The sequence below is a fragment of the Gillisella vitis genome, from assembly GCF_001541345.2.
GTDB lineage: Bacteria > Pseudomonadota > Alphaproteobacteria > Rhizobiales > Rhizobiaceae > Allorhizobium > Allorhizobium vitis.
The window spans coordinates 57,672-108,128 of the sequence record NZ_LMVL02000010.1; the positions used below are offsets into that span (position 1 = coordinate 57,672).

The window sequence follows — 50,457 nt, forward strand, 5'->3', positions numbered from 1 at the left end:
TTGGCTGACGGAAGCTAATTCTTTCTCTTACATCTTGAAGTAGAATGGCACCGTAATCGTCTTGATGACGCCTGGTGGCGGCGCGGGAACGGGAGAGGCGCGTTTTATGGCTTCGACCGCAGCCTGATCTAGATTCGGAAATCCTGATGAACGGGAAATCGACACCGACAAAACATTGCCGCTGTCGTCGATCTGGAAGCGGGCATAGGCCGTGCCTTCCTCTTTGTTGGCGCGGGCTTCGCTTGGATAGCGCTTGCGTCGCTCAAGATAGGCCACCAGCCGTGCCTGCCATTTTTGCGGGCTGACGCTCGATGAAAACAGGCCAGAACTGGTGGTGGAGGCCGCCGTCCTGTCGGATTGCGTCACCTCTGCCTTGGCCTCGCGCTGGGGTTTCTGGGCCTGCGGTTGCGGGGCGGCTTTCGGTTGCTTCTTTTTAACCGGCGTCGTGTCTGCGGTCTCCACCGGCTTTTGCACTGGGCGAGTTACTGGCAGTGGGACTTCCACATTTTCCAGTTCCTTCGTTACCTGTTCCTCGACCGTCGGTTCTTCCACCGGTTTTGGCTCGGGTTCCGGTGGTGGCTCGGGCTGTACTTCCGCGACGTCGGGTGGCGGGGGTGGCGTCTCCTCGACTTTTTCAGGCGGTGTCGGTTCCGGTGGCTGCACCTCGGGCGGCTGTGGCACGGGTGGCGGTTCGACCGGCTGGGGCGGCTTCTCCACCGCCTCGGATTTTACCTCTTCGGCATCCTGCTGATCGGGCGTGATCTGGTTTTCCTCGACCTTGGTAGCGATCGGTTCGGGGGCAAGTTCGATCATGATGGCGGCAGGCGGGGCACCGGCCAACGGCTCTTCCGGCTCTTGCAGCATCAGCACAACGGCACCGGCATGGGCGGCAAACACCAGGGTTCCGGCTGTACACCAGAGCAGCCAATCGAGGGCGGAACTGCGCCGCCCTGTCGGGTCCGCTTGCCTGCTCATTGGCCGTTGGTATCCTCTGCGGGCGGCGTAATGCTGGTCGCCTGCGGCAATGTTTCCACCCCAACCAGGGCGATCTTCAGATAGCCTGCGTCGCGCAGCAGGTTCATCACCGTCATGAATTCGCCGTAGCCGACATTCTTATCGGCGCGCAGGAAAATCCGCGTGTCTTTATTGCCCTTGGAGACTTGTTCCAGCACGGTCGGCAGCCTGTCGCGGCTGACCGTGTCATTGCCAAGCGCCAGGCTGAGATCCTGTTTCAGGGTGAGATAGACCGGTTCGTCCGGCCGTTTGGCCGGTGTGGCGCTCGAGGCGGGGAGGTCGACATTGACATCGACAGTCGCCAGCGGCGCGGCCACCATGAAGATGATCAGCAGGACCAGCATGACATCGATGAAGGGCGTAACGTTGATCTCGTGGTTTTCAACCAGATCGTCGCTCGAATTTTCGCGGATACCTCCAGCCATCGGATTACTCCGTTACTACCTTGAGGCGGGCGGCGCGCACATCGGCCGGCACCTTGCGGAAATCGAGATCCCGGCTGACCAGCCGCTCCACCGCCGTTGCCGCATCCAGCAACTGCTGGCGATAGCCGGTCACCGCGCGGGCAAACACGTTATAGATCACCACGGCGGGAATGGCGGCAACCAGGCCGATGGCCGTGGCCAGCAGCGCCTCGGCAATACCAGGCGCGACCACGGCAAGATTGGTGGTCTGCGATTGCGAAATGCCAATGAAGGAATTCATGATGCCCCAGACGGTGCCGAACAGACCGACAAAGGGGCCGATCGAGCCGATGGTGGCAAGAATACCGGTTCCGGCGGTCATGCGGCGTCCGGCGCGCGATTCGATCCGCGACAGAGCCGAGCTTACCCGTTCCTTGACGCCGTCATTGCCAGCATAATCGAGCGCAGGCTCTGATAGTTTCAACTCGCGTGCCGCGATCAGCAGCATGTCCGGCACGGTGCCGCGCCGCTTCTGCAATGCACCTGCCGCTTGCGAGAGCGATCGCGCCTCTTGCAACACAGCCAGACCGCGCCGCAGCCTGGCTTTTGAGCCGGAGAGCTGAAGGGTTTTGACAAGGAGGATGGTCCAGGTTGCAACGGAGGCAAGGCCAAGGGCAATCATCACTGACTTCACCACCCAGTCGGCGGCCATGAACATGCCAACAGGGGAAAGGTCGTGGGGAATGTCGGAGCGCTGCACTGCGGCGGGAGCCTCCACTGCGACGCCTTCCGTGGGAGAGGCTGACGGAGCTGGCGTGGCGGTATCGGCTGGTGGAGCTGTCAAATTTGCAGGTGCCGCAGGCGTCTCTTGTACTGGTGTTTGAGCAGGCGTGGCTGGGGCCGGTTCGCTTGTGGTTTGCGCGGGTGCCGTGCCTTGCTGGGCGAAGACGGTGGCTGAGCTCAACAGCGTGCCGGTTATCAGCAGACCCGAGCCAACAACCACGGTCATGCTCACGCGAGCGAGCGAAGAGGAGCGACGATACGCCATCAAACAACCTTCCGATCAAAATCCATTGCCAGCATGTCCCGCGCATGGCGGGGCAGTACCTTTAATTGTTTGTCGATATTAAAGTTGAGTTATGTTTTCAAGTATAATCTTGCCAAAGATGCATTTTCCGGAGCTTGCCAGGGAAAAGTGGCTCCCGGTTTTCCCGAGCAGCGGGCATGGAGCATGGCGGATTGTTGCCTGCAAAGACCATGAAGAAATTGCCCATGTCCGGTGTCACCCTTGCCAATGAAGGAACATTTTCAGTCGCTTGCCGTTCTCCTGCCGATAATTCTTTCAAGGAGCCTGCCATGCTGCAATGGATTTTGATTTTTCTGCTGATTGCTGCCGTCGCCAGCCTTCTCGGTTTCCGGGGCGTGGCGGGCGCTTCTGCCGGTATTGCGAAAATCCTGATCTTTATCGTGTTGGTAATCTTCATCATCGCCTTGGTCAGCGGCATTGTCATCGTCGCATAAAATACAGGTATTACAATAGACTCGCCTTATCCTGCGCCATTTGGCGCGGGAGAAGATGCCCGTTCCTTGCCCCCCAAGGCGGGCGAAGCCGAAGTCCGCCGGATCTCCAGCTGACGGACTTCGGCTTCTTTATGAGAAACGGCAGATAGTGTATCTGTTGATCGCAACAAAAATACCGCTCAGATAAATGGACGGCGCATGACGCCATCGGGCGTCCAGTTTGCGGCGGCCTGAAGACCGGCGCTGTCGAGGATCTCGCATCCACGGTCCAGCCAGCGGATCAGGCCACGGGCGGTCAGCTTTTTCAATGTCTTGTTGGTGTGAACGATCGAAAGGCCGAGCGTGTCGGCAACATGGACCTGGGTGATTGGTAAATAGGGTTTCTCCGCGTCGATGAGCCCTGCTACCCGGCCGCGATCATCCAGGAAAGCCAGCAGATAGGCAGCGCGCTCCAGTGCGGTGCGCCGGCCAATGCTGATCAGATGATCGTCCAGCATGCTTTCTTCGCGTGAAGCGATCCAGGTCAGGTCGTAGCCAAGGCCTGGATGTTTTTCGAAAAGGGAGAAAAGCCGCTCTCGCTCAAACACGCAGAGCCGCATAGGTGTCAGCGCTTCGACGGAATGGGCCATTTCATCGAAAACCGCGCCCTGCAAACCGATCATATCGCCGGGAACCACGTAATTCAGAATCTGCCGTCGGCCATCCTCGAGGATTTTATAGCGAAATCCCCAGCCGGTCAGGGTTGTGTAAAGATGGGCGCTATGGCTGCCTTCGACCAGAATTGTGGTCCCTGCATCAGCATGAAATTCACCCTTGCGGAAGGCGCGGACGAACTCAAGTTCGCCGGGTGTAAATTCGCGGAAATGGTCGTTGAGGCGGATGGGGCAGACCAGACAGGCCGTGTGAATTCCGTTCTTGAGCCGTTCTCCATGTCTTGCCGGTTCCTCTGGCATTCCGTCTCCTTATTCGCTTTTATTTTCAGTAAAGTATCAGGATGAGCAAATGTTCCTGATTGAGGAGGGTGACATGTCTTTTTTAAATGACCTGGAGCGGTGCAGTGCCGATAAGGGCTTTTAAGCAAAAAGGTTAATCAATGACTGAAAAACCGCTGCATGTACTCGTTGCTGAAAAGCAAGCCCTGATCGCCATTGAGATCGAGGTCTTGCTCACGGAAGTGGCAGGCGGCAAAATCACCGTCTGTCTGCCTCGCGATATGCCATTGAGGTTGACGGAAGCCCGCTATGACGTGGTGCTGATCGATGCGACCATCATGCCGGAGCAGAACCGTACGCGGTTCGATCTCATTCGAAGTCATAATGCCGGGGTGGTTTTTCTGACCTCCTTCGACGAGGTGCCGGGATTTAGTCAGCCGGAACCTGGTTTTGCGCTGCTGACGAAGCCGTTTGACGAACAACGGCTCCTGGCTGCGGTGTTCCAAGCGGCGGCCAATCGAGATCCGATGGGCATGGGTTTAGACACAAAGATCAATGGGAATGGCGCCGATCAGGGGCCGAACAGATGACGACTAAATCTCTCCCGGTCGACGCGACCTGCGCGCCGGCCGGGAGATGACATCACACCGCGAATGCGCGTTTCGTCACCGCAGCGTCGTGAGCGTCTGGGCCAAAGTCGCCTTCACCGCTGACGCCAAGAATTTCCTGCAGACGATTTCGCGCCCGGTTGATCCGGCTCTTGATGGTACCAACGGCGCAACCGCAAATTTCCGCCGCTTCCTCATAGGCGAAACCGGAGGCACCCACCAGAATAATGGCTTCACGCTGGTCGCTCGGCAGTTGATCGAGCGCCTTTTTGAAGTCCTGAAGGTCGAGCGAACCGTATTGTTGAGGATGAACGGCCAGTTGTGAGGTGAAAATGCCGTCGGGGTCCGAGACCTCACGACCGCGCTTGCGCATTTGCGAATAGAATTCGTTGCGCAGAATGGTGAACAACCAGGCTTTCATATTGGTGCCTGGTTCGAAATGATCCTGCTTTGCCCAGGCTTTCATGATCGTATCCTGGACAAGATCATCCGCGACGTGATGCCGTCCGGCCAGCGACACGGCAAACGCGCGTAGATTGGGCAGGGCAGCAAGCATATCTCTCTTGAAGCCGCGATCATCCGATTGCTTTTCAAGGGTCATCGAGCAGTGTCCTTCCTGTCGCACTGTTTCCCCGCGTTTTGTTCGGCGGCATCCAGACGCTCAAGCAAGTCCATGAAACGGTCCGGAATCCCTTCCTCCTGGACGGAATCGTAGAATTTCCGGAGCTTGCTGCTGATCGTGCCGTGTGCCTCAGCCTGGAGTCCCTCGGTTCCATCCTCTCCTGCGTCACGATGATTATGCTGGTTGTTCATGATGTCTCTGACGGTTGATTTTAATGTCAGGCTTAACGGACCATATCTGAGAAGGTTCCGCTCTCCACCGGATATTTTTTCGTCGTGTCAGTCTCTGGTGTCAGGCATGATGCAAGGAGGAAATTACGCTGGAAATATAACGTGTTAAATTGAAATGTCGCATATCGGCAACGTGATGTCGAGTGACAGCATTTCATCAAATTAAGGTGAAATGATAACGGTTCTCAATTGACGGCTGTGGAAGACGGCGATCTCTGGAGCCAGACGTTGTGCTGCGCTTGAGGCGGGCAAGACTTTTCCAGAGCTTCCAGATTGCCGCTAACGGGTTTGCGGCAAAAAGTGACGCCTTGACGAGACCAGTGGAACTTTAGCCCCAGCTTTTCGTTTCTAAATCAGTTGTTAACGGAGTTCAAATCCATGCTGTATTATTCTCTCGTCTTTCTCGTCGTCGCTCTTATCGCCGCCGCATTGGGTTTTGGTGGTATTGCTGGCGCTTCAGCCGGTATTGCAAAGATCCTATTCTTTGTCTTCATCGTGCTCTTCCTGATTTCGCTGGTGAGCCGTCTGTTCAGGCGCGCCTAATCTCTGCGAACGGATAGTAACAATAAGGCCCGGCAATTGCCGGGCCTTATTGCGTTTGCTGAACGGAACGGAAAGCACAGCGAGTGTAACAAGGTTCACAGTGCTATTGGGTTTCCATGGTCTTATGGGTGCTAGAAACGATTATTGTCCAAGGCCACAGCCTGCACCTGTTTTTGAGAACCGCCCTGGCTTTTCAGCGCTTGCAGTTCGCTCGCTCCCATGATGGAGCGGATGCCAGTTTTTCCTGCAAGCAGGCTTGGCGCGACGGGAACACAATCCCCATACATCTTAAGGGCATAGCCTTCCAGACGACGCAATTTCTCCGGCAGATCTGCCCGGCACAGGTTCGCATCGGCATAGTCGATGACTGCGACGGGCCGCTCAATGCAGTCGGTTCGTTCGGGATGACAAGCAACAATCACCATTATTGCCGCAAAGCTCATCATGGCCAATCTCCTTACCCTTCAAAAGGGTAACGGCCCTGCTATTCGCTTGTTCCTGATGGGGCTGGCGGGAGAAGGGCAACATGGGCATGCTGTCGCCAAAATATCACAGTGATCAGCTGCGAGTACCCGGGGAACCCGATGGTTCCCCGGTGCAGGTCGATTTCAGAAGCCGGCTTTATGCGTGGCCCCATGAATGAGGTCGTGGATATATTGAAGTTTCACCAAGACGGGTTCCGACAGCACGAAGGGATAGAGATCCGGCTGGCCCATGCTGCGGTTGATACTATTGACGGCGACAGTCAGCGGGACCCATGCATCGATCAGGGCTCTGACGCCCTCCACTCTATAGGGGTCGAAATCGACTTTCACGGTCAGGTTTTGTTCATCAATGATCGGACGGGTGCGCAGGCCGAACGCGTAGGCCGTTTCCAAAGCATCGACAATATGGATGTAGTGAGCCCAGGTTTCGGCGAAATCTTCCCAGGGGTGGCTGGCGGCATAGGCGCTGATGAAGCTGCCCTCCCAACCCGGAACCGGTCCGTTGGCATAGTGCCGTTGCAGGGCTTCGCCGTAATCTTCCTCGTCATTGCCGAAAATTGCCCGGCATTGCTCCAGTTGGTTGCCGTCGCGCACCAGGATATTCCAGTAGTAATGACCTACTTCGTGGCGGAAATGTCCAATCAAGGTTCGGAACGGTTCGCCCAGCGCCACGCGCCTTGCTTCGCGCTCCGCATCGGACCCCTCCGCGATATTCAGGGTGATCAGGCCGGAATCATGGCCGGTCATGACGGGCTGCCCGCCGGTGCGAGCTGAATCGTCTTCCAGGAACTCGAAGGCCAGCCCGTCCGGGGTCGCATCGGTGCGCGTGACCAACGGCAGGCCGAAGCGCTGAAGCGAATAAAAAAGGACATGCTTGGCATTTTCGATCTTGCGCCAGTTTTCGAGATTGTCGTTGCTGGAGAGATCCGGAATAACCAGATTATGGCGGCAGGCGAGGCAAAATTCCTCACCGTCCTCGATCAGCCAATTGCAGGCGTCATGGCGTGCATTGGCGCAAAGCCGGATAAAGCCCTGCTGCGGCACGCCATCAATTAGGGCGGCATTGCTGGAATCAATGGCAATAAACCCGTTATCGGATGGGCGAAATCCCAGCAGCGAATGGCAGGACAGGCATTGGGTGTTATCGAAGAACACCATGTTTCTGCAATTGGAACAATTAAAGAGGCGCATCAGGGCTCCATGGCTCGCTCCTGCACAATCGCTCGCGAACTGGAATAGTGTCGCGACAGGATTATGCAGCAGGTTTGAATTGTCTCGCAAGTGGACTTGCATCGTCTTCGATGCACCATATTGCGGCGGGGGTGCAGTGTTGCAGCGTGTAAACGCATCCACCAAAGCCCGCACTCACGAAAGATTGGCAAGGGGAATAGGTTCCCTGGTCAGGGACCGCAGCGTGAAATAGAGTTATTCATGCAGTTCGACTGGAAAGGTCAGCTCATAATAGACGCTGTCCTTGTCGAAACGGTGGACGACATGGCCGTTGACAGAGGCGGGTACGACACGTTCGAGCACCGTGCTGCCGAACCTTCCCCTGGCGCGTTCCAGATCCTCGCCGGTCAGCGTTTCAATTGGTTCGTTCCAGGTCACCCTGATTTCCTCGCCATGCCGTGTCCATTGCTGATGACAGGCGACCTCGATTTTCTTGCGTTGGCTGATGAAGTCGCCGTGGCTGACCGCGTTGACGATTAGCTCGTGCAGGGCGAGCCCGATATGCAGGGAAGCATTGGGTGACAGCAAAACATTGTCACCGGACACCTGAACGAGATTTGCCGTTTCCGGCACGTATTTTTCCAATTGCTGTCTGACCAGATCCTGGAAATAAGCGCCGCGCCAACTGGAATCGGTAATCAGGTCCTGCGACATCGACAGTGCATGCAGCCTGCCGCGAAACTTGCCCAGAAACTGGTCAAGCGTCCCGGAATAACGGGCTGTCTGGAAAGCGATGCTTTGAATGATCGCCAGCAGGTTTTTCGAACGGTGGCTGACCTCACGCAACAGAGCGCGCAACAAACGTTCGCGGCGCTTTTCCTCTGTCCTGTCCACCAGGATCGTCATCATGCAGACGTCTTCCGGGCTGATGCGGATCATTCGGCAGCGAAATTCAAACACCGTATCGTCGCCGGGTTCGACACTCAGTTCCGCTCCCTGGTCCGCCTCCACCAGCCCGGCTTTCAGTTCACGCAGCTGGGCGCCGATTTCGGGTCCGAAAATCGAATCGTCACTGGGTTCTTCCCCATGGGCAAGCGGCCAACGCTGGGGCAGGGATGTAATGCAGATATAGCGCCCGTCCATGTCCTGAAGGGTCAGGCTTGCGCCGATATCCAGCAGGGCAGTGATGAAGAACTCACGCAAGGGCCTGTCAGCACGCTGCGGTTCGAACCATGTCAACCGATTTACCAAGTGCTTCTCTCCAGCGGCGGTAGCCCTCTTTCAAGGGCGCGCGGCATCCATGCGCCTGCATAGTTTCACCAACATCGCAATGACGACCCGTTTTATCCGGCGCCTCGTGCTTCGACGCTATCCCTTCATTGACTGCGATACCAAACCGAACCGGTCCAAAATCGCATGGTCCAGCCGTCAGGCATCCTGTTTGGCATGTTCGTTGAAGAACAGTGCCTGGCTGATCAGTGCCTTGACCATATCGGGATTGAACGGCTTGGTGACGAGAAACGCGGGTTCCGGCCGCTCGCCGGTCAACAAACGTTCCGGGAAGGCGGTAATGAAGATTACCGGAACGGTATCGACCTTCAGGATATCGTTGATGGCGTCGATGCCGGAGCTTCCGTCGGCAAGCTGGATGTCGGCAAGAACCATTTTCGGGTTGGTTCGGCCATAAAGCTCGACGGCTTCCTTGTGGGTCCGGGCGATGCCGGTGACGCGATGACCGAGATCTTCCACCATCTGCTCAATATCGAGCGCGATCAGCGGTTCATCTTCGATGATCATGATGTCAGTCGCCACCTGGCGGGAGATTTCCACTGCGGCCTGATTGAATAGCCCCCGGAATTCACTGTCACTGACGCCGAGCACTTCCGCAGCTTCCTCATAGGTAAAGCCTTCGACGGAAATTAGCAGAAATGCGTGGCGCTCACGCGGAGGAACGGCCAAAAGATTGGAGGCGGCCCGTTTTTCCCAAGCAAAAGGCGAGGTCATTGGCCGGATTTCGACATGGGTCGAGCCGAAAATCGTAACAAACAGTTTATAAAGTGAAACCCGATCACTGCTGGCTTCGGGATAGACCGAAAGATCGGCGATCAGAGCCTCCAGAACAGCGGCGACATAGGCGTCGCCCGATGTCTGCGAGCCCGTGACAGCTCGGGCATATCGCCTCAAATAAGGAATATGAGCAGCGACGCGGGTGGTAAGGGACATTCAGCTTCTCCAGTTTGCACGAATGCAGCATAAACTCGCTAGCAAACGTGGGGATCCAAAAAAAGTTCCAAATTTCGTTCGGCTATTTGCCTGATTGATGCGGTACGCCGGTCTATATCGATCCATTCCATCCACTTCATGTTCATGACCTGCGCCTATATTTCGGCGCAAAGAGACTGAAGTGTCCTCGTTTCAAAAACATTGCACTATATCAACCTGTCAAAGGCTTGAGATATTTGCAAAGGCATATGAAGAGCGATCTTCAATGATTTTCGTCTTAAACGGGCAAGGCATATCACTGTCGACTAGACCGGGGAAAGAAAGGGGCAGGCGTTGAAATCAGATGATGCCCACGACCTTATGCTAGCGGGCAGGCGAAATTCAAGACGCAAATGTTGCGGCAGCCCTCTCCTGCCTAACACCCCTGGATTTCTAGAATTGCTATAGATATTCACAGTGGTTTAAACATGCGGCGATATTGATCCTGTCGTTCCAGGGTCGATGCATCCGATGTAGTTGATTTATATGTTCGAATGTTCGGATCTCTATTTGATAAAGATCAAGAAAACCATGCCCGGAATGGTGCTATTATCTTGTTTGTAACTGTCTTGGATACAAAAAATCAGGATTGCTCTTGTTGCGATCTGTTTCTTGATAGAATGCGTATCATATACCGAATTCCCTCTTCAGGCCGCAGGCATTGATATCATGTCCGAAAAAAAGTCGTCGAAATCCGTCAAAGCGCCAGCAAAGCAGAGCCAGGCCAATGCCATGATCGCGGCGCGCTTGAAAACCTATTACGATGAGCTTGTCGAGGAGGGAACCCCGGATCATTTTCTGGACCTGCTGGAGAGGCTCGATGCTGCGGAACAGGCGGCGAAATCCAAGTCGGATAAAGCCTGAAACCCGGTTTTTTGTACGATGCTCTATGGGGCAGAAACATAGAAAAAGCGTCATGTGTTTTGCAAGACACATGACGCTTTTGTCGTTAAAGCGTATCTTTTCGGGAAACCGGCTCCCGCATTTTTCTGAAATGCTCTTAGGAAGCGATAATCGCCCGCAACATCCACAATGCCTTTTCGTGGAAGGTCAGGCGGTCTGTCAGCATGTCTGCGGTGACCATATCGCCAGCCTCATCAGCAGCTTCACCGGCATCGCGCATCTGACGCACGGCCGCTTCGTGGTCTGCGATCAAATCCTTGACCATGTCGATGGCAGCGTGGTGCTGGGTCTCACCGCCCTTTGGGGCGAAATTGCTGCTGTTTTGCAGGTTGACCGGTGCGAGATGTCCGAGGGCGCGAATACGCTCGGCAATAATGTCGACGGCGGCAAACAGCGTGTTGTAATGCTCTTCCGTCAGTTCGTGGATCGGCTTGAACAACGGACCAACCACATTCCAGTGATAGACCTGCGTCTTGATGGTCAGGGCGTAAGTGGCGGCAAGGATTTTGGAAAGATCCTTGGAGGCCTGCTCGCGGTAGCTGTCTTCAAGCCCGATGCTAATTTTCTCGTCACGGGCTTTGGGCTTCAATACTTCTGCAACTTTGGCCATGGATTTGGTCCTTTCTGTAAAAATCAAGACGACAGAAGGCCTCGCCGAAACAGGGTTCCGTCGTCGGTTGAGGTATGACTGCACTTAACAAATGCTATAGGCTTTGCCGTTACTTCCGGCCGATCCCCTGGCTTCGCGCAAACAGATAGGCCAGCATGCCGACCGCCGCGACCCCGACAATGGGGTTGACCTTGAGCATTCCGGGCAACCGTCCCATCAGGCCCATGGTCAGCGGATCGGTTGCTGCCAGCGTGGCGGTTTGAAGATATGCCCGCCTGCGTGCCTCACGGCGATTGATGATGGAGACGACCGCTAAAGTGATCAGGCCAATCAACAACGCAACACCTGCGATCACCAGTCCGGCCGGACCGGCACCGATCTCAGCCGCCAGGAAAATCCAGCCGGAAACAATCCCCGCAACGATGGCAATCAGAAAACAAAACCCGGCAATCGCGCCAGCGATGGCGTTGCGCCGAGCTTTGTCGATCCTAGGCTTCACGCCTTCTGCGGCCACCAGTGTGAGACGTGTGAGCAAACCGAACATTGATTAGCGCCGCGACAGCAGGGCGAAAATGAAGCCGAGACCGGCGGCAATCGCGACCGACTGCAACGGTTTTGCCCGAATTTTATCTTCCAGATCCTGTTCCAGCGCAGAAACGCTGCTGCGTGCGGAGCTGATCGCATCCGATGCCTTATCACTGACCTGATGCAGGGTTGCACTGCCAACGGAGGCCAGCGTGCTGGTCAGCGCCGCAACGTCCTGTTTGAGCTGCTCGATCTGCGCTTCGAGTTCCTTGGACCGTGCTTCTGCTTCCACATCATTGATGGCTTCATTGATATCGACCATGGACGAACTCCTTCTGGATTTTTAAGGCTACGCAAACTGTTATCCCGTCTGCGGCGCGAACTCTATCAACAAACGTTGCTCAGGCCCAAGGGTTCCATTTTTCACCTATTTTCGGGGCAAGCATTTCGTATGGGATGATGTGATCGACCGTCCGCGGTCGCGCCCGATCACCATAATCGGAACCTTCCAGGTTGCATGACGTTAATCTCATGCTACCATGCTCGGACCGCTACTGTTTGACGGCGGCACGGGCTTCTTGAAATCGCCAATCGAAAAGGAGACCGCGATGAACTGGAACCGTGTTGAAGGCAATTGGGAACAATTCAAAGGCAAGGCCCAGGCTCAATGGGGCAAGCTGACCGGCGACGACCTGGATGTTATTGCCGGTAATCGCAAACAATTGAGCGGCAAATTGCAGGAACTCTATGGAAAAGGCCAGGATGAGGCTGACCGAGAGATCGACGATTGGGTCAAACGCCACTAATATAACAGAACCGCAGTCTGGCGACATGATGTCGTCTTGCGGGCGCGGCGCTGGAAACCATGATGGTTCTGGCGCCGCTTTTTTATGACCTGATGGTCATGGTGGCAGCATATGCAGCAGCGTTTCCAGGCGGTCAGCATCACGCGGACGTTTGTCGGTTCGCAACCGCGAAATCCGGGGAAAGCGCATGGCGACACCGGATTTGTGCCGGGTGGACCGGTTCAGCCCTTCAAAGGCCACCTCCACCACAAACCCATGATCGGGCTCGGCGCGGATCGAGCGCACAGGTCCGAAACGGTCTATGGTATTGTTGCGCACATATTTATCGAGAATTTCCAGCTCCTGGTCGGTAAAGCCGAAATAGGCCTTGCCCACCGGCACCAGTTGGTCGCCACCTTCTGGCATCTGCATCCAGACGCCGAAGGTAAAATCGGAATAATAGCTGGAGCGCTTGCCATGGCCGCGCTGCGCATACATCAGCACCGCATCGACGTTCAGCGGTTGCTTTTTCCACTTGAACCATGGCCCCTTGGCGCGCCCGGCTTGGTAGATACTGTCGCGGCGCTTGATCATCACCCCTTCGATGACCGGATCGGGCGGGGCGTGCCGAAGGGCGTCCAGTTCGTTCCAGCTGGAAAAAGCAATCAGCGGCGAGAGATCGAAGCGCGTGGCGGGGGCATTTTCGACAATCTCTGCAAGCAACCCCCGGCGCGCCTCATAGCCGAGGTTTCGCACGTCCTGGTCGCCGGTAAACAACAGATCATAGGCACGGATAAAGGCCGGATAATCACTGAGCATTTTCGTCGTGACGCTCTTGCGGTTCAATCGTTGCTGAAGATCGGAAAAGCTGCGAGTTGGCTGGTTGGAGCGCGCCGTGCCACCAACCAGCAATTCGCCATCAATCACCCCATCGAAATTCGCTGACGCAATAACATCGGGAAAAGCTCCCGAAATATCGTCGCCAGAGCGGGAATAGAGCCGGCAGGTGTCGCCATGGCGCGACAGCTGCACCCGGATACCGTCCCATTTCCACTCGGCGGCATAATCGGCGGGATCGAGACCCTCCAGATCACCATTGCCGACCGGATTGGACAGCATGACCGAATGAAAAATCGCCGGTGTCGCCAGCACGGGCTTGTCGGCACCCCCCTCAAGCCAGGCAAACAGGCTCACATAGGGCGGCTCCAGCCCGTGCCACAGCGTCTCGATCTCCCCGACATCCTTGCCCGACATGTCGGAAAGCGCCTGTTTGGCAAGCCTTGCCGAGACCCCGATCCGCAAGCCGCCGGTCGCGAGTTTGAGAAAGGCGAAACGGCCTGACGTATCGAGCTGGTCGAGCAGGTCGCGCACGGCGCCTCGCACCTGGGTGCGGCCAAGCGATTGCATGAGGGCCACGACTTCGCCGAGGCTCGGTTCGGCAATCTCGGCTTTTTCGCCACGGTCCTGATCCCAGACCAGCGAAATGGTTTCGGCGAGGTCGCCGACATAATCATAGGAATAACCGAAGAGAACTGGGTCCATTCGCTCCAGAACCAGTTCTTTCAGCAGGGCTGGCTTGACGGTCTTCAGATCGAGCGTTCCGGCCAGAACGCCCAGCGCATAGCCCCGGTCCGGGTCCGGCACGCTGGCAAAGTAATCGGCCAACAGCTTAAGCTTGCCATTGCGGCTCGGGGTCAGGACAAGGCGGTCAAGAAGGGTGGCAAAGGCGCGCATCAATCGCCCTCGTCTTCATAGCCGACCAGATGCAGCGGCTTGGCGGCGATACCGTTCAACTCACACCAGCGTACCAGCGCCTCTTCACGCCCATGCGTGACCCAGACGGCACCGGGTTGCAATTCGCTAATCGTCTCGATCAGTTCCGGCCAGTCGCAATGGTCGGATATCACCAGCGGCAATTCGACTCCGCGCTGCTTGGCTCTCTGGCGCACCATCATCCAGCCGGAGGCGAAAATCGCCAGCGGATCATGAAAACGCCGCGCCCAGCGATCAGCAAAAGCCGAAGGTGGGCCAATGACGATGGCACCTTCGAAATGGCTGGCGCCGCCGTTTTCCACCGTTGCAGGGCGCAATTCTCCCAGTTCGATGCCCTGGCTCTGGTAATAGTCGCAGAGCTTGGCAAGCGCACCGTGAATATAGATCGGCTTGTCATAGCCCGCCTGACGGATCAGCGAGATCACCCGCTGCGCCTTGCCCAGCGCATAGGCCCCGACCAGATGGCTGCGTTGCGGAAACTGTTCCAGCGACCGCAAGAGCTTGCCGATTTCCAGTGCCGGATCTGGATGGTGGAAGACTGGCAGCGCAAAAGTCGCCTCGGTAATGAACACATCGCACGGCACGGGCACGAAGGGGGCACAGGTGGCATCGGGCCGACGCTTGTAGTCGCCGGAAACGACAATGCGGGTTCCCGCCCGCTCAATCGAAATCTGCGCTGACCCCAGAACGTGACCTGCCGGGTGAAAACCGATGGCAACGCCGTCCATCGTGACGGTTTCGCCAAAATCAATCGCCTGGGATGATCCCGCAAAGTCGGCACCGTAGCGCAACGCCATGATGTCAAGCGTCTGCCGGGTGGCCAGCACTTTATCATGACCAGCACGGGCATGATCGGAATGACCATGGGTAATCAGCGCCCGCGCTACAGGCCTTACCGGATCGACATAGAAATCGCCGATCGGACAATAGAGACCGGCAGGGGTCGGATGCAGCAGGGCCTCGGGCTTGATCATAATGCTAAAATAGGGCGGGAGGCTTGAGAAGTGTAGAGCGAATTTGCTCTTGACCTGTCCCTTGGGGCCGCTTCCATACGTGTTGCGGTCAACAGCGAACGAGGTGATTCGTGACGTATTCCGCTCAATATCTGAATGCTTCCGAGGCCGCGCGCCGGCTCGGCGTATCCATGAAGGCCCTGAGGCTCTACGAGCAGAAAGGGTTGATAACGCCGGTCCGCACCGCCGCCGGATGGAGAACTTACAGTCCCGCCGAAATGGCTCGCGCCGCAGAGATCATTGCCCTGCGAGATCTGGGCCTCAGTCTTGCAGAGGTCAAGCGCGTGCTGAAAGGGGACCCGCAATGCCTCGAACCTGCTTTCGCGCGGCATCAGTTCGCGCTTGAACGGACCATCCGGCAGACGGCGGAAGCCCTGGAGAAAATTCGGGCGCTGCGCCAGGATATAGCTGCCGGGGCTGTTCCTGCGTTTGCCGATCTGGTGGGCCTGTCGCGTTGCAGAGGCGACGTTCGGCTTGCCCTGGACCTTCCTTGGCCATGGGGCGGAGAACGCTTCGAACTGCTGGATATTCGTCCAATCAATTACATTGTCGGTCCACTCGGCTGCGGCAAGACCAGGCTTGCCCATGCTATCGCTGCCGCCTTGCCTGATGCAGTATTCCTTGGTCTGGACCGGCTTGAGGACAAGGGCAGTGCGGCGAAGGCGCGTCTTGATGCCGATCAATCTTTAAAGGAAAGGATTGAGCGGGCCTTGGCTTGGCTGATGGAGGAAGGGGCTGTTCCTTCTGATGCCTTGACGGTCCTGCTGGTCGGACTGGAAGCGCACGGTTCGGCCTGCCTGGTTATCGACATGGTGGAGGATGACCTGGATCGCGCCACGCAGGAGGCGTTGACCGGTTACCTGCGCCATCACTGCTCCCAATCACGTCCGCTGTTTCTCATGACCCGATCGGCGTCGATCCTGGACCTGGATGCCGTGACGGGGGACGAAGCCATCATTTTTTGCCCGGCAAACCACAGCCCGCCAAGTGTGGTCGCGCCTTATTCCGGTGCGCCCGGCTATGAAGCCCTTTCCACATGTCTTGCCTCACCGGAGGTCCGGGCACGCAGCCGGGGCGTTGTTGCCTTCAGGCCGCATCCATAAGCGCTGCTGACTTGGAGGATTGCCATTCGCCTGTGCATCCGTGTGCAGGCGAGACTTGCGATTGCAGGGTGACATCCCGCTTGTATTTGCGGTATCGGATAAAGACAGTGTGGCATTGTTTTCTCAGGCATTGCCCGCACGGTCTTTCAGACTTTTCGACGCGCAATCTCAGGATCTATTTCCATGAAACCCATTTTCGTTCAGCTGCAATGTGTTCCCGGCAAGACCTATGAGGTGGCCGATGCGATCTATAAGGCGGAGATCGTCTCAGAACTTTATTCCACCTCGGGCGAATATGATCTGCTGATGAAGGTCTATATCGAGGATGGGCAGGACGTCGGCAAATTCGTCAACGAGCAGATTTCGGCCGTACCCGGCGTGGTCCGTTCGTTGACGACAATGACGTTTACCGCTTTCTAACCTTCATTAGGCGAGGCCCGCTACCAGCCTTCGGTCAGGACCTTGTCCAGCATGGCCACGAAGAAGCTGGCGCTTTCATAGGTCAGGCAGAGCGGTGGCTTGATCTTCAGGACGTTGAGATGGTCGCCGGTCGGCTGCATGATGATGCCGAGGTCGAGCAGCCGTTCGCAGATCGCGGCGGTTTCTTGGGCTGCTGGTTCCAGCGTCTGGCGGTCGCGGACCAGTTCGAGACCGTGATAAAGCCCCATGCCGTGCACGGCACCAGCCATGGGATGGACGGCAACCAGATCCTCGAGTTTTTCACGCAGGAAATCGCCGACATCGCGGGCATTGTCCTGCAAGTTTTCGTCGCGCATGATGTCCAGCACCGTCATGCCAATCACCGAACTGACCGGGCTGCCGCCGGAGGATGAGAAGAAATAGCCATCCTGCTCGAAGGCATCGGCAATCGCCTTGGTGGTGATGACGGCACCAAGCGGCTGACCATTGCCCATGCCTTTGGCGATGGTGATGATATCAGGGATGACGCCCTGCTGCTCGAAAGCCCAGAAATGATGGCCGAGACGGCCATAGCCGACCTGAACTTCATCGGCGATGCACAGCCCGCCGCGCGCCCGGATTAAGGGATAGACGCCCTGGAGATAGCCGGGCGGCAAGGCGATGCCTCCCGCATTGCCAAACAGGCTTTCGGCGATGAAACCGGCGAGGCCCTCACCTCCAGCATCGATGTCCTCCAGCGTCTTTTCCACCTCAGCGACATAGGCGGCAGCGCTGTCTGGCCCTTTATAAGGGCCGCGATAGCTGTTGGGGGCGGTGACGGGCCACACCCAGTCCGGCCTGGTTTCCAGGGCGCGGGGATTATCGGCAATCGAGGTGGAGACCGCGTCGCTCGCCATTGTCCAGCCGTGATAGGCTTCCTTCAGGCTGACCAGGTTGCGTTTGCCACTGGCTGCCCAGGCCAGCCGGATGGCGAGGTCCACGGCTTCCGAGCCGCTATTGACCAGGAAGACCGTGTCCAGTCCTTCCGGCGCAAGGCTCGCCAGACGTTCGGAAAATTCGGCGACGGCGCGGTAATGAAAGCGGGAATTGGTGTTGAGACGCGACCACTGCGCCCAGGCGGCGTGGGCAAGACGGGGATGGCCATGGCCGACGGTGGCGACATTGTTGACCATATCAAGATAGGCGCGGCCCGCCATGTCGAACAGATGCTCACCAAAACCACGCTCGATCTGCGGCGGATGTGAGTAATAGTGCTTTTGCGGGCTGGCAAAATGCTGGTTGCGGGTCGCAAGCAGGGCTTCGCCGCTTGCCAACGGGGCATCCAGATCGACGCCGAACAGGGCAGCCGGCGACAGGCAGACGCGCCGCCAGGCATAGGCATGATCGGGTCTGGCAAACAGCGGCGGCACGAGGTCTGGATCGCGGCAAAGCTGCAATCGCAACCCGCCTACCGATCCTTCGGCACCAGCAATCCGACCGAGTGGCGTTCCCGCCTGCAATTCCGTACCGTCTTCAAACTGGCATTCCAGCCCATGGATATGCAGGGCCAGATCCGTCGCCATCAAAATGAAGTGTTGGCTGGTGCGCTTCAGCACGCAATCGAACGGGACCACGGCCTCGGTTCCCGCTGGCAGGCAGGCATCGACATGCAGCGCAAAGGTCGCCGGCATGCGCGGCGACAAAAGCCTTGTATAGGACAGGCGGCATTCGCCGTAGCGGGTTGCGGCAACGCCGGTATCGGCGGCGGCCTTGGCCAGCAGCTTCCAGTCGATCTGGGCATCGGCCCAATCGTCCTCGATCAATGCGGGGCTGAGCGTGGACAGGTCGGTGAGATGCACGCTGAGCGGATCGATGCCGGGCAGAAGCCGGCCAAGCACCGGGCGCTCCTCCGGTGGTTCCTGGCCAAGCGTGGCAAAGATCGCGGCCTCCATGACCGAGAAGGGCAGGGAGGTGGCGAGGGTGAAAATTTCTCGTTCATGTTCCAGATTGCCGGAGACATAATCATTGTCGGGATCGATCGACAATTGTTGCTCGCTGCTGGCCACCAGCACGGCGGCGCGCGCGACGATCAGGGGCCAAAGGACTTTGATCTCGGCTTCATTCAACGGATAAAGCGCGTGAAAAGCCTGGATGACCGGCAGCACGCCGAAGGGATCGCCATCGGCCTGGTGTAAGAGTGCCGCGCAGGTGACGGCAAGGTCACCCACCAGCCAGCCGGTGACCAGATCGCCGAAATCGATCACGGCTTGCGGCAGAAGCCGACCGGCGGCATCGGGCGCGCCCATGATGTTGTCGCCAGTCAGGTCGTGATGCACGGCCTGAAGGCGCAGCTCGCCCAGCAGCGGATTGATATGACGCATGGTGACGATCATCGCCTTGGCGACATCGTCACGACGTTTTGGCTCGCTGACGGAGGCCAGCAGATGCAAGGTGACCGGTCCGGCACGCCGCAGATCCCATTGCAGGTCCCGGTCCAGGCCGGGATGGTCGAAATCGGCCAGCGCCAACGCCATGCGGGCGCAAAAACTGCCGATGGCGCGCATGGTCGCAGGTGCAAGATAGCTTCGCTGGCTAAGGGATTCGCCCTCGATATAGGTTAGCAGGCGGGCGTAATAGCTTTCCTCACCAAGCGTGACGGCCACGATCTCCTCTCCGCTTAGGGAGGGGACCGGTTCCGGGGCCTTGGGGGCATCGGGGATTTGCGCCAGATGCCGCAAGACCGCATTCTGGGCTTCCAGTTCGACGCTTGCATACTCCTGGCGGCAGATTTTCAGGACGAAGCGGTGGTCACCGGTATCCACGCGGAAATTGCGGTCCTGCTGAGAACCCAGCTCCTTGACGGTACCTTCAAGGCCATACTGCTCTTTCAGCAGGGCAATCGCGGCCTCAAGCGTCACATGAGGCCGCGCAAGCCCGGTGCGCTGAAAGAGAAGGGTGTTTGGCATGGACTGCCTCCTGCAGAATCAATCGGCTGAGAGCTGTGCCTGTCCGGTCTGAACTCCGGTCCGACCTGCATCACGCAAGCTCACGTCTGTCTTCTTTTGGTTTCTCGCGTTGGAAAGCCGATAACCATGTTTCCTGACAAACTCTAGCAGAGAGAATCCGCGCGTCCATCGCCCATCCATAAAATAACATGGGCAACAAACGTTTGAGGTGTGGAAAGAGCCGATTTCGCCTGTGACGCGGTCCGGCTCAATCCGTAAATGCCTGGTTATCCCATCCGTTCCGACGCATAGGAGCCGGGGCTGGCCGGAAAAACCACGCTCTTGTTGCCGTTGATGAAGGTGCGATGATGGATATGGGCGTGGATGGCGCGGGCGAGAACCTGGCTTTCCACATCACGCCCGATCGACACGTAATCCTCGGCGTTCTGGGCATGGGTGACGCGCGCGACATCCTGCTCGATGATCGGGCCTTCGTCGAGATCGGCGGTGACATAATGGGCGGTGGCCCCGATCAGCTTCACGCCGCGCTCGAAGGCCTGCTTGTAGGGATTGGCACCCTTGAAGCTCGGCAAGAAGGAATGGTGGATGTTGATGATTTTGCCTGACATTTTCTGGCACATCGCGTCGGAGAGGACCTGCATATAACGGGCCAGCACGATCAGTTCGGTGCCGGTCTGCTGCACAAGGTCCATCAGCTGGGCTTCGGCCTGCGGCTTGTTGTCCTTCGTCACCTTGATGTGATGGAAGGGAATATCGTGATTGACCACGACTTTCTGGTAGTCGAAATGATTGGAGACCACGCCGACGATATCGATCGGCAGGGCGCCGATTTTCCAGCGATACAGTAGATCGTTCAGGCAATGGCCGAAGCGCGAGACCATCAGCAGAACCTTGACCCGCTCTGTCGCATCATAAAGCCCGATCTCCATCTGGAAACTATCGATAATGGTTGCCAAGCCCGCCTCGATTTTTTCGCGGCTTGCGCCCTGCTCGGAAATAAAGCTGACGCGCATGAAAAAACGGTCGGTATCGAGATCGTCGAATTGCGAGCTGTCGACGATATTGCATCCCATTTCCGCCAGATACCCGGAAAGGGCCGCGACAATGCCGCGCTTGGATGGACACGATACCGTCAGAACATAACTCGTCATCTCGTCTTCCTCTGATGTGGCCGGTTTGTACGGCCTCTTTCCGTTAAAGCGTCTTCCGCCTGAAGAAGCGGGTTGTTAGCCTTCTGATTTATGATGCATAATCCATTGTCAATCCCGATCAATCCGGGGGTTCTTGTCCTGATCTAGTAAACTATTTTTCTTTTAAGGAAAAGTGTTGAAGGCCATGAGAATGAAACTGCCGGGTTTGCGGGGCAAAGGGTGGTCCGATTGCGTCTTCACGCGCCGCATCGTGGCGCAACGTCGGGTTAGGACGCCGAATGACCGCGCAAATAAGTCCAGTCGCTGTTTGCCAGCACAACAGCTGCCTGCGTGACAGAACGAAAAACGAGGATAAGCAAATGGCAGCGATGACGACGGACAGATGCGAGGGCGTGTTGAAAAGGACCATAATCATGTCTGTGGCTCTCACGCTTTCGGTGGCACCGGTCATCAGCGGACAAGCGTGGGGCGGCCATGCCTGCATGCGGGGGGTCAACCTTTCCGGAGCGGAATTCGGCGAGATTGGCGGCGCGCCGGACAGGGCCTATACCTATCCCAGTGCCAAGACCATCAATTACTTCGCCGACAAAGGCTTCAACTCCGTGCGCCTTCCCTTTAAATGGGAACGTCTGCAACCCAAGCTCAACAGTGCTTTCGACGCTGACGAGCTGAAACGACTGGATACAGCCGTTGCACAGCTGAAGGAGGCGCATCTGCGGGTGGTGCTCGACCCGCATAATTTCGCGGTCTACCATCAAAAGCAGATCAATGGTCCGGACGTGCCGGTGGAGGCCTTTGCGGATTTGTGGATGCGGCTGGCCGCTCACTATGCCAATGACCAGACCATCGTTTTCGGCTTGATGAATGAGCCCTATGACATGCCCGCCAGCCAATGGCTTCCGGCAGCCAATGCCGCCATTGCCGCCATTCGTCAGGTCGGGGCGAAAAACCTTATTCTCGTGCCGGGCGTGTCCTGGACGGGTGCGCATAGCTGGCAAAGTGATGGCTATGGCGGCGCCAATGGCGAGGTCATGCTGGGCGTGAAGGACCCCGGCAATAATTACGCCTATGAGGTTCACCAGTATTTCGATGCGGATTTTTCCGGCACCAAGGATGAATGCAGCCGGGCAGGCGACGCCGTTGCTGCGATAGAAACTTTCACGGACTGGCTGCGCAAGAATGACAAGCGTGGCTATCTCGGCGAATTTGGCGCGCCTGGCGGAGAGGCCTGCGTCAAAGGCATCAAGGAGATGGTGGCTGTGGTTGAGAAGAACCCGGATCGCTGGGTCGGCTGGGCCTATTGGGTGGCGGGTGACTGGTGGCCAGAAACCGAAATGCTCAACATCCAGCCGGGCAAGTCCGGCGACCGGCCGCAACTGGCTGGCCTGACCCCTTATCTACGCGATTTCTCTGCGGCCTCGGCGGATTGCCCATCCTTGCGGTCCCGGTAGGCCAGAATTTTACTCCAGTCCACCGCATCGGCGGTGCCGATCAGGAACCACATCAGGGCGGCGGTCTTGATCGAATAGAAGGAGTTGCTGATCAGCATCAGCAGCAGGAGATAGACCACCATCATGCCCCGGAAAGCCCAGGCCTTGGAATCTTTCATCGGCGAGAGCACGAAGGCCGCCCAGAGCCCGGCAAAGCCGAACAGGCCGAAATTGGTCAGCGTGTAGGAAATGCCGGAATCGGCGGTAAAGGCATCGGTGGTCTTGGCGCCGAGCACCACCTGGAAATCCAGGCTGTTGAGAATGCCTGCCGTCACTTTCAACCGGCCTGACAGATCGTTGGCACCGCCTTCGGCGCCGACGATCAACCCATAAGCGGCAATCACGGCCAGCAGCAGGAACGGGGCAACCAGCCAGACGGTTTTTGGAATGAACCGGTAGAGCGGCAGAAGCAGGGTGATGGCGACGCAGGTGAAGAAGCCGAAGCGTGCATCGGCCAGAACAATGCTGGTCATGGCCAATGCCATGACAATGAACCGCCACGGCATGGCGGGTCGAAACAGCGCCCAGGCATAGAGGATGACCCCGAAATTGCCGGCCGAGACCGGTTCCAGAAACACCGAGGACACCCGGTGCTGGCCGAGAAAGGGCAGGAGGGTGCGCGGCTCTGGCCGCAGCCCGGAAATGAACAGACCCCGTGTCTGGCCAAAGCTTTCTTGAAGTGTCACGGTGCCGCGGGCGATGTAATAGCCGAGCACATTGAAATAATCGAGATAGCTTTCAAGCGCCAGATATTCGTACAGCGCCACGGTCAGCACGATCAGGCCACAGGCGATCACCAGCCGGTCCGCCAGCCCGAGATGGGCAACCCTGCGGCCCATGAAATAGAACCCGACCGGGATGAAGATGTCGCGCAGTGCTTTAAGATCCAGCGCGCCGCGCAAGGCAAAGATCATCAGCATATAGCTGACGAACAGCAGCAGGGTCAGGTAGAGGCCGGGGCGCCGGTCGACCGCCAACAGGAAGGCAGAACCCAGCATGGTCATTTCCCCCAGCATGACATGGGTGTCGCTGACGGGCATGATCCGGGTGTTGACGAAGCAGAGAAACAGATTGAGCACCAGCCCGCCGATGACAGCGAAAGAGGCAATCGCCGAGATGAGCCATTCGGGAAGAAACGCTGGCTGCTGCGTCTCATCCTCCGTCAGGGACCGGTCGCCGGTGCCGGTCGGCCCGGTTTGCGCCGTCACCGTCATCCGGCGGTCTCGAGCACAATGCGGCCCACGACCCGTTCCGCGTCTTCGCCCAGCCGCATCAGCAGTTCATCCAGGTCGGCGGCCTCGTCTTGCGCCGTGGTCAATACGAGAATGACATCGGCCTCGGCGGCAAGGGCAGTAAGATGCTGCTCGCCACCAACGCCGTTGGCATTGAACCCGGCGCCGCAGGCATTGATCAAGGTGAAATCGGTTTCCGCCTGGAGGCTTTGCTCGACAAATCGCGAATAGGTGGGGCGACCGGACGAGGCCGATGTTCCCGCTGCTGGCCGGGCTGGCTGGTTATGGGGTAGAGCGAGGCGCTCGTAGCGCAGGATGTGCGAGAGAGGCGCGTCTTCAAGTTCGGGCTGCTGCAATGCCTGGGCAAGGCTTGGCCGGGCATTGGTCTTTCTGTGTGAGCGGATCGCCAGGCGGTGGTCCAGCATGGTACCATTGGCCAGCAGCACGCCGCGATCCCGATCAACCAGCTTCTGCGCCACATCGCCAATAAAGGCGCTGGCCACCGGCCTGCCAGCTGCCACAAACAGAACAGTCAGATCAGCATAGCCTTCACCGCATTCAATCAGAAAACCGGCTGTGCTGGCAACTGCATGGGACCAAGCAGAGCCCGCAGCCGCCTGTGATGTGTTTGCCGGGTTGGATGCCGGAACAAGAGGCGAGACCAGGCGGCGGCCAAAGGCTGTGATAAAGCTGAGCGGATTGCGGGATCTGCGTTTTTTCGGTTCCGTTGCATCAGTAATCAGAGCGATATGTCGCGCTGGTGCAACTGGCGGCGCTAATTGTGGTTCACTGTTGGTAGGGGTCGCGGCGGCAGGCGCGATGCGGTCTTGCCGTGGGGCGTCGATGTCCTTGCGCGACAGCAGTTCCAGCACCACCGCCAGCGTGCTGCCGAAGGCGACGCCAAACAGCATGGCGGCGGCAAGGATCATCACCTTGAGAGTGGTGACCGATTTCGCTGTCGCCACCGCTTCGGTGATGACGCGGGAATTGTTGATCGAGATCGTCTGTTCCTGGCTCAATTCCTCGGCGCGGTTGAGGAAGGCCTTGTAAATGGTGCGGATGGCTTCGGCTTCGCTTTCCAACTGGCGCAGGGTGATCTGGCGGGCGCCGCTGTCGAAACTGGTTTTCGTCAGGCTTTGCAGCTGGTTTTCCAGCGCCTTGCGGTTGGCAACCGCCCGGTCATAGTTGAGCTTCATCGACTGGCGCACACGGTCCAGTTCCTGCTGGATGGCCTGACGCATGCTGGCTACCTGCGAATTGATAGCCTTCAGCTGCGGGTGATTGCCGCCGAGATTGGCGGAGGCTTCGGCCTGGCGGTCCTGTAGCTGCACATAGCGGTCGCGCAAAAGCCCGACCGTGGTGGACTGCACCGCTTCTGGAATATTGCCGTTTTCAACGGCGGCAACGGTGAGATTGCGGGTTTGCTGGTAAATGGCCTGCTGCTGCTCTTCCGCGCCGCGTGCCGCGATCAATTGCTGGTTCAACCCGGCCAATTGCTGGTCGATCACCAGCCCGGTGACGCCGGTGCTGGCCAGACCATTGGCAGAGCGGAATTCCTCGACCGCCCTTTCGGCCTTCAGCACGCGATCACGCAATTCACTGGCCTGCGCCTGGAAGGCGGCGCTGGCTCGGCGCGCGGCATCGGAGCGCGCTTCATCCACCTGTTTCAGGTAGACGGTGGCAATCATATTGGCAATGTCGGCGGCGGTCTTGGCAATGCGGTGTTCGACGGTGATCGACATGATGAAGGACTGGCCTTCGCGCTCGACTTTCACATGCCGGACCAGCCCGCCGATGGTGGCGGCCATGACCTCAGCGGGGGATGCGGCGCTGTCTGGTTTGCCCGCATAGAGATAGGGGTCTTTCGTCAGGTCGAGCCGGTTGACCACTTCCCCCAGCACGGCGCTGGAAAGCACCACATAGATCTGGCTGTCGAGGCTGGCCGGGTCGCTTTGTACGGCGGCTGTCGGCTGACGGCTGTCGTTGCTGGTGGCAGACAGGCCGCGCGGATCGAGCAGGATCTGGGTGGAAGACACATAGACAGGCTTCAGGCTGAGCGCATAGAGTAGCGCCAGGCCAGCAAACAGCACGGCAAAAAACGCCAGGTAATACCAGCGCCGTCGCAAGATCCCGGGGATTTGAAAAATGTCGATGTCCATTTTCATGTCCAGGACCGGAAAACTCCAGCCGGTTGTCCTTCTAGGGGCATTGTCATACCGTTGTTCCGAGGCGGAAAATCCGCTGGCCAACCGCTAAAATGGCAGGCCATGGTTAATGATACCTAACAATTTGGTCTGTTAATCACGATTCTTTACCGCGTTTGTGCAAGGATAGGACATTTATGCACAAGATGCTTTACCAATGTTTCAAGGCATTCTAACCAAACAATCAGGAAATTGAGGTTCTTTCCGTTTAAACCCGGGGGTATTGGCATGATCATCGGCGCAAGGCGAGCGGCAAGGGAGGCCAAGCCCTCATCCGCACCTTTGATCGTCCAGGTGGTGCGGCAATATCCGCCGGGCCGGGGCGGATTGGAGGACGTGGTCTCCAGCCTGAGCCGCGAGCTGTTGCAGCGCGGGTTTCGGGTGCGGGTCGTCACCCTCGATCGGCTGTTTTCTGACCCCGATAAAACCCTGCCAGCCTTCGAAGTGATTGAAGGCGTGGAGGTGGTCCGCGTCCCCTATCGCGGCAGCAGCCGTTATCCGCTGGCGTTTTCCGCCTTTCGCCATATCCGCGATGCCGATCTTGTCCATGTCCATGGGGTGGATTTCTTTTTCGATGCGCTGGCGCTTGGCCGGTTTCTGCACGGCGCGCCGATGGTCGCCACCACGCATGGCGGCTTTTTTCACACCCGTAAGTTTGCCACGATCAAGCAGATGTGGTTCAGCAGCCTGACCCGGTTGTCGGCGAGTGCTTATCGGTCGGTTGTGTGCTGTAGCGCCTCGGATCTGGCCATGTTTAGGGTCATCCAGCCCAGGCACTCGGTCTTGATTGAAAATGGCGTCGATACCAGCAAGTTTTCCGGTCTGGCGTCGCGCCAGCCGGTGAAACGGATCGTGACGATTGGCCGTTTCTCGGTCAACAAGCGGCTTGATCATCTGTTGCAGGCCATGGCCGTGCTGGTGAAGCGCGATCCGCAGTGGCGGCTCGATATTGCCGGTTCGCCATCGGATCTGTCCGCGCAGGATGTCAGCGCGCTCATCGACGCCAATGGTCTGGCTGATCATGTCGGCCTGCACCTGCAACCCGATAATCGCCTTCTGGGCGAGTTGATGTCCAAGGCCTCGATCTTTGCCTCGGCATCCGATTATGAAGGTTTCGGCTTGGTGGCCGTGGAGGCCATGAGCGCCGGTCTGGTGCCTGTTCTGCATGAAAACGATGCCTACCGGGCGCTGGCAGCCCAGCATTCCGGCATTGAGCTTGCCGATTTTGCCGATGCCGCACGTGCGGCGACGTCGATTGAAACGGCGTTCGCCCGGTTGGAAGCCGAGGGTGCCGATCTGCGCCACGCCCTTGCCGCTGATGTCAGCCGCTATTCCTGGGAAGGCGTGGCGGAGCGTTACATTGCCCTTTACCGGCGCGCCCTGCCTGCCATTCACCGTTGTGGGCATGAGGCTGCGGCATGAGCAATGCCCAGGTGATGACTGATGTTAAGCCGCGCCGTCATGTTCTTGTCGTGACCGGGCAGCATTTCGCGGATGCGCCACGCAAGGTCGATCTGCATTTTATGGCACACAGCCTGCTGTCGCGGGGCGACAAGGTGGATTTCCTGGTTTGGCGGCTCAGCCCGATCAGCCGGCTGCTGAAGGATGGGCGTTACGCCTTTGCCCGCAAACATCGCCTCAACCGATGGGAGGGTTTGAGCGAGGGATTGCGGCAATTCATCTGGTTTCAGCTTTTCCATCCGATGAACCTGAAATTTTCCTGGCTCAATCGCCTGGCCGATCCGCTGTTTTCCCGCGTCAGTGCGGTTTTGCCCAAAACGGTCCGCGATGCGCTGCCTTCTTATACCCATATCCTGGTGGAAAGCGGGCCTTCGCCGCTGCTGGCCCCAGTGCTTCGCCAGCATGCGCCGAAGGCCCGGATCATCTACCATGCCGCCGACCGGCTTTCGACCATTGGCGTGCCGCCTGCTGTCTACCGGACGCTTGAAAAGACCATCGGGCTTTACGATAGCGTCCATGTGCTGGCGCAGGCGCTGCTGGCGGATTTTCCAAGCGACGCACCGCTGCTTTACCTGCCACATGGCATTGATAAGTTGGTTTTCGATGCCGCCAAGCAAAACCCCTATCAGAGCGGTGCTTACCAAGGCCGCAAACATGCCGTCAGCGTTGGCGACATGTTGTTTGATCCCGATGCCATCGATGTCATGGCTACCGCCAATCCGGATTGGACCTTTCATCTGTTCGGTGCCAAGGCATTGCCGCGTCGGGTGCTGCCCAATATCGTCGCCCATGGCGAACAGGCTTTCGAGCGGATCGTGCCGTTCATTAAATTCGCCGATCTCGGCATCGCACCGTACCGGGATGGGGCAAGCGCCGATTATCTCAGCCAATCGAGCCTGAAGATGATCCAGTATAGCTATTGCCGCCTGCCGATTGTCGCGCCGCATTTTGCCGCCATGGGGCGGAGCCATGTGATGGGTTATGACCCCGCCGATCCGGTCTCGATCCGCGCGGCTTTTTCAGTCGCGGCAGTGTTTGATCGTCAGACGATTGCAACGGATGGTGTTTTAAGCTGGGACGAGACGGTCGATGTCTTGTTTGCGGGATGATGGAACGGATAACAGCCTTGAGGACACGGAGAACACCGGGGATATGGTGAGGCGATGAGCAATGGAATAGTCGCAAATTCCGCGTTCAATGCGGCGGCAGGACTGACCCTGCTGGCGACGGGATTTATATGCTCTATCTTCACGGCACGGTTTCTTGGCCCGGAAGCCAATGGCATCATTGCCTTTTCCATCTGGCTTGCCTCCACGGCGGCGCTGGTGGCCGAACTTGGCACCGGCGTACTTTTATTGCGTCTTCTGCCGCAGTTAAAGGGGCAGGGCTATGGCGAAGCAGACCGTAAAGGGTTCGCTGCCTATCTGCTCTGGCCGGTGGTTGGCTCGACATTGCTGCTGCTGACGTTCTACTTCCTGTTTTTCTGGGTGGCGGAGGCCAGGCATTGGGCAGAAACCGCGCCTGAAGTGCTGGTGGTGACGGCGCTGTTGTTTGCCACGCAGGCCATCGGGATGTTTGCCAAGAATTACCTGATCGGCGAACAGCGGGTGGATATTTTCTTCCGCATGACCTTGACGGCCGGGCTGCTGCAATTGGTTGGCGTTGTGGCTGGGACCTTGCTGTTCGGCGTGCCGGGTGCGCTATTCGGTTATGTTCTGGCCTATATTTCCCAGTTTCTCTTCGCTGCTGCCCTGTTGCGTCACAAGGTGAAAAGCTGCGGTATCGGGCTTCAATATCTGCTCGGCTCCTCCTTCGTGCTCTCGCTGGAATTCATGGTGGATTCGATCTTCCTGAACCGGATAGAGCTGTTCTTCCTGCAACGCTATCAGGGCATTGAGACGGTCGGCTATTATTCCGTGGCTTTCTCGCTGACCAATCTTGCCTTGCAGGTCCCCATCCAGCTTTCCGGCAGTCTTGTGCCTTATTACGCCGAACATCTGCACCGCGCGCCGGGCGGACGGTTGCCAGTGGCGATGTTTGAAAGCGTGGTGCGCAGCCTGGCCTATTTCACGCTGCCGATGAGCCTGGGCCTTGCGGCGATTTCACATCGGCTTGTGACGCTGGTGTTTGGCGATGCCTTTGCCCCGAGCGCGCCGATGCTGACACTGCTGGCGCTGTCTGTGCCCGTTGCCGTTGCCTGTCAGGTGGCGACACAATATCTGTTTGCCCTCGATAAAATCCGCCAAAGACTGTTTGTCGGGTTGGGCGGTGCGTTTATCATGCTGGTCGGGGATGTTTTGCTTGTGCCTTCTTATGGGGGCGAAGGTGCGGCTTTCGTGCGGATTGTGGTGTTTACCGCCATGAGCCTGGCGATGCTGCGCTGGATGCGGTTCGAAGGGTCATTGGCGCCGCTGGGGTTCAGTCTTTTCAAGGTTACCGTAGCCGCTGGCTGTTGTGCGGCGGCGGCTTTGGCGGTGCAGGATGTGGTGCCGGGTATTGGTGGCCTTGTCCTTGCCATTATCGGGGCCATCAGCGTCTATTGCCTTGCACTTCGGCTGTTGCGGGTCGTGCCGGAGGCGGATGTGGTGGTCATGGCAGGGCTGATCGCCCGTTTGCCAAAACGGCTGGCGGGGCCTTTGAATCTGGCTTTGATGGTGCTGACTGCGACACCCAAACGGAGCTGAGTGGGGTCTGGAGCATGCTTTGTCCTGACGGTTGGAACAAGGCTGCTGGTGTCCTTTATATATGCTAAATAATTTTCACCTTAAATCCATGGAGATTTAAGGAATTATGCAGTAGCCGTTTTTGAGAGAGTGCCGTGGGGCAAGGAAAGGGCAGGTTGATGGAAGCGATAACCGAGCGGGTTGGCCCGGCATCTGGCCAGCGGCTTCAGCCGCACCAGCATGCTGTGGCCCAGCCGGTCAGCTTTGCCGGCACTTTCGGGCTCTATCAGCCGGCGGAGGGCGCCAAACAGGGTGTGGTGCGCAAATGCGCGGTGCTGTTTCTCCAGCCCTGGGGCTTTGAGGAAATGTGTACGCACAAGCTTTTTCGCATCATGGCGGAGGAACTGGCGTGCGAGGGTATTGCCAGTCTGCGTTTCGATTATCCCGGCACGGGCGACGCGCTGGACCCGCCGGACCGTACCCTCGGCCTGTCGCTCTGGCAGGATACGATACGCTTGGCCCTTGACGTGCTTGCCCAAAAGACCGGCGGCCTGCCGGTGATTTTGCTGGGGCATGGGCTGGGTGCGTCGCTCGGCGTGGGCATGGCCGCAGACCTCGATGGTCTGGCGGGATGTGTCGCTATGGCGCCCGTGGCCTCGGGCCGCGCTTATCTCAGGGAATTGCAGTTCTGGGCGCGGGTCATTGATGACGGATTGGGCCTAGCCGAACATTTGCGGCCGAGCGGGATGACGGCCATTGCCGGGCATGTGATGCCGGATGCAAAGGCCTCGGCCTTGAAGAAAACAGATTTTTCCGCCGTCCAGCCGCATCGCTCCATCCCGCATCTGTTCGTCAACCGGGCGGATCGGCCGGGTGATGGGCAATTGGCAAAGCAGATGGAAGCGAAAGGCGCGCGCGTCGAGACAGTCGACTATCCTGGCTATGATGCCATGGTCGGCAATCCTGCCATGGCCCGCATGCCCATGGTGGCGGCAGAAAATGTCATCAGCTGGATCGTTCGCCGTGCAGCAGCGCTTGGTGAGCAGAAGCGTCCCTTGGCGACCGATCCTTTGGCGGTATCCGGACAAGACGAAGATCAGGCGCACCTGGATGGCGGGGATTTCCGCGAGACGGCCCTTCGTTTTGGCCGGGGCAAACGGCTTTATGGTATTTTGTGCGAGCCGACCGGTCCCCGCTGCGGTGCAAGCGTTCTGTTGCTCAACACTGCCTATGACCGCAATGCGGGATGGGGGCGCTCGGGTGTCGCCATGGCGCGCAAGCTTGCAGGCGAGGGTATTGCCTCCCTGCGCTTCGATGTTGCCAATGTCGGCGATAGCCCGCCGGTGCCGGGCCTGCCGGATCAGGTACTTTACGCCGAAACCCAATATGACGATGTGGAAGCGGCGCTTGCCGTTCTCGAAGAGCGCTCACTGCTGCCCAGCGTGGTGGCTGGCCGGTGCAGTGGTGGCTATCTCGGATTTTCCTGCATGACCAAGGATCACCGCATTGCCGGAGCCTGCCTCGTCAATCCCTTCGTCTTTTATTGGGATAAAAGGCGGCGTGTGGAGGACGGGCTTGCCGTGGTGCCGCGTTCGCTCGATACCTACAAGCATCGATTGTTTCAGATGCAGACCTTGCGGCGTCTTTGGCGGGGCAAGGTGGATGTGAAAAACGCTATCCGCAATTTCGCTCTGGTCAGCGTGCGCCGTGTGTTGAACCGGCTTGGTCTCGCCCAGGTCTTCAGCCGCGACGTCCGGCTGGAGCATCGGGCCGTGCGCGTCGCCTTTGCCGCACTGGCAAAGCGCAAGACGCCGCTGGTGCTGCTCTATAGCGAGCAGGACGTTGGTCTTGACCATTTCTATCAGCATTTCGGCCCGCAGGGCCGCAAGTTGGAACGCTATCCCAATGTCCGCACCGACATTCTAGCGGAAACGGATCATAATTTCTCTCCCGCCGCTGCCCAGCAGCGCTATTTCGAGGAAATCAAAGCGCTGGCGATGACGGTTCAGGCGTCGAAATTGCCTGCCCAGCAGATCAAAGCCGGTGCATCCGCAGGCAAAGAACCTGTGTCAGAACCGGAAGCGTCGTAAGGCAGAGCCGCTGAGGATTTCGCCGCTGGGTTTGTCCGGTGTTAGAAGCCTGATCCGGCGGGCAAAACCGGGTGCCAGATGAAAGAAATCGTCGGTGCTGCGGCCGTCTTCCAAGGCGATATGGACGGATTGTGCCAGCCGGTCGGTTTCCAGCATCAGCCACCAGCCATCTTTTTCCTGCGACAGCGTGGTACGGATCTCTGCGTCATGCATGGCCGGAGCGCGCCCCTGCGGGAAGTGAAAGGATTGGCTGACGATTTCGCCGCTTGCGGGCTCGCTCAGGGTCGCCACAGTGACGTCATGGGCGGGCGGCCCGAAGCGGAAGGCATAGGTCGTGTCGAAAAACGCTCCGAACAGATCGGTGGCATGCAGTGTTATGCCGCTCCGTGGCGTTAAGACCACAGCGCGCCGTGCGGCCACGACCGGCAGTTTACCGTCGCGCAGGCAGGTGAGATCCAGGGTCAGGGTTTGTTCCCGCACCGTGTCATTGCAAAGATGCAGATCAAGCCCGTTGGTGCCTTCATCGGTCATGGTGATGCGGACGGGGTTGAAGGCGCGCCGCGCTGCGTACCAGACGGGTTTCGGCGCTCCGGTTGCATCCACCAGTCCCCAGCCGGGACCAATATTCAGGTCCTGAAAGGTCCAGACCAGCGCGCCATTGCAGGATGAGCCGGGACGTCGCCATTCCGCATAGGTTTCCTCCAGCACTTCTCCACTGACTGCCCGTGACAGATGCAGGTAGCGGGCCTGATTTTCCCGGCGCAACCGAGCCGGGTCGATATCGTAGAGCAGGGCGAGATAATGGTCACGAATATCCTCGAAATCCCAGGAGGCACCACGGTCTCGCGGCACACGCGCCTTCCAGCGGGGATCGTGAACCGGTGACACGGGCAAATGCCTGTCGAGCGTCTGTTGCTGGGGGACATGCGCAAAGGCGAGGCACTCGGTGGCAAAGCGGACATGGGCGCGGCGGGCATCTTCGAGCGGGCGGCAATAGGCGCCGACGCCGTAATAATGGGTGATGCCGGTATCCGGGCTGAAGGGCATTGCGCCACCCAACGGCGAGTTTTCCACATAAGGCAAATGCGGTGCAAAGCGCGCGCAGAGCTGCGGCAGAAGGCTGGTGAAGACAGGGCCTTTCCAGCTGGTTTCCGGCAGGCCCAGCATGGCGCCCTGCTGATAGACTTCGCTGCCGCCGCACAGGATCGCCAGCGAGGGAGAGGACTGTACGGCGCTTAACAGCTGTTCCACTTCCCGGCGGATATGCTCGGCAAACGCCTCATCGGCAGCAGGATAATCGAAATTGGCCAGCATGACATCCTGCCAGACCATCAGCCCCAGCCGGTCGCAGAGCCTGAAGAAATCGGCGCTTTCATAGGTCATGGTGCCGCCAATGCGGATCATGTTCATGCCGGCATCCGCGGCCATGCTCAGCCAGGATGCATAATCCTCGGCGGTGCCGGGCAGGCGGGTTATGTCGGCATTGGTCCAGACGGCACCCCGGCAGAAGATTTTCACACCATTGACGAAGATCGCAAAATCCTTGCCATCCGCGCCCCGGTCAACCCGGATGCGGCGAAAGCCGGTGAGGCCAAGCGAATGCGACCTTCCATCCAGCATCAGGCGAATGTCGTGCAGTACCGGCTCGCCATGGGTGCGCGGCCACCAGGGAGCGACGCCGGGAAGACGAAGCTGGCCCGCGACATGGCCCTCGGCATCGGCTTTGAGGGCGAGCGTCTCACCCGCACATGTCACCGATATGGCTGTGACAGTGCCTGTCAGCCGGAATGCGATGTCGAGCAGGCCGGTGCCGTTTTCATCGAGATCGGCTTGGAGCGCGAGATCGGTTATGGCGCTTGCGCCCGGGCGGATCAGGCTGATTGGCCGATACGGCCCGACCGCATGGATATCGGGGCACCAGCCGGGCATATGGCCAAGGGCGGTTGTGCGCACCAGCCGCAGGCCCTGGTCGCTCATCATCTGCGGGCGCCAGCGGGCTCTTGGGCCGCGCTTTTCCAAATGGGGTCTCAGGGCGCGAAAGCAGATCGACAATTCGTCCGAGCCGTTCAAGATCACATCGACATCATGGGCCTCGAACATGCTCTGCGATGACAGGACCAGCCTGTCGTTCAAATAGACCTCGGCAATGGTCGCCAAGCCTTCGAAGCGCAGCACGGCCGCGCCGGGCTGTTCGCCGGTCAGGGGGCGAAGATACCAAATGTCCTTGCCATGCAGCGGGCTTGGATGATCAGGGTCGAACAGGCCCGCCTTGGTCAACGCCTGGGCGACGGTGCCGGGCACCGGCGCCTGAAGGCGGGCGCTGGCGCGGTGCAATGCTTTCGGGCTTTCATAGGTGCCTGGCTCGCAGACCAGCAAGGTCCAACCGGCTTCCAGCGGGCGGATGTCGGCATCGAGATAGGTGATCATCGGCTATGCGTCCCTTTAGAGCATTTCCAGGAAAAGTGTGAAGCGGTTTTACGTCCGGAAATGCGCAAAGCAAAGACCTGGAGCATTTCCGCGATTCAACGAAGCGCTGAAATGCTCCAAAAGCAAGATGGCGCCTGAATGACCAGATCTGGCCTCATACCATCTTGTTGGCAAGCCCGGTCATCAGCCTGTCCCATGCGTCAATGGCGGGGTCAAGAGCTGCTTTTAGCGGTTCGAATTTCTTGCGAGTGATGGCGCGGGCCAGCTGGAACTGGACCGTTTTTGCCAGTTCGGAAATCCGCAATGCTTCGGCAATTTCGCTCGTATAGCGCCCATCTGCGGCGAGCCAGTGCAGATGACTGGCCAGAAGCTCGAAATTCGCCCCTAATTGCCGCAGTGTGTTGAAGGCATAAGTGTGAAAATAGCCGAAGGGTCGCTCCGCGATGGCTTCCACTTGGGCCGGAAAGACCTCTGCAAACTCTGCAAAGGGATTGCCTTTCGGGCGGCGGGCAAAGTGAAAGGCGAAAAGCCGCTCAGCGACCTGGCGCAGATGCGTCTCATCCGGCCGGGTTTCGGGGAGTTTGGCAAATTCGGTATAGGGCAGGAACGGTGCGGTCTCTGGTGCTGCTAATTGCCAAATTCCGTCGAAATCCTCAGCCTCCAGCCGGAAAAATCCGCCATTGTGGAAATAATCCATCGACCGGCCTGCGAGATCCAGCCGGTTGACGCCGACCGTGGTCTTGCCATGGTGCTGGCGATAACCGACACCTGCGGTATCGGGCATGAAATAGCTGTCCATTTCGACAAGGCACAACCGGCCACGGCTGATCTGCTGGGCCACATGCGTTTCGGCCCGGTCGAAAATTGCCAGCTCGGTGACGCGGATGCCGTAAAGCGCTTCAAGATCTTCCAGCGGCACCTTGAAGAAGGTGAATTGGTCGCCCTCGAAATCCTGGGTCAGGGTAAAGCCCAGCATGGCCTCCGGCGGCAGGCCCAGCACGGACAGGACCTCGATCCACAGATCGACATAGCAATTGGTCTCTGGCCACATGCGCTCCGCCGAATGCAGCAGATGGGGAGTATAGCGAGCCGGATCGAGCGGCAGGACCGTGGTCATCATCAGCCCCAGAGTGCGGTGCGCACCGATTGCGGCCAGGCCTTGACGTCCAGTCCGTGGTGATGGAACAGCGCCAGCGCGATCCGCTCCAAACCGAAGCCGACGCAAGCGGTATGAGCAACCGAACCGTCTTCCAGGTTCAGGCCCCATTTGCTGCCAAAGGCATCCTGATGATAGTTGAAGCTCATGCAGGCGGTGGGCTTGGCGACCGAGGTGATCGGGATCAGCAATTCGAATTTCAGGTTCTGGTCGCGCTGGTTATTGGCCAGCATCTTGCCGGCGCGTCCGAAGAACGGATCGTTGGCAATGTCGATTTCGACCGGCAATGCCACCTCTTCCATCATTTTCAGGCCGCGATCCATCCAGGTCTGGCGAAAATCGGTGACATGGCTCTCTGAGCCCATGCAGACATATTCGCGCATGCGAAACAGCTGCTGGCGGGCCGGATCGGTCGAGGGTTCATGGCGGAAACAATAGGATTGCAAATCGAACAGTGCGCCGGAGGCGGCAATCGGTCCACGCTTGGCAATGGTCGGATACAGCGGATAGCAGGCGGCAGGCGTCAGCACGATATCCGTCGCTTTCTGGTCCTTCGTCCAGTCCTCATCGGCATCCATGCATTTCAGCAGGCTGACATGGTCAAGCTCGTTGCCGCAGAAGCTGTGCACGGTGCCGGCCAGTTGCGGAAAGCTCTTCATATAGCCGCTGGTCTCGAAAAAGGCCCGGTTCATGCCCGGCGGAAAGCGCAGAGCTTCGGCGCCATCCGCGCCACCGAACCGGTCGATCAACCGCTCGAAAGCGGCGATAACATCCTCGAACTGGCCGCTGCGGCCATAAAGCCCGTCCACGCCAGTGTCTATCAGCAGGCCGGCATCGAACAGCCGGTCCAGAAAATTGGCTTGCGTATCCATTTGCTTACCCCAGCAGATGTGTGTCGAGTTTGTGGACCAGCAACATCGTTGATGTGTTGGCGAGAATGCGGTCATTGGAAATCATCAGCCGGGCGGAATGCGCGTCGCGCAGATGGCGGCCAAGACTGTAGGGCGTGCCGTTTTTGTAGCCCATGATGCCGCAGATCAGCATGGCCTGGTTGATGATGTCGATAATCGTCTCGGACGAGGCGATCTTGACATTGTTCATCGTCACCGAAAAGCCGAAGGACGACAGCTTGTCGCCGTCGTTTTTGGCCTCTTCATAGGCGTGCAGCGCCGCCACCACATTGGAGCGCACCAGCTGCAACAGATTGGCGGCTTGCGCCAGATGCAAGGCACCAGGCGGCATCTGACCCATTTGCGCGGTGTTTTGGCTCTTACGGGCGGCGGCGCGCACGAAACTTTGCGCTCTCACCACGGCATCAACGGCGATGCCGTACCAGACGCCGCTCCATAGAATATGGGAGGCGGCCAGCATCGACTGGGCGGCAATGTCGGCGAAGGGCTTCGGCAGGATCTGGACGGCTGGCGCTTCGCCCTTGAACAGGAAGCCATCGGATCGCGTGCCGCGCATGCCCAGCGTATCCCAGTCCACGGTCTTCTCCAAGCTATATTGGCCCTTGAGAAATACCGTCATCACCTGGTCGGACGGGGCGGCATCCTTATGGGCGCGCGAGGTAATCAGGATCGCATCGGCCTCTGATCCATAGGAAATGACCGTGGCGTCCTTTTCCAGTCGGCAGGTGTCGCCGTCGATCTCGATGGCGCAGATGGAATTGCGCAGATTGCCGCCAATGCCGCCTTCAGTCGTGGCGGAGCCGAGCAGCAATTGTGCATCAGCAACCCGTGCCATGAAGCTGCGCTGCCAGGCATTGTCCTGGGCATGTTCCACGAGGCTGGAACATTTGATGTGATGCATGGCGAAAATCATCGCGCTGGAGGCGCAGGCCTGGCCAAGCGTGGTGCAGATCTCGGCAATTGCGGCAAATCCGGCATTTTCACCGCCAAGCTCCGCTGGGATCTGGATGCCGAGCAGTTGCTCCGCCTTCAATGCATCCACGGTCTCGCGCGGAAATCGGCCCTGGCGATCGACATCCTCGGCATATTGCGCAGCAATGGCGGCAACGCGCGCCGCGCGGGCGGCGAGATCACCTTTGGGCAGTGATGTTTCAAGGGCGTGAGTGGCCGGAACGGTCATCAGGCAACCTTCCGATCCTCCAGGATCTGGCGCACCGTGCGTTCGATGGCCTCGATGCTGGCAAAGGATTTGCGATTGAGCAGGTGGTCTGGAAATTCGATGTCGAAGGCTTCCTCTATACCGAGCATCAGTTGCACGGAAGCAAAGGAAGACAGTCCCAGTGCGTAAAGATCGGCATCAGCCGCAATCTCTGTAACGGCAACCTGTAAGCCGCCGACTCTGCCCAGAATAGTCCGAATGGTCTCGTTCATCTCAACCTCTCATAGGAAATCTGTCTGATCAGGAAGATTGAAATAGACCAGAAATCGTAAGATTAGGCTAATATGAATATTTCAATTCTTTTGATCCTGTCCAAAATTCTAACAGAATCGTTGAGATTTCAAATCTTTAAGGTTTGTTGTTCTGGGCTTTTTTTGGTATTATCTCATCTTTCTTTAAGGTTGTATTTTTGAAGTCATCTACTTTAGATTGCGATAACCATGTCTACCTATCACGATAAATATGGTGATGCCCATGGAAGTCCGTGACCCGATAATGATCGCCGTCCTTGCTGATCCGGCTCGCATCGATCGGCGCCTTGCCATGGCCGCCGGGAATATCCAACACGTAAGTCGGCTGACAGAGGCCAGACAGATGCCCATGTAAGGCCGAAACGATGGCTTGGCCTTCCTCTATGCTGAGGCGGAAATGGCCGGTGCCGGGCGCCAGATCCGGGTGATGCAGGTAATAAGGCCGGATACGCATGTCGACAAAAGCCCGCATCAGCTCCGCCAACACGCCAGCATCGTCATTGACACCCTTCAGCAGCACCGTTTGACTTAAAAGTGCAAAGCCGGCTTGCAGGAGCTTTGCGCTCGCCGCCCTGGCTTCATGCGTCAGCTCACGCGGGTGGTTGGCGTGGATGGCGATATAGGTGGTCTTGCCGCTCGCCTGCAAAGCGTCGAGCAGATCCTTGTCGATACGGGCCGGATCGGCAACCGGAACACGGCTGTGAAACCGGATGATCCGGACATGATCGATGCTACCCAATTGCTGCAAGATCGACCGCAGCCGGCGTGGCGACAGAACCAGCGGGTCGCCGCCGGTAAAGATGACCTCCCAGATCTCCTTATGGTCACGGATATAGGCTATGGCCGCGTCTAACGCTGGACCTGAGAGCAGGCCATCGCCTTCCGGCCCGACCATTTCGCGGCGAAAACAGAAACGGCAATAGACCGGGCAGCTATGCACCACCTTTAACAGAACTCGGTCGGGATAGCGATGGACAATACCTTCGACCGGGCTATGGGCATGGTCACCGATGGGATCGGCCCGCTCCACCGGTAGATGCTCCAATTCGCCAACCTGGGGTATGAATTGCGCGGCAATCGGGTCTTTGGGGTCGTTTGGATTGATCAAAGCCAGCATGGCGGGCGTAATGGCGATGGCGTAGCGGGCAGCGACCGCGTCCAATTCCGTGCGGGTTTCGGCAGTAACAAGTCCGGTCTCGATCAGTTCCCCGACAGTTTTCACGGTTCTGATGGGAGCGGTCACGGCTGCGGCTCCGCCACCGGCGTCCACAACACCTGCTCGATCCGCTGTGCGCCGGTCGCCAGCAGCACCAGCCGGTCGAAGCCGAGCGCGATGCCAGAGGCTTCGGGCATGATGGCCAGTGCCTCCAGAAAATCCTCGTCGAGCGGATAGGTCTCGCCATAAACCCGTTGTTTTTCCGCCATTTCCAGCATGAAGCGACGGCGTTGCTCCTGCGGATCGGTCAACTCGCCGAAGGCATTGGCCAGTTCGACGCCGCAGGCATAAAGTTCGAACCGTTCGGCGACGCGCGGATCGTCGGCCGCAGGCCGGGCGAGGGCGGCTTCCGCCACGGGATAGCGGTCGAGAATGGTGGGCTGGCCAAAGCCCAGATGCGGTTCGACTTTTTCAACGATCACCCGGCTGAACAGATCGGCCCAGCTATCGTCTTCGGCGACGCGCATGCCCCCCTGCCGTAATTGTGCGGCCAGATGGTCACGATCGGTTTCGCCACCGACAAACACGCTGCCCAAAAGATCAATGCCCGCATGGCGCTCGAAAGCATCGGCAACGCTGAGCCGCTCAAACGGGGCAAATGGATCGCAAACGCCGCCGCGAAAGGAAAATTGCCTTGTTCCGGTCGTTTCGGCGGCAAGCGCCAGGATGGCGGCGCAATCGTCCATCAGCCGCTCATAGGCTTCCCCAGCGCGATACCACTCCAGCATGGTGAATTCCGGGTGGTGCAGGGGACCGCGCTCCCGGTTGCGGTAGACATGGGCAAAGCAGGCGATGCGGGACTCACCAGCGGCCAGCAGTTTCTTGCAGGCAAATTCCGGTGATGTATGCAGGTAAAGAGGATGCGATTGGCCATCATTGCCGATAGCGCTTGTTGCGAAGGCATGCAGATGCGCCTCATTGCCAGGCGAGACCTGCAAGGTTGCCGTATCGACCTCCAGGATGTCGTGACGGCTGAAATAGAGCCGCAGGGCGGCCTGGATGGCATTGCGGCCAAGCAGGAAGGGGCGGCGGTCGGTATGGACCTGCGGTGTCCACCAAGGGGAGGCGGAGAGGCGCTTTTCGCTCATTCCAGTCATTCCACTCTTAATCTTTCGTCCTTGGCCGGCAATTCGGCTGCAACACGGGCTGGCTATTTCGGCAAATTTGGGTTAGGTGCGCCCCATGCAACGTCACAGCATGTCAAAGGGGCGCAAGGTCGTCCTTTACGATGTGTGTTTGAGAGATACAAGGAATTCCGAATGGTCAAGGTCATCGCCTCTTCGGTCCGCAAGGGCAATGTTCTCGAAGTCGACGGCAAGCTCTATGTCGTGCTTACCGCGCAAAACTTCCATCCCGGCAAAGGCACGCCGGTGACCCAGATCGACATGCGCCGCATCGTTGACGGCGTGAAGGTGTCTGAACGTTGGCGCACGACCGAGCAGGTGGAGCGCGCTTTCGTCGAAGACGTCAACCACCAGTTCCTCTACGAGGATGGTGAAGGCTTCCACTTCATGAATCCAGAAAACTACGATCAGATCGTCGTTGATGTCGAGACGATGGGTGACCAGAAGGCCTATCTCCAGGAAGGCATGACCTGCGTCATTTCCATGTATGAAGGTGTTGCGCTGGCGCTTGACTTGCCGCGCCATGTGACGCTGGAAATCATGGAGACCGAACCGGTCGTGAAAGGCCAGACGGCATCCTCGTCTTATAAGCCTGCAATGCTTTCCAACGGCATCCGCACCCTGGTGCCCCCGCATATCAATGCCGGAACCCGTGTTGTGATCGCCACCGAAGACAATTCCTATGTTGAGCGTGCCAAGGACTGATGTCCGGCGGTTCGATCTGTCGTTTCTGCCTGATGTTTGATTAATGAAAAGCCCGGTCTCCTTTGCGAGCCGGGCTTTTTGCTATTACGCGGCAATTTTAAAGACGCTTGCGTTCGGTGCTGCCGGCAATACGCAATGCAAACAAAATGGCCATCAATAAAAAACGCCCGGCGATCAGGATCGCCGGGCGTTTGCATGAGAAGTCTGATGCTTACTTGGCTTTGGCAAGCGCAGGCGGGATATCCGCAGGCTTGACATTGGCTTCAATAGCCTGGGCCTTGCCGTTGAAATTATAACCGCCGCCAATGGCAACATTCAGTGTCACATAGTCATTGGCCATTTGCTGGATCGATTCGGCAAGGCTGGCCTGAGCGGTGGTCAACTCACGCTGCGCATCCAGGACATCGAGCAGGGACGACGCGCCGTCCTTATAGGATGCGGTCGAAAGTTCGAGCGCTTCCTTGTAGGACTTTACATAGGCACGATTGGCTGCAACGGCGCGCGCATCGCGGTTATAAGCAGCAAGCGCGCTTTCAACGTCTTCGACGCCGTTCAGCACAGTCTGCTTCCAGGCCAGGTATTTTTCACGAGCGACCGACTGGGCATTCTTGACATTGGCGCGCAGCGTGCCGCCGTCGAATATCGGCAGGTTGAGCGATGGCCCGAATGACCAGGTATTGGCTGTGCCATGCGTGTTGGAATGGACATAGGAAGGCGAGATCGAACCGCTGAGCGTGATGGACGGCAGCAATTGCGCCTGGGCATTGCCAATATCGTAGACGGCGGCGGCCAGATCGCGTTCTGCCTTGCGGATGTCAGGGCGGTTGCGGATCAGGTCAGCCGGAATTCCCGACAGAACCACACGACGGGCAACCGGCTGAGGTGCATGCTTCTTCAGATCGTTGATGAGCGTCGAGGCCGGAAGGCCAAGGAGTGTCGAGATATGATAGGCATTGCTATAGAAGTTGGCTTCAAAACCAGGAATATCCGCCAGCTGCGAGTTGACCAGACCTTCGGACTGGACGACATCGAGGCGCGAAGCAGCGCCGGCCTCAAGCTGTAGCTTGGTCAGTGCCAGGGTTTCGCGGCGAGACTTGACGGCTTCGTTGGCGATTGCGATGCGAGCTTGATAGTAGCGGGCGTCGATATAGGCTGTCGCCAGATCGGAAAGATAGGTCAGGCGAGATGTATCGACGCTGGCATAGGCGGCATCGAGCGATGCAGTGGCGCTCTGCTTGGCGCGGCGATATTGACCCCAAAGATCGAGAAGCCAGGATGCGGAAAGCTCGCCTTTGGATTCCCAGGCCCGAGGCTGAGAATTATAGCCGCCATTGGTTTGGCTGCCGCTTTCGCTTGCCGTGCCTGTCAGGCTTGGCAGGCCGCCGGCAGATGAGGTGACGACAGTCGCGCGCGCCTGCTCGATCCGTTCCAGCGCTTGCAGAACATCGAGATTCTGGTTGACGCCCTGGTTGATCAGCGTGTTGAGGCGCGCATCGTTGAATGCCGTCCACCACTGCACAGTGGTGGTGTCCTGTGCAGACTTCGTCCCGCCCTCTGTAAATTTGGCAGGAAGTGCGGTTTGTGGCGGGCTGTGCTCGGGCCCCATCACGCAACCTGACAGAAGCAGCATTGCAAAGGGCGCAGCTAAGCGTACGGAGACCATCTATTCTATCCCTGTTTCAATCCGAAGGCGCGCCGAGCAAGCAATGGGCCGCGACCGCCACAATCTCGAAAATGCCGCGCTTTTTTTGGAGCGCGGCAACTGTTTTTTAACCTATCGTTTCTGCTCTGCTTGTAACAGCTCTTCTTTGGCTTTTGCACGGTTTGAAGCGCGTCTGACAATGACAAAAAAGGATGGAACAAAGAAAATTCCGAGCAGTGTTGCAGAAAGCATACCACCGAGTACGCCGATACCGATTGCGTTCTGCGCCGCAGAGCCCGCGCCAGTGGCGATTGCCAGCGGAACGACACCAAGAATGAAGGCGAGCGATGTCATGATGATCGGCCGAAGACGCAGTCTTGCCGCCTCCAGGGTCGCATCCATCAGGCTCAATCCGTGTTCCTGCCGCTCCTTGGCGAACTCGACGATCAGAATGGCGTTCTTTGCCGCCAGACCGATTGTGGTGAGCAGCCCGACCTTGAAGTAGACGTCGTTGTCCTGCCCCATCAAGGTTGCTGCCGCAACGGCGCCAAGAACACCAATCGGCACGGCCATGATCACCGAGAAGGGGATCGACCAGCTTTCGTAGAGTGCCGAGAGGCATAGGAAGACGATCAACACCGACAAGGCGTAGAGCAAGGGCGCCTGCGAGCCTGACAGTCTTTCCTGATAGGAGATGCCCTGCCAGGCGACGGTGTAGCCGCCATCCATCTTGGAAACCAGCCGCTCCACTTCGTTCATGGCATCACCGGAGCTGACGCCGGGTGCCGCAGAACCGTCGAGCGAGAAGGCGGTGACAGCGTTGAAAGCCGAAATCGAAGGAAGTCCGTTGACCCATTTTGCGTCCGTGAACGATGAGAAGGGCACCATCTCACTGCTCGAATTGCGGGCATCCCAATATTTTATGTCCTCAGCCTGCATACGATACGGGGCATCGCCTTGCACATAGACCTTCTTGATCTTGTTGTTCAGCGTGAAGTCATTGACATTGGTGCCAGCGAAAATGGTCGTCAGCATTGAGTTGGCGTCGGAAATCGTTACGCCCATGGCGCTGAGCTTTTCCTGGTCGAGAACAAGCTTGACCTGACTTTCCTCATCGCGGTCGTTCGGGCGCATAGCGGTGATAAGGCCGCTGCTATTGGCCTCTGCCAGCAATTGTTTCGCGGCGATAGACAATGCTTCCGAGCCGTGGTTCCCGTTATCGACGAGATACAAGGAAAAACCACTGGAATTGCCCATGCCCTGAATGGCAGGTGGCAGAATCGGAAAGACCTGCGCTTCACGAATGGTCATGAAATAGCCCATCGCGCGTTGGACGATGGCGCCAGCGGCCATCTCCGGCTTCTTGCGCAGGTCGAAATCCTTCAGCTTGGCGAAAACCAGACCGTAGTTCTGACCACTGCCGTTGAAGCTGAAACCATTGACGGCGAAAACCGAATCGACAACGCTGCTTTCCTTGTCGAGCAGATAATCCTCAACTTTTTTCATCACTTCGCCCGTCTGTGCCGAGGTCGAACCATTCGGAAGCTGGACGATCGTCATCAGTACGCCCTGGTCTTCCTGCGGCAGGAAGGAGGAGGGCAGGCGCAGGAACAGCCAGGCGCAACCGCCGACCAATACCGCGAATATCAACAGAAGCCGGAGTGGGCGCCTCAGCAGGTGACCAATGGACCAGACGTAGCCATTGGTCGTGCGGTCGAAATTGCGATTGAACCATGCCGCTGGTCCGGTCGTCTTCTTATGATTCTTGTCGATCGGTTTCAGTATCGTCGCGCAAAGCGCAGGTGTCAGGACGAGTGCGACAACCGCAGAAAGCAGCATCGCCGAAATGATGGTGACTGAAAACTGACGATAGATAATGCCGGTCGAGCCACCAAAAAACGCCATGGGAACGAATACGGCCGTCAGCACCAGAGCGATGCCGATGATGGCGCCAGTGATTTCGCCCATTGATTTCTGGGTCGCCTCCAGGGGAGGAAGACCCTCTTCGGACATAATGCGCTCGACATTTTCCACCACGACGATGGCATCATCGACGAGAAGGCCGATGGCAAGCACCATGGCGAACATGGTCAGTGTGTTGATCGAATATCCCGTCAGCGCTAGAATGCCAAACGTACCAAGCAAAACGACGGGCACGGCGATCATCGGAATGAATGTCGCCCGGAGGTTCTGTAGGAAGATCAACAAGACGAAGAAGACGAGGACGATGGCTTCAATCAGCGTATGAACGACCTTTTCGATCGAAAGTGATACGAAAGGCGTTGTGTCGTAAGGATAGATGATGCTGACATTCTGAGGCAATGCTGGTGCGATCTGCGCCAGCTTGGCCTTCACACGGGAGGCCGTATCGAGAGCATTCGCTCCCGTTGCAAGGTTAACCGCGAAGCCGGATGCCGCCTTACGGTTTGACCGCGACGTGGATGTATAGCTCTCCTGGCCGATTTCAACACGGGCCACGTCGCTCAAACGGACATTGGCACCGCTGGTATCGACTTTCAAAATAATCCGCTCAAAGTCCGACACAGTGGTCAGCTGGCTCTGAGCCGTCATGGTGATATTGATCTGCTGTCCTTCGACGGATGGAAGGCCGCCGACCGAGCCAACGGAGACCTGCGTATTCTGCGCCTCTATGGCTGATGTGACATCGGCAGGGGTCAGCTGAAACTTGCGCAGCTTGAAGGGGTCGAGCCAGACGCGCATGGCAAAGGCGGAGCCGAAGGCATTTATATTGCCGACGCCTTCCAGGCGTTTCACCTGATCTTCAATCTGGGCGGAAAAGATATCGCCGAGGTCTGCCGATGTGCGCTTGCCATCCGTGGACACAAGAGCGCCAACCAACAGAATACTGGAGGTCGATTTCGTCACTTCGATGCCGAGATTCTGCACCACGGAAGGTAATTGCGATTCCACCAGTTGCAGCTTGTTCTGGACTTGGACCTGAGCCATGTCCGGATCGATGCTGTTGTCGAAGGTCAACGTGATGGATGACGATCCAGACGTCGATGAAGAGGTCATATATGTCAGGCCATCCAGCCCGGTCATTCCGTCCTCAATGATCTGAGTAACGGTCTTCTTGACGGTATCGGCGCTGGCACCTGTATAGGTGGCGCTGATTTTTACGGATGGTGGTGCGATTTCTGGATATTGCGAAATCGACAGGCTGGTGATAGCCAGCCCGCCGCCCAGCATGATCACGATCGCGATCACCCAGGCGAAAATCGGTCGCCGTATGAAGAATTTTGACATGAGTTAATTCCTGATCACGATGTTGCAGGAGATGTCCTTTGACATCATGATTTCGGTGCTTCCGTCGCAGCCTTGCCTGCTGCCGGCGCAATAACAAAGCCCTTGGAATCGATTTGAGCAGGTACTGGCTTGACGGTCGCGTTATCGGTAATCGACTGGAAGCCGTCGAGGATCAGTTGATCGCCATCCTTGACGCCGTCATTAACTAACCAGCTATTGCCAGACAACTTGCTGCTTGGGAATGTTCGGGTTTCGACCTTGTTGTCGGAATTGACGAATTTCGCGGTCAAGTCGCCGTTCGCATTGCGGGACGCAGCACGCTGGGGAATGAGATAGCCTTCCTCCTCGCCGACGGTAATGGTGGCACGAACATACATGCCAGGCAGAATGAGGTCGTCGGGATTATCGAACAATGTGCGAACAGAAACTGTGCCGGTCGTGGTGCTGACGGCCATTTCCGACATGTCGATCTTGCCCACATGCGGGTATTCCGTGCCATCTTCCATCGTCAGACGGATATCCGTCGTGTCGGCATCCGCGCCACCGCTGTTGCGCTTGAGGTTTCCGGCCTTGATGGCGGCGCGCAGGCGCAAGAGGTTCACGCTGGATTCGTTCAGCTTGATATAGATCGGATTGATCTGGCGGAGTGTCATCAACGAGTCCGTTTGACTGGCCGTAACCACGTTGCCGATCGAATAATTGGTTGCCGAAGTCACGCCATCGAAAGGCGCCTTTACGGAGGTCAGATCCAGATTGATCTGCGCGGTCTGAAGAGAGGCCCGCGATTCAGACACGGATGCCTTTGCCTGGAGCAGCGTCGTTTGGGCGTCTTCATATTCTTTTTGCGATGCACCGGTATTGGCCAGACGCTCATAGCGCTGAAGATTTGCCTCCGCAGCCGGTACGCTCGCCTCGGATTTTTCCAAGGTCGCCTTGGCTTCATCCAACGAGGCCCTATAGGTATCCTCGTCGATCTTGTAGAGCAGATCGCCAGCCTTGACGAAGCTGCCCTCCTTGAAGGCGATTTCCTTGATCACGCCGCCAACCCGTGGACGAATGTCAGCGGTTTGGAAAGCTTCCGCGCGACCCGACAATATGGTCGTCAGCGGTGCGGTGGATTTTTTAATTGCAAGAACACTCACCGGGCTTGGTGGTCTTTCGCCTCCGGCCCCCCCTGGTCCTCCTGGGCCGCCGGCTTGCTTTTTCCCGTCATCGCTGCATCCGCTCAGCGCAATCGCCGCCACGAGAATAATGGATGACAGGGTGAGATGTCTGGCCATGCGCAGATCCTAATTTCCGAGATAGTCTTGTTCTGACAGTTTCAGTAAAAGAAAATGATCACAAGACAATAAAATTCCGTAACCGCTCTATCGGCCGTTGTTTTTTGCGCGATGGCATCCAGGACACGGCTTGCCCACAAACGGCGTATATCGTGACGTAAATTAACAACCGTCACTTTGCAAGTGGATTTTGCAGTGCGGTAGTCACGAGGCCAATCAAATCCCGGCAGCGAATATGGAGAATCTCGGGCTTTTCCCGCGTGATTGAAAGTGGATGGATAACCCCTTCCAAAGCGGTGGCAATGACGGATGCAGTATGACGCGGATCGGTTACGAAAAAGTCGCCCGTCGCCACGCCTTCAAGGACGATGGTTTCGAAAATTGCGCAAATCTTTTCCCGGTAGAGATCGGCGGCGGTGAGTTCCAGATCGGTGGTCAGCACGATCATTTTGAACAGATGCGGATTGTCGCAAACGTCCTGCAGCAGTTTGGTCAGCAGCTGCTCGGCCATTTGCAGCAACTTCATCTGTGGTGAAGAAAGCATTTCCAGGTCAGCGAGCCCGGCCATTAGTTTTTCAAGATGGGCCGTCGCGATCGCGTCGACCAGCGCGGTTTTGGAATGAAAATGCTTGAATACATTGGCCGGAGACATTTCCAGCTCTGCTGCGATATCCGCCATCGCCACCTGTTGGTACCCGCGCTGGCGAAACAGCTCCTCTGCTGCCCGGAGGATCTCCTGGCGAGTTTCGGCCGCCGGACGACGTGACCTGCGCGGGCGGCATGGTTGCTGCTTGCCAGCGCCTCGTCCGGTGGGTTTGCCAGTGCTTTTGGGCGCTGTCATGATCGTCAGCGCCGGTCGAGATAGGAGAAGAGATTTGCCTTCACGCGATCAAAGGGCGTTTCACCGGAATTATCGGCCTGGAACGTCAATCCTGTGATGGCCTCATAGGCCTGGATATAGACTTTGGAGGTTGCCTCGACCAAGTCCTGTGGAATTTCCGGAATCTCGTCCTTGTACGGATCGCATCGTTCCGCCACCCAGGACCGCACGAAGTCCTTGTCGAAGCTTGCCGGCCGGGTTCCCTGGGCGAAGGCCTGTTCATACGTTTCGGCAATCCAGTAACGGCTGCTATCTGGTGTATGGATCTCATCAGCCAGAAGGATGTTCCCGGCCTCGTCTGTGCCAAATTCATATTTGGTATCGACCAGAATAAGGCCGCGTTCGGCCGCTTTCTGTTGGCCGCGAGCGAAAAGAGCCAGCGCGTATTGGGATAGTTGCCGCCATTGATCAGGCGTCAGCAGGCCGTTATCGATAATTTCTGCTGGTGTGAGCGGTGCATCGTGAGCACCGTCAAATTCCTTGCTGGTCGGCGTAATAATCGCCTGCGGCAGTTTCTGATTGTCACGCATGCCGTCCGGCAATGTCATGCCATACATCGTTCGCTGCCCTTTTTTATAGAGCGTCAGGATCGATGTTCCGGTCGTGCCGGCCAGATAGCCGCGCACCACCACTTCCACGGGGAGAATTGTCAGACGTTTGCCGATGACAATGGCAGGATCGGGATAGGCAATGATATGGTTGGGGCAAATATCGGCGGTCTGTTCAAACCAGTAGCGCGCCGTCTGGGTCAGGACCTGACCTTTATAAGGGATGCAAGCCAGGATACGGTCGAAAGCGCTCAAACGATCTGTCGATATAATGACACGGCTGCCATCCGGCAGATCGTAATTTTCTCTGACCTTGCCGCGATAATAGTTGGGAAGCTCGGGAAAAAAAGCTTCTTTCAAAATGCGCATCGCTCGGCCCCTTTAATGTCGCTGCCATCTCGCGTTGGTGATCTGGTTCAAGCGCGTAAGTCAATTTTATCGCTCAAACACGTCATGAACATTCCAACCGGCTGCTCTCAATATGATGCAGTCCTAGCGCGCCTAACCCATCGCGGTGGGATTTTCAAAGAAAAAAGCGCGCGGCCATCGCTCGCGCGCTTCCCTCTCACTTAAACTGCGCCGATCTCAGGCAAAGGTCAAACGGTCGATCTCGGTGATCTGGCTGGTCACGCGAAGGTGCCGTATCCGCCGTACGGCGAGCACGACGGCAAACGTGATGCATGCCTCAATGGCAAATACTGGTGCATAAGCAATGACCCAGCGTCCCCAGTCGGCAAACGCAAGCCCGTCATTAGAAATAGCCAGCCAGAAACCGACCATGGCCGAAACCCCGGCATAATAGGTGGCGTCTAGCCCCAACACCCTGGCGAGATTGAAACGCGTGCCAACTTCTCCAGAAAAAAGCCGCTTCCCAAAGGTATAATGCACCACCATCATCGGCAGCATCAGCGATAGGGCATTGACGCCGAGATGGGGAATGTCGCCCGGCTCGAACAGAAATGCCTGTAGCACGAGACCAAGCGCAAAGCCGAGCATGGCGGGTGTAAAGCCGAAGAGAAGATAAATGGTGGTCGCACCGATCAGATGCAATTCCGATGGCCCTACTGGCAGATGCCAGACCTGCATCATGATTGAGAAAGCAACGGCAGCGAGCGCCGTCTTAGGGAGCATCAGAGGATGACGCCAAAGTGCAGGTAACTGAGAGGCAACCAGTGACAGCGCTGCGGCATTGGCAAGCGCTATCCTGGCCGGATCGATAATCCCGACTTCTATATGCATTGTGATCAAGTCCTTTCTTCCGCGCCCTCCGCGCGGGGATGGTGAGAACCGCTTTCGCGGCATGCTTATCGGCAGGTCTCCTGGCTCACGGGTCTGGGCTTTGTCCGCCTTATCGGCCGTGGGGCCAATGGCATGATGGACATCGCTCGCCGTTCACAGTTGCGGGGGCAGCCACGGTTTCGGCCCTTACTTGGGTCGTCCTCACCGTATTCCCTTTTCATCCGCGCGCGTTTTGACACTTGCAGAACCGATACGCTGCCACTTTAGGGAGCGGTTACTCTCCTGTCCATGAAAAGACGTCTATCGGTGGCGTTTTGCCCGTCAGATGCCCGAATTTCACGGTTTGAACGCCGCGCCAAACGATACGGTCGGTTTTCTTTGCCACTATTTCGTTTATTTATCAGTAGCTTATTGAAAAAATGATTCAACCTTC

General features: G+C 57.8%; 46 protein-coding genes and 1 riboswitch (1 of these 47 cut by a window edge). Of the genes, 14 read left to right on the forward strand and 32 right to left on the reverse strand.

The genetic code is table 11. The annotated features are described in order from the left end of the window. On the forward strand, window positions 1-8 hold the 3' portion of the coding sequence (locus ASB66_RS24300; RefSeq protein ID WP_114386979.1) for a glycoside hydrolase family 88/105 protein. 1,108 nt of this gene lie to the left of the window's left edge; the window shows 8 of its 1,116 coding nt (coding positions 1,109-1,116); the start codon falls outside the window, past its left edge; it ends in the stop codon at window positions 6-8. Between the two features lie 19 nt (window positions 9-27). Here the strand turns inward: ASB66_RS24300 and ASB66_RS24305 are convergent, their stop codons facing one another. From ASB66_RS24305 to exbB, 3 genes are read right to left on the reverse strand one after another with little or no spacing between them, the layout of a single operon-like run. Next, entirely contained in the window at window positions 28-975 is a 948-nt protein-coding gene (locus tag ASB66_RS24305) for an energy transducer TonB (RefSeq protein WP_114386981.1), read from the reverse strand. Beyond that, window positions 972-1,439: a TonB system transport protein ExbD gene (gene exbD, locus ASB66_RS24310; protein WP_060716853.1), complete on the reverse strand. Its 468-nt coding sequence runs from the start codon at window positions 1,437-1,439 to the stop codon at window positions 972-974. Before exbD ends, ASB66_RS24305 begins: the two co-directional genes overlap by 4 nt. 4 nt (window positions 1,440-1,443) lie before the next feature. Beyond that, window positions 1,444-2,466, reverse strand: coding sequence for a tonB-system energizer ExbB (gene exbB, locus ASB66_RS24315; protein WP_114386983.1), 1,023 nt, complete (start codon window positions 2,464-2,466; stop codon window positions 1,444-1,446). Between the two features lie 308 nt (window positions 2,467-2,774). On the opposite strand from exbB, the gene ASB66_RS24320 reads away from it, so the two are divergent. Beyond that, complete coding sequence (locus tag ASB66_RS24320; RefSeq protein WP_070149138.1) at window positions 2,775-2,939, forward strand: DUF1328 domain-containing protein; 165 nt, start codon at window positions 2,775-2,777, stop codon at window positions 2,937-2,939. Window positions 2,940-3,118: 179 nt separating this feature from the next. Here the strand turns inward: ASB66_RS24320 and ASB66_RS24325 are convergent, their stop codons facing one another. Then, window positions 3,119-3,892, reverse strand: coding sequence for a Crp/Fnr family transcriptional regulator (locus ASB66_RS24325; protein ID WP_012654253.1), 774 nt, complete (start codon window positions 3,890-3,892; stop codon window positions 3,119-3,121). Window positions 3,893-4,032: 140 nt separating this feature from the next. Between ASB66_RS24325 and ASB66_RS24330 the strand changes: the two genes are divergently transcribed. Beyond that, window positions 4,033-4,461, forward strand: a complete 429-nt coding sequence (locus tag ASB66_RS24330) for a response regulator (RefSeq protein WP_060716856.1) — start codon at window positions 4,033-4,035, stop codon at window positions 4,459-4,461. A 52-nt stretch (window positions 4,462-4,513) separates the two neighbouring features. On the opposite strand, the gene ASB66_RS24335 is transcribed toward ASB66_RS24330, so the two are convergent. Then, entirely contained in the window at window positions 4,514-5,080 is a 567-nt protein-coding gene (locus ASB66_RS24335) for an RNA polymerase sigma factor (RefSeq protein ID WP_012654255.1), read from the reverse strand. Next, window positions 5,077-5,292 carry a NepR family anti-sigma factor gene (locus ASB66_RS24340; RefSeq protein ID WP_060716857.1) on the reverse strand — a complete coding sequence of 72 codons (216 nt, stop codon included), beginning with the start codon at window positions 5,290-5,292 and terminating at the stop codon, window positions 5,077-5,079. Before ASB66_RS24340 ends, ASB66_RS24335 begins: the two co-directional genes overlap by 4 nt. Window positions 5,293-5,709: 417 nt before the next feature. Here ASB66_RS24340 and ASB66_RS24345 point away from each other — a divergent pair, with 417 nt between their 5' ends. Then, window positions 5,710-5,874 carry a DUF1328 domain-containing protein gene (locus ASB66_RS24345; protein WP_012654256.1) on the forward strand — a complete coding sequence of 55 codons (165 nt, stop codon included), beginning with the start codon at window positions 5,710-5,712 and terminating at the stop codon, window positions 5,872-5,874. Between the two features lie 131 nt (window positions 5,875-6,005). Here the strand turns inward: ASB66_RS24345 and ASB66_RS24350 are convergent, their stop codons facing one another. The 4 genes from ASB66_RS24350 to ASB66_RS24365 form a co-directional block, all read right to left on the reverse strand. Next, entirely contained in the window at window positions 6,006-6,320 is a 315-nt protein-coding gene (locus ASB66_RS24350; RefSeq protein WP_081356315.1) for a hypothetical protein, read from the reverse strand. Window positions 6,321-6,482: 162 nt separating this feature from the next. Further along, window positions 6,483-7,550 (reverse strand): zinc-binding metallopeptidase family protein, encoded by a 1,068-nt coding sequence (locus tag ASB66_RS24355; protein WP_060716859.1) that lies wholly within the window; start codon window positions 7,548-7,550, stop codon window positions 6,483-6,485. Window positions 7,551-7,784: 234 nt separating this feature from the next. Next, window positions 7,785-8,780: a sensor histidine kinase gene (locus ASB66_RS24360; protein WP_060716860.1), complete on the reverse strand. Its 996-nt coding sequence runs from the start codon at window positions 8,778-8,780 to the stop codon at window positions 7,785-7,787. Between the two features lie 177 nt (window positions 8,781-8,957). Then, entirely contained in the window at window positions 8,958-9,752 is a 795-nt protein-coding gene (locus ASB66_RS24365) for a response regulator (protein WP_060716861.1), read from the reverse strand. 708 nt (window positions 9,753-10,460) lie between these two features. Here ASB66_RS24365 and ASB66_RS24370 point away from each other — a divergent pair. Beyond that, window positions 10,461-10,655 carry a NepR family anti-sigma factor gene (locus ASB66_RS24370; protein ID WP_049777363.1) on the forward strand — a complete coding sequence of 65 codons (195 nt, stop codon included), beginning with the start codon at window positions 10,461-10,463 and terminating at the stop codon, window positions 10,653-10,655. Between the two features lie 136 nt (window positions 10,656-10,791). On the opposite strand, the gene ASB66_RS24375 is transcribed toward ASB66_RS24370, so the two are convergent. From ASB66_RS24375 to ASB66_RS24385, 3 genes are all read right to left on the reverse strand, one after another. Further along, window positions 10,792-11,304 (reverse strand): Dps family protein, encoded by a 513-nt coding sequence (locus ASB66_RS24375; protein ID WP_060716862.1) that lies wholly within the window; start codon window positions 11,302-11,304, stop codon window positions 10,792-10,794. A 109-nt stretch (window positions 11,305-11,413) separates the two neighbouring features. Continuing rightward, the gene (locus tag ASB66_RS24380; protein WP_060716863.1) at window positions 11,414-11,848 is read right to left on the reverse strand and encodes a hypothetical protein; all 435 of its coding nucleotides are present in this window, start codon (window positions 11,846-11,848) and stop codon (window positions 11,414-11,416) included. Between the two features lie 3 nt (window positions 11,849-11,851). Then, the gene (locus ASB66_RS24385) at window positions 11,852-12,151 is read right to left on the reverse strand and encodes an ElaB/YgaM/YqjD family protein (RefSeq protein ID WP_060716864.1); all 300 of its coding nucleotides are present in this window, start codon (window positions 12,149-12,151) and stop codon (window positions 11,852-11,854) included. A 286-nt stretch (window positions 12,152-12,437) separates the two neighbouring features. On the opposite strand from ASB66_RS24385, the gene ASB66_RS24390 reads away from it, so the two are divergent. Next, window positions 12,438-12,635, forward strand: coding sequence for a CsbD family protein (locus ASB66_RS24390; RefSeq protein WP_060716888.1), 198 nt, complete (start codon window positions 12,438-12,440; stop codon window positions 12,633-12,635). Window positions 12,636-12,731: 96 nt separating this feature from the next. On the opposite strand, the gene ASB66_RS24395 is transcribed toward ASB66_RS24390, so the two are convergent. After that, complete coding sequence (locus ASB66_RS24395) at window positions 12,732-14,348, reverse strand: cisplatin damage response ATP-dependent DNA ligase (protein ID WP_060716865.1); 1,617 nt, start codon at window positions 14,346-14,348, stop codon at window positions 12,732-12,734. Next, on the reverse strand, window positions 14,348-15,358 hold the full coding sequence (locus ASB66_RS24400) for a ligase-associated DNA damage response exonuclease (RefSeq protein ID WP_060716889.1): 1,011 nt from the start codon (window positions 15,356-15,358) through the stop codon (window positions 14,348-14,350). The genes ASB66_RS24395 and ASB66_RS24400 overlap by 1 nt, the downstream gene beginning before the upstream one ends. Before the next feature lie 113 nt (window positions 15,359-15,471). Here ASB66_RS24400 and ASB66_RS24405 point away from each other — a divergent pair, with 113 nt between their 5' ends. Both ASB66_RS24405 and ASB66_RS24410 read left to right on the forward strand, forming a co-directional pair. Further along, entirely contained in the window at window positions 15,472-16,503 is a 1,032-nt protein-coding gene (locus ASB66_RS24405) for a MerR family transcriptional regulator (RefSeq protein WP_081088949.1), read from the forward strand. Between the two features lie 183 nt (window positions 16,504-16,686). Continuing rightward, a complete protein-coding gene (locus ASB66_RS24410; RefSeq protein WP_012654268.1) occupies window positions 16,687-16,923 on the forward strand; it encodes an Lrp/AsnC ligand binding domain-containing protein in 237 nt (78 codons plus the stop codon). Window positions 16,924-16,943: 20 nt separating this feature from the next. Here ASB66_RS24410 and ASB66_RS24415 read toward each other — a convergent pair whose 3' ends face one another. Beyond that, window positions 16,944-19,868 carry an aminotransferase gene (locus ASB66_RS24415; RefSeq protein WP_060716866.1) on the reverse strand — a complete coding sequence of 975 codons (2,925 nt, stop codon included), beginning with the start codon at window positions 19,866-19,868 and terminating at the stop codon, window positions 16,944-16,946. 266 nt (window positions 19,869-20,134) lie between these two features. Then, window positions 20,135-21,019, reverse strand: coding sequence for a formyltetrahydrofolate deformylase (gene purU, locus ASB66_RS24420; protein WP_060716867.1), 885 nt, complete (start codon window positions 21,017-21,019; stop codon window positions 20,135-20,137). Window positions 21,020-21,432: 413 nt separating this feature from the next. Between purU and ASB66_RS24425 the strand changes: the two genes are divergently transcribed. Next, window positions 21,433-22,470: a glycoside hydrolase family 5 protein gene (locus ASB66_RS24425; RefSeq protein WP_234614218.1), complete on the forward strand. Its 1,038-nt coding sequence runs from the start codon at window positions 21,433-21,435 to the stop codon at window positions 22,468-22,470. On the opposite strand, the gene ASB66_RS24430 is transcribed toward ASB66_RS24425, so the two are convergent. Both ASB66_RS24430 and ASB66_RS24435 read right to left on the reverse strand, forming a co-directional pair. Further along, a complete protein-coding gene (locus ASB66_RS24430; RefSeq protein WP_114386985.1) occupies window positions 22,413-23,723 on the reverse strand; it encodes a UDP-phosphate alpha N-acetylglucosaminyltransferase in 1,311 nt (436 codons plus the stop codon). The genes ASB66_RS24425 and ASB66_RS24430 overlap by 58 nt on opposite strands. Next, window positions 23,720-25,900 carry a GumC family protein gene (locus tag ASB66_RS24435; RefSeq protein ID WP_158544236.1) on the reverse strand — a complete coding sequence of 727 codons (2,181 nt, stop codon included), beginning with the start codon at window positions 25,898-25,900 and terminating at the stop codon, window positions 23,720-23,722. The genes ASB66_RS24430 and ASB66_RS24435 overlap by 4 nt, the downstream gene beginning before the upstream one ends. Window positions 25,901-26,173: 273 nt before the next feature. On the opposite strand from ASB66_RS24435, the gene ASB66_RS24440 reads away from it, so the two are divergent. The 4 genes from ASB66_RS24440 to ASB66_RS24455 all read left to right on the forward strand — a co-directional run bounded on the left by ASB66_RS24440 (window position 26,174) and on the right by ASB66_RS24455 (window position 32,159). Beyond that, the gene (locus ASB66_RS24440; protein ID WP_060716871.1) at window positions 26,174-27,367 is read left to right on the forward strand and encodes a glycosyltransferase family 4 protein; all 1,194 of its coding nucleotides are present in this window, start codon (window positions 26,174-26,176) and stop codon (window positions 27,365-27,367) included. Beyond that, window positions 27,364-28,515 (forward strand): GumK N-terminal domain-containing glycosyltransferase, encoded by a 1,152-nt coding sequence (locus ASB66_RS24445; protein WP_060716872.1) that lies wholly within the window; start codon window positions 27,364-27,366, stop codon window positions 28,513-28,515. Before ASB66_RS24440 ends, ASB66_RS24445 begins: the two co-directional genes overlap by 4 nt. A 54-nt stretch (window positions 28,516-28,569) precedes the next feature. After that, window positions 28,570-30,090 carry a lipopolysaccharide biosynthesis protein gene (locus ASB66_RS24450; RefSeq protein ID WP_114386987.1) on the forward strand — a complete coding sequence of 507 codons (1,521 nt, stop codon included), beginning with the start codon at window positions 28,570-28,572 and terminating at the stop codon, window positions 30,088-30,090. 158 nt (window positions 30,091-30,248) lie between these two features. Beyond that, on the forward strand, window positions 30,249-32,159 hold the full coding sequence (locus tag ASB66_RS24455; protein ID WP_060716874.1) for an alpha/beta fold hydrolase: 1,911 nt from the start codon (window positions 30,249-30,251) through the stop codon (window positions 32,157-32,159). Here ASB66_RS24455 and ASB66_RS24460 read toward each other — a convergent pair. From ASB66_RS24460 to epmA, 7 genes are all read right to left on the reverse strand, one after another. Further along, complete coding sequence (locus ASB66_RS24460) at window positions 32,139-34,586, reverse strand: glycoside hydrolase family 2 protein (RefSeq protein ID WP_060716875.1); 2,448 nt, start codon at window positions 34,584-34,586, stop codon at window positions 32,139-32,141. The two genes, ASB66_RS24455 and ASB66_RS24460, sit on opposite strands and share 21 nt — an antisense overlap. Before the next feature lie 154 nt (window positions 34,587-34,740). Beyond that, window positions 34,741-35,703 carry a DUF1839 family protein gene (locus ASB66_RS24465; RefSeq protein ID WP_171431008.1) on the reverse strand — a complete coding sequence of 321 codons (963 nt, stop codon included), beginning with the start codon at window positions 35,701-35,703 and terminating at the stop codon, window positions 34,741-34,743. Between the two features lie 2 nt (window positions 35,704-35,705). Further along, complete coding sequence (locus ASB66_RS24470) at window positions 35,706-36,614, reverse strand: amino acid--[acyl-carrier-protein] ligase (protein WP_060716876.1); 909 nt, start codon at window positions 36,612-36,614, stop codon at window positions 35,706-35,708. Between the two features lie 4 nt (window positions 36,615-36,618). Continuing rightward, the gene (locus tag ASB66_RS24475; RefSeq protein WP_060716877.1) at window positions 36,619-37,833 is read right to left on the reverse strand and encodes an acyl-CoA dehydrogenase family protein; all 1,215 of its coding nucleotides are present in this window, start codon (window positions 37,831-37,833) and stop codon (window positions 36,619-36,621) included. Further along, the gene (locus ASB66_RS24480) at window positions 37,833-38,084 is read right to left on the reverse strand and encodes an acyl carrier protein (RefSeq protein ID WP_060716878.1); all 252 of its coding nucleotides are present in this window, start codon (window positions 38,082-38,084) and stop codon (window positions 37,833-37,835) included. The genes ASB66_RS24475 and ASB66_RS24480 overlap by 1 nt, the downstream gene beginning before the upstream one ends. 232 nt (window positions 38,085-38,316) lie before the next feature. Further along, a complete protein-coding gene (locus ASB66_RS24485; RefSeq protein ID WP_060716892.1) occupies window positions 38,317-39,366 on the reverse strand; it encodes a lysine-2,3-aminomutase-like protein in 1,050 nt (349 codons plus the stop codon). Continuing rightward, entirely contained in the window at window positions 39,363-40,436 is a 1,074-nt protein-coding gene (gene epmA / locus ASB66_RS24490; protein WP_171431010.1) for an EF-P lysine aminoacylase EpmA, read from the reverse strand. The genes ASB66_RS24485 and epmA overlap by 4 nt, the downstream gene beginning before the upstream one ends. A 162-nt stretch (window positions 40,437-40,598) precedes the next feature. Here epmA and efp point away from each other — a divergent pair, with 162 nt between their 5' ends. Then, entirely contained in the window at window positions 40,599-41,168 is a 570-nt protein-coding gene (gene efp, locus ASB66_RS24495; RefSeq protein WP_012654285.1) for an elongation factor P, read from the forward strand. Window positions 41,169-41,379: 211 nt separating this feature from the next. Here efp and ASB66_RS24500 read toward each other — a convergent pair whose 3' ends face one another. The 6 genes from ASB66_RS24500 to ASB66_RS24525 all read right to left on the reverse strand — a co-directional run bounded on the left by ASB66_RS24500 (window position 41,380) and on the right by ASB66_RS24525 (window position 50,024). Beyond that, on the reverse strand, window positions 41,380-42,831 hold the full coding sequence (locus ASB66_RS24500) for an efflux transporter outer membrane subunit (RefSeq protein WP_012654286.1): 1,452 nt from the start codon (window positions 42,829-42,831) through the stop codon (window positions 41,380-41,382). 111 nt (window positions 42,832-42,942) lie between these two features. After that, entirely contained in the window at window positions 42,943-46,077 is a 3,135-nt protein-coding gene (locus ASB66_RS24505) for an efflux RND transporter permease subunit (protein WP_060716880.1), read from the reverse strand. Between the two features lie 44 nt (window positions 46,078-46,121). Beyond that, a complete protein-coding gene (locus ASB66_RS24510; protein ID WP_060716881.1) occupies window positions 46,122-47,357 on the reverse strand; it encodes an efflux RND transporter periplasmic adaptor subunit in 1,236 nt (411 codons plus the stop codon). Between the two features lie 172 nt (window positions 47,358-47,529). Next, a complete protein-coding gene (locus ASB66_RS24515) occupies window positions 47,530-48,198 on the reverse strand; it encodes a TetR/AcrR family transcriptional regulator (protein ID WP_060716882.1) in 669 nt (222 codons plus the stop codon). Between the two features lie 5 nt (window positions 48,199-48,203). After that, a complete protein-coding gene (locus ASB66_RS24520; protein WP_060716883.1) occupies window positions 48,204-49,154 on the reverse strand; it encodes a phosphoribosylaminoimidazolesuccinocarboxamide synthase in 951 nt (316 codons plus the stop codon). A gap of 216 nt (window positions 49,155-49,370) precedes the next feature. Continuing rightward, window positions 49,371-50,024: an energy-coupling factor ABC transporter permease gene (locus ASB66_RS24525; protein WP_060716884.1), complete on the reverse strand. Its 654-nt coding sequence runs from the start codon at window positions 50,022-50,024 to the stop codon at window positions 49,371-49,373. Between the two features lie 53 nt (window positions 50,025-50,077). Continuing rightward, window positions 50,078-50,291, reverse strand: a riboswitch (cobalamin riboswitch). Between the last annotated feature and the right edge of the window lie 166 nt (window positions 50,292-50,457).

Coding starts and splice junctions, on each gene's coding strand:
- ASB66_RS24305 (WP_114386981.1), bottom strand. CDS start 975: ATGAGCAGGCAAGCGGACCCGACAGGGCGGCGCAGTTCCGCCCTCGAT.
- exbD (WP_060716853.1), bottom strand. CDS start 1,439: ATGGCTGGAGGTATCCGCGAAAATTCGAGCGACGATCTGGTTGAAAAC.
- exbB (WP_114386983.1), bottom strand. CDS start 2,466: ATGGCGTATCGTCGCTCCTCTTCGCTCGCTCGCGTGAGCATGACCGTG.
- ASB66_RS24320 (WP_070149138.1), top strand. CDS start 2,775: ATGCTGCAATGGATTTTGATTTTTCTGCTGATTGCTGCCGTCGCCAGC.
- ASB66_RS24325 (WP_012654253.1), bottom strand. CDS start 3,892: ATGCCAGAGGAACCGGCAAGACATGGAGAACGGCTCAAGAACGGAATT.
- ASB66_RS24330 (WP_060716856.1), top strand. CDS start 4,033: ATGACTGAAAAACCGCTGCATGTACTCGTTGCTGAAAAGCAAGCCCTG.
- ASB66_RS24335 (WP_012654255.1), bottom strand. CDS start 5,080: ATGACCCTTGAAAAGCAATCGGATGATCGCGGCTTCAAGAGAGATATG.
- ASB66_RS24340 (WP_060716857.1), bottom strand. CDS start 5,292: ATGAACAACCAGCATAATCATCGTGACGCAGGAGAGGATGGAACCGAG.
- ASB66_RS24345 (WP_012654256.1), top strand. CDS start 5,710: ATGCTGTATTATTCTCTCGTCTTTCTCGTCGTCGCTCTTATCGCCGCC.
- ASB66_RS24350 (WP_081356315.1), bottom strand. CDS start 6,320: ATGATGAGCTTTGCGGCAATAATGGTGATTGTTGCTTGTCATCCCGAA.
- ASB66_RS24355 (WP_060716859.1), bottom strand. CDS start 7,550: ATGCGCCTCTTTAATTGTTCCAATTGCAGAAACATGGTGTTCTTCGAT.
- ASB66_RS24365 (WP_060716861.1), bottom strand. CDS start 9,752: ATGTCCCTTACCACCCGCGTCGCTGCTCATATTCCTTATTTGAGGCGA.
- ASB66_RS24370 (WP_049777363.1), top strand. CDS start 10,461: ATGTCCGAAAAAAAGTCGTCGAAATCCGTCAAAGCGCCAGCAAAGCAG.
- ASB66_RS24375 (WP_060716862.1), bottom strand. CDS start 11,304: ATGGCCAAAGTTGCAGAAGTATTGAAGCCCAAAGCCCGTGACGAGAAA.
- ASB66_RS24380 (WP_060716863.1), bottom strand. CDS start 11,848: ATGTTCGGTTTGCTCACACGTCTCACACTGGTGGCCGCAGAAGGCGTG.
- ASB66_RS24385 (WP_060716864.1), bottom strand. CDS start 12,151: ATGGTCGATATCAATGAAGCCATCAATGATGTGGAAGCAGAAGCACGG.
- ASB66_RS24390 (WP_060716888.1), top strand. CDS start 12,438: ATGAACTGGAACCGTGTTGAAGGCAATTGGGAACAATTCAAAGGCAAG.
- ASB66_RS24395 (WP_060716865.1), bottom strand. CDS start 14,348: ATGCGCGCCTTTGCCACCCTTCTTGACCGCCTTGTCCTGACCCCGAGC.
- ASB66_RS24410 (WP_012654268.1), top strand. CDS start 16,687: ATGAAACCCATTTTCGTTCAGCTGCAATGTGTTCCCGGCAAGACCTAT.
- ASB66_RS24415 (WP_060716866.1), bottom strand. CDS start 19,868: ATGCCAAACACCCTTCTCTTTCAGCGCACCGGGCTTGCGCGGCCTCAT.
- purU (WP_060716867.1), bottom strand. CDS start 21,019: ATGACGAGTTATGTTCTGACGGTATCGTGTCCATCCAAGCGCGGCATT.
- ASB66_RS24425 (WP_234614218.1), top strand. CDS start 21,433: ATGTCTGTGGCTCTCACGCTTTCGGTGGCACCGGTCATCAGCGGACAA.
- ASB66_RS24430 (WP_114386985.1), bottom strand. CDS start 23,723: ATGACGGTGACGGCGCAAACCGGGCCGACCGGCACCGGCGACCGGTCC.
- ASB66_RS24435 (WP_158544236.1), bottom strand. CDS start 25,900: ATGGACATCGACATTTTTCAAATCCCCGGGATCTTGCGACGGCGCTGG.
- ASB66_RS24440 (WP_060716871.1), top strand. CDS start 26,174: ATGATCATCGGCGCAAGGCGAGCGGCAAGGGAGGCCAAGCCCTCATCC.
- ASB66_RS24445 (WP_060716872.1), top strand. CDS start 27,364: ATGAGCAATGCCCAGGTGATGACTGATGTTAAGCCGCGCCGTCATGTT.
- ASB66_RS24450 (WP_114386987.1), top strand. CDS start 28,570: ATGAGCAATGGAATAGTCGCAAATTCCGCGTTCAATGCGGCGGCAGGA.
- ASB66_RS24455 (WP_060716874.1), top strand. CDS start 30,249: ATGGAAGCGATAACCGAGCGGGTTGGCCCGGCATCTGGCCAGCGGCTT.
- ASB66_RS24460 (WP_060716875.1), bottom strand. CDS start 34,586: ATGATCACCTATCTCGATGCCGACATCCGCCCGCTGGAAGCCGGTTGG.
- ASB66_RS24465 (WP_171431008.1), bottom strand. CDS start 35,703: ATGACCACGGTCCTGCCGCTCGATCCGGCTCGCTATACTCCCCATCTG.
- ASB66_RS24470 (WP_060716876.1), bottom strand. CDS start 36,614: ATGGATACGCAAGCCAATTTTCTGGACCGGCTGTTCGATGCCGGCCTG.
- ASB66_RS24475 (WP_060716877.1), bottom strand. CDS start 37,833: ATGACCGTTCCGGCCACTCACGCCCTTGAAACATCACTGCCCAAAGGT.
- ASB66_RS24480 (WP_060716878.1), bottom strand. CDS start 38,084: ATGAACGAGACCATTCGGACTATTCTGGGCAGAGTCGGCGGCTTACAG.
- epmA (WP_171431010.1), bottom strand. CDS start 40,436: ATGACTGGAATGAGCGAAAAGCGCCTCTCCGCCTCCCCTTGGTGGACA.
- efp (WP_012654285.1), top strand. CDS start 40,599: ATGGTCAAGGTCATCGCCTCTTCGGTCCGCAAGGGCAATGTTCTCGAA.
- ASB66_RS24500 (WP_012654286.1), bottom strand. CDS start 42,831: ATGGTCTCCGTACGCTTAGCTGCGCCCTTTGCAATGCTGCTTCTGTCA.
- ASB66_RS24505 (WP_060716880.1), bottom strand. CDS start 46,077: ATGTCAAAATTCTTCATACGGCGACCGATTTTCGCCTGGGTGATCGCG.
- ASB66_RS24510 (WP_060716881.1), bottom strand. CDS start 47,357: ATGGCCAGACATCTCACCCTGTCATCCATTATTCTCGTGGCGGCGATT.
- ASB66_RS24515 (WP_060716882.1), bottom strand. CDS start 48,198: ATGACAGCGCCCAAAAGCACTGGCAAACCCACCGGACGAGGCGCTGGC.
- ASB66_RS24520 (WP_060716883.1), bottom strand. CDS start 49,154: ATGCGCATTTTGAAAGAAGCTTTTTTTCCCGAGCTTCCCAACTATTAT.
- ASB66_RS24525 (WP_060716884.1), bottom strand. CDS start 50,024: ATGCATATAGAAGTCGGGATTATCGATCCGGCCAGGATAGCGCTTGCC.